This is a genomic window from Streptomyces sp. NPDC028928 (assembly GCF_055564915.1).
The window spans coordinates 188,813-236,888 of sequence record NZ_JBVHVI010000010.1 but is presented as its reverse complement, the minus strand read 5'-3'; the positions used below and the strand labels follow the sequence as shown (position 1 = coordinate 236,888).

The 48,076-nt window shown below is 73.4% G+C and carries 51 protein-coding genes (1 of these 51 only partly in view); 32 read left to right on the top strand and 19 right to left on the bottom strand.

Features of this window, described 5'->3' with window-relative positions:
* Positions 1-132: 132 nt before the first annotated feature.
* Positions 133-945 carry a TetR family transcriptional regulator gene (locus ACZ4U1_RS24720; protein ID WP_467906011.1) on the bottom strand — a complete coding sequence of 271 codons (813 nt, stop codon included), beginning with the start codon at positions 943-945 and terminating at the stop codon, positions 133-135.
* Between the two features lie 160 nt (positions 946-1,105).
* Positions 1,106-2,920, bottom strand: a complete 1,815-nt coding sequence (locus ACZ4U1_RS24715; protein ID WP_467906010.1) for a 3-hydroxyacyl-CoA dehydrogenase family protein — start codon at positions 2,918-2,920, stop codon at positions 1,106-1,108.
* Positions 2,921-3,311: 391 nt separating this feature from the next.
* Here ACZ4U1_RS24715 and ACZ4U1_RS24710 point away from each other — a divergent pair, with 391 nt between their 5' ends.
* Entirely contained in the window at positions 3,312-3,893 is a 582-nt protein-coding gene (locus tag ACZ4U1_RS24710; RefSeq protein ID WP_467906009.1) for an adenylosuccinate lyase, read from the top strand.
* Between the two features lie 6 nt (positions 3,894-3,899).
* Here ACZ4U1_RS24710 and ACZ4U1_RS24705 read toward each other — a convergent pair whose 3' ends face one another.
* From ACZ4U1_RS24705 to ACZ4U1_RS24690, 4 genes are all read right to left on the bottom strand, one after another.
* Positions 3,900-4,421: a GNAT family N-acetyltransferase gene (locus tag ACZ4U1_RS24705; RefSeq protein WP_467906008.1), complete on the bottom strand. Its 522-nt coding sequence runs from the start codon at positions 4,419-4,421 to the stop codon at positions 3,900-3,902.
* Entirely contained in the window at positions 4,418-4,816 is a 399-nt protein-coding gene (locus tag ACZ4U1_RS24700; RefSeq protein ID WP_467906007.1) for a RidA family protein, read from the bottom strand. The genes ACZ4U1_RS24705 and ACZ4U1_RS24700 overlap by 4 nt, the downstream gene beginning before the upstream one ends.
* A 54-nt stretch (positions 4,817-4,870) precedes the next feature.
* The gene (locus tag ACZ4U1_RS24695) at positions 4,871-6,454 is read right to left on the bottom strand and encodes an alpha/beta hydrolase (RefSeq protein WP_467906006.1); all 1,584 of its coding nucleotides are present in this window, start codon (positions 6,452-6,454) and stop codon (positions 4,871-4,873) included.
* A gap of 148 nt (positions 6,455-6,602) precedes the next feature.
* On the bottom strand, positions 6,603-7,646 hold the full coding sequence (locus tag ACZ4U1_RS24690; protein ID WP_467906221.1) for an Rv2578c family radical SAM protein: 1,044 nt from the start codon (positions 7,644-7,646) through the stop codon (positions 6,603-6,605).
* Between the two features lie 135 nt (positions 7,647-7,781).
* Here ACZ4U1_RS24690 and ACZ4U1_RS24685 point away from each other — a divergent pair, with 135 nt between their 5' ends.
* The 9 genes from ACZ4U1_RS24685 (at position 7,782) to ACZ4U1_RS24645 (ending at position 19,886) form a co-directional block, all read left to right on the top strand.
* Positions 7,782-8,225, top strand: a complete 444-nt coding sequence (locus tag ACZ4U1_RS24685) for an SRPBCC family protein (protein WP_467906005.1) — start codon at positions 7,782-7,784, stop codon at positions 8,223-8,225.
* A 147-nt stretch (positions 8,226-8,372) separates the two neighbouring features.
* Entirely contained in the window at positions 8,373-10,757 is a 2,385-nt protein-coding gene (locus ACZ4U1_RS24680; protein ID WP_467906003.1) for an MFS transporter, read from the top strand.
* A gap of 142 nt (positions 10,758-10,899) precedes the next feature.
* Positions 10,900-13,365 (top strand): ATP-binding SpoIIE family protein phosphatase, encoded by a 2,466-nt coding sequence (locus ACZ4U1_RS24675; RefSeq protein ID WP_467906002.1) that lies wholly within the window; start codon positions 10,900-10,902, stop codon positions 13,363-13,365.
* Positions 13,366-13,442: 77 nt separating this feature from the next.
* Entirely contained in the window at positions 13,443-14,162 is a 720-nt protein-coding gene (locus ACZ4U1_RS24670; RefSeq protein ID WP_467906000.1) for a class I SAM-dependent methyltransferase, read from the top strand.
* Positions 14,163-14,232: 70 nt separating this feature from the next.
* A complete protein-coding gene (locus tag ACZ4U1_RS24665) occupies positions 14,233-15,066 on the top strand; it encodes a M55 family metallopeptidase (protein WP_467905999.1) in 834 nt (277 codons plus the stop codon).
* A complete protein-coding gene (locus ACZ4U1_RS24660; protein WP_467905997.1) occupies positions 15,059-16,375 on the top strand; it encodes a M20/M25/M40 family metallo-hydrolase in 1,317 nt (438 codons plus the stop codon). The genes ACZ4U1_RS24665 and ACZ4U1_RS24660 overlap by 8 nt, the downstream gene beginning before the upstream one ends.
* A 15-nt stretch (positions 16,376-16,390) precedes the next feature.
* Positions 16,391-18,385, top strand: a complete 1,995-nt coding sequence (locus ACZ4U1_RS24655; protein WP_467905995.1) for a S9 family peptidase — start codon at positions 16,391-16,393, stop codon at positions 18,383-18,385.
* On the top strand, positions 18,382-19,305 hold the full coding sequence (locus ACZ4U1_RS24650; protein ID WP_467905994.1) for a S66 peptidase family protein: 924 nt from the start codon (positions 18,382-18,384) through the stop codon (positions 19,303-19,305). Before ACZ4U1_RS24655 ends, ACZ4U1_RS24650 begins: the two co-directional genes overlap by 4 nt.
* A gap of 17 nt (positions 19,306-19,322) precedes the next feature.
* Positions 19,323-19,886: a GNAT family N-acetyltransferase gene (locus ACZ4U1_RS24645; protein ID WP_467905992.1), complete on the top strand. Its 564-nt coding sequence runs from the start codon at positions 19,323-19,325 to the stop codon at positions 19,884-19,886.
* On the opposite strand, the gene ACZ4U1_RS24640 is transcribed toward ACZ4U1_RS24645, so the two are convergent.
* Positions 19,874-20,221 carry a VOC family protein gene (locus tag ACZ4U1_RS24640; protein ID WP_467905991.1) on the bottom strand — a complete coding sequence of 116 codons (348 nt, stop codon included), beginning with the start codon at positions 20,219-20,221 and terminating at the stop codon, positions 19,874-19,876. The genes ACZ4U1_RS24645 and ACZ4U1_RS24640 overlap by 13 nt on opposite strands.
* A gap of 80 nt (positions 20,222-20,301) precedes the next feature.
* On the opposite strand from ACZ4U1_RS24640, the gene ACZ4U1_RS24635 reads away from it, so the two are divergent.
* Complete coding sequence (locus ACZ4U1_RS24635; protein WP_467905989.1) at positions 20,302-20,718, top strand: phage holin family protein; 417 nt, start codon at positions 20,302-20,304, stop codon at positions 20,716-20,718.
* Positions 20,719-20,784: 66 nt separating this feature from the next.
* Here ACZ4U1_RS24635 and ACZ4U1_RS24630 read toward each other — a convergent pair whose 3' ends face one another.
* Positions 20,785-21,741, bottom strand: coding sequence for an LLM class F420-dependent oxidoreductase (locus ACZ4U1_RS24630; RefSeq protein ID WP_467905988.1), 957 nt, complete (start codon positions 21,739-21,741; stop codon positions 20,785-20,787).
* A 214-nt stretch (positions 21,742-21,955) separates the two neighbouring features.
* Between ACZ4U1_RS24630 and ACZ4U1_RS24625 the strand changes: the two genes are divergently transcribed.
* The 13 genes from ACZ4U1_RS24625 to ACZ4U1_RS24565 all read left to right on the top strand — a co-directional run bounded on the left by ACZ4U1_RS24625 (position 21,956) and on the right by ACZ4U1_RS24565 (position 31,800).
* Positions 21,956-23,542: an FAD-dependent oxidoreductase gene (locus ACZ4U1_RS24625; protein ID WP_467905986.1), complete on the top strand. Its 1,587-nt coding sequence runs from the start codon at positions 21,956-21,958 to the stop codon at positions 23,540-23,542.
* A 55-nt stretch (positions 23,543-23,597) separates the two neighbouring features.
* Positions 23,598-25,445 (top strand): transketolase, encoded by a 1,848-nt coding sequence (locus ACZ4U1_RS24620; RefSeq protein ID WP_467905984.1) that lies wholly within the window; start codon positions 23,598-23,600, stop codon positions 25,443-25,445.
* Positions 25,442-26,377: a non-homologous end-joining DNA ligase gene (gene ligD / locus ACZ4U1_RS24615; RefSeq protein ID WP_467905983.1), complete on the top strand. Its 936-nt coding sequence runs from the start codon at positions 25,442-25,444 to the stop codon at positions 26,375-26,377. Before ACZ4U1_RS24620 ends, ligD begins: the two co-directional genes overlap by 4 nt.
* A 44-nt stretch (positions 26,378-26,421) precedes the next feature.
* Positions 26,422-26,814: a gas vesicle protein GvpO gene (locus ACZ4U1_RS24610; protein ID WP_467905982.1), complete on the top strand. Its 393-nt coding sequence runs from the start codon at positions 26,422-26,424 to the stop codon at positions 26,812-26,814.
* Between the two features lie 66 nt (positions 26,815-26,880).
* Positions 26,881-27,300 carry a gas vesicle structural protein GvpA gene (locus tag ACZ4U1_RS24605; protein WP_467905980.1) on the top strand — a complete coding sequence of 140 codons (420 nt, stop codon included), beginning with the start codon at positions 26,881-26,883 and terminating at the stop codon, positions 27,298-27,300.
* Entirely contained in the window at positions 27,297-28,067 is a 771-nt protein-coding gene (locus ACZ4U1_RS24600) for a GvpL/GvpF family gas vesicle protein (RefSeq protein ID WP_467905979.1), read from the top strand. Before ACZ4U1_RS24605 ends, ACZ4U1_RS24600 begins: the two co-directional genes overlap by 4 nt.
* 31 nt (positions 28,068-28,098) lie before the next feature.
* Positions 28,099-28,356, top strand: coding sequence for a gas vesicle protein GvpG (locus ACZ4U1_RS24595; protein ID WP_467905978.1), 258 nt, complete (start codon positions 28,099-28,101; stop codon positions 28,354-28,356).
* 1 nt (position 28,357) lies between these two features.
* Positions 28,358-28,999 (top strand): DNA primase, encoded by a 642-nt coding sequence (locus ACZ4U1_RS24590; protein WP_467905976.1) that lies wholly within the window; start codon positions 28,358-28,360, stop codon positions 28,997-28,999.
* Entirely contained in the window at positions 28,996-30,177 is a 1,182-nt protein-coding gene (locus ACZ4U1_RS24585; protein ID WP_467905975.1) for an SRPBCC family protein, read from the top strand. Before ACZ4U1_RS24590 ends, ACZ4U1_RS24585 begins: the two co-directional genes overlap by 4 nt.
* Positions 30,174-30,521 (top strand): gas vesicle protein, encoded by a 348-nt coding sequence (locus ACZ4U1_RS24580; RefSeq protein ID WP_467905974.1) that lies wholly within the window; start codon positions 30,174-30,176, stop codon positions 30,519-30,521. The genes ACZ4U1_RS24585 and ACZ4U1_RS24580 overlap by 4 nt, the downstream gene beginning before the upstream one ends.
* Positions 30,518-31,312 (top strand): GvpL/GvpF family gas vesicle protein, encoded by a 795-nt coding sequence (locus ACZ4U1_RS24575; RefSeq protein ID WP_467905972.1) that lies wholly within the window; start codon positions 30,518-30,520, stop codon positions 31,310-31,312. The genes ACZ4U1_RS24580 and ACZ4U1_RS24575 overlap by 4 nt, the downstream gene beginning before the upstream one ends.
* A complete protein-coding gene (locus ACZ4U1_RS24570) occupies positions 31,309-31,494 on the top strand; it encodes a gas vesicle protein (protein WP_467905970.1) in 186 nt (61 codons plus the stop codon). Before ACZ4U1_RS24575 ends, ACZ4U1_RS24570 begins: the two co-directional genes overlap by 4 nt.
* Positions 31,495-31,503: 9 nt before the next feature.
* On the top strand, positions 31,504-31,800 hold the full coding sequence (locus tag ACZ4U1_RS24565) for a gas vesicle protein K (RefSeq protein WP_467905968.1): 297 nt from the start codon (positions 31,504-31,506) through the stop codon (positions 31,798-31,800).
* A 13-nt stretch (positions 31,801-31,813) separates the two neighbouring features.
* On the opposite strand, the gene ACZ4U1_RS24560 is transcribed toward ACZ4U1_RS24565, so the two are convergent.
* From ACZ4U1_RS24560 to ACZ4U1_RS24550, 3 genes are all read right to left on the bottom strand, one after another.
* Complete coding sequence (locus tag ACZ4U1_RS24560) at positions 31,814-31,984, bottom strand: hydrophobic protein (protein ID WP_467905966.1); 171 nt, start codon at positions 31,982-31,984, stop codon at positions 31,814-31,816.
* 42 nt (positions 31,985-32,026) lie between these two features.
* Positions 32,027-32,848 carry a class I SAM-dependent methyltransferase gene (locus ACZ4U1_RS24555; protein WP_467905965.1) on the bottom strand — a complete coding sequence of 274 codons (822 nt, stop codon included), beginning with the start codon at positions 32,846-32,848 and terminating at the stop codon, positions 32,027-32,029.
* A gap of 141 nt (positions 32,849-32,989) precedes the next feature.
* Complete coding sequence (locus tag ACZ4U1_RS24550; RefSeq protein WP_467905963.1) at positions 32,990-34,480, bottom strand: phosphatase PAP2 family protein; 1,491 nt, start codon at positions 34,478-34,480, stop codon at positions 32,990-32,992.
* A 71-nt stretch (positions 34,481-34,551) separates the two neighbouring features.
* On the opposite strand from ACZ4U1_RS24550, the gene ACZ4U1_RS24545 reads away from it, so the two are divergent.
* Entirely contained in the window at positions 34,552-35,235 is a 684-nt protein-coding gene (locus tag ACZ4U1_RS24545) for a histidine phosphatase family protein (protein ID WP_467905961.1), read from the top strand.
* A gap of 42 nt (positions 35,236-35,277) precedes the next feature.
* Positions 35,278-36,897 (top strand): ABC-F family ATP-binding cassette domain-containing protein, encoded by a 1,620-nt coding sequence (locus tag ACZ4U1_RS24540; protein WP_467905960.1) that lies wholly within the window; start codon positions 35,278-35,280, stop codon positions 36,895-36,897.
* A gap of 26 nt (positions 36,898-36,923) precedes the next feature.
* Here the strand turns inward: ACZ4U1_RS24540 and ACZ4U1_RS24535 are convergent, their stop codons facing one another.
* A complete protein-coding gene (locus tag ACZ4U1_RS24535) occupies positions 36,924-38,042 on the bottom strand; it encodes a baeRF2 domain-containing protein (protein WP_467905959.1) in 1,119 nt (372 codons plus the stop codon).
* Positions 38,043-38,099: 57 nt separating this feature from the next.
* Between ACZ4U1_RS24535 and ACZ4U1_RS24530 the strand changes: the two genes are divergently transcribed.
* Positions 38,100-38,387, top strand: coding sequence for a DUF6158 family protein (locus ACZ4U1_RS24530; RefSeq protein ID WP_467905957.1), 288 nt, complete (start codon positions 38,100-38,102; stop codon positions 38,385-38,387).
* Between the two features lie 77 nt (positions 38,388-38,464).
* Here ACZ4U1_RS24530 and ACZ4U1_RS24525 read toward each other — a convergent pair whose 3' ends face one another.
* The 5 genes from ACZ4U1_RS24525 to ACZ4U1_RS24505 form a co-directional block, all read right to left on the bottom strand.
* Positions 38,465-39,007: a type 1 glutamine amidotransferase domain-containing protein gene (locus ACZ4U1_RS24525; RefSeq protein WP_467905956.1), complete on the bottom strand. Its 543-nt coding sequence runs from the start codon at positions 39,005-39,007 to the stop codon at positions 38,465-38,467.
* A 5-nt stretch (positions 39,008-39,012) separates the two neighbouring features.
* Positions 39,013-39,666, bottom strand: a complete 654-nt coding sequence (locus tag ACZ4U1_RS24520; RefSeq protein ID WP_467905955.1) for a diguanylate cyclase — start codon at positions 39,664-39,666, stop codon at positions 39,013-39,015.
* On the bottom strand, positions 39,663-40,040 hold the full coding sequence (locus tag ACZ4U1_RS24515) for a DUF2795 domain-containing protein (RefSeq protein ID WP_467905954.1): 378 nt from the start codon (positions 40,038-40,040) through the stop codon (positions 39,663-39,665). Before ACZ4U1_RS24515 ends, ACZ4U1_RS24520 begins: the two co-directional genes overlap by 4 nt.
* 107 nt (positions 40,041-40,147) lie before the next feature.
* Entirely contained in the window at positions 40,148-41,944 is a 1,797-nt protein-coding gene (locus tag ACZ4U1_RS24510; protein ID WP_467905952.1) for a thiamine pyrophosphate-requiring protein, read from the bottom strand.
* Between the two features lie 454 nt (positions 41,945-42,398).
* Positions 42,399-42,938 (bottom strand): hypothetical protein, encoded by a 540-nt coding sequence (locus ACZ4U1_RS24505; RefSeq protein WP_467905950.1) that lies wholly within the window; start codon positions 42,936-42,938, stop codon positions 42,399-42,401.
* A 54-nt stretch (positions 42,939-42,992) separates the two neighbouring features.
* Between ACZ4U1_RS24505 and ACZ4U1_RS24500 the strand changes: the two genes are divergently transcribed.
* From ACZ4U1_RS24500 to ACZ4U1_RS24490, 3 genes are all read left to right on the top strand, one after another.
* Positions 42,993-43,139, top strand: a complete 147-nt coding sequence (locus tag ACZ4U1_RS24500) for a hypothetical protein (RefSeq protein ID WP_467905949.1) — start codon at positions 42,993-42,995, stop codon at positions 43,137-43,139.
* Between the two features lie 108 nt (positions 43,140-43,247).
* A complete protein-coding gene (locus tag ACZ4U1_RS24495; protein ID WP_467905948.1) occupies positions 43,248-44,504 on the top strand; it encodes an aminotransferase class I/II-fold pyridoxal phosphate-dependent enzyme in 1,257 nt (418 codons plus the stop codon).
* Positions 44,501-45,562 (top strand): MBL fold metallo-hydrolase, encoded by a 1,062-nt coding sequence (locus ACZ4U1_RS24490; protein WP_467905946.1) that lies wholly within the window; start codon positions 44,501-44,503, stop codon positions 45,560-45,562. Before ACZ4U1_RS24495 ends, ACZ4U1_RS24490 begins: the two co-directional genes overlap by 4 nt.
* Here ACZ4U1_RS24490 and ACZ4U1_RS24485 read toward each other — a convergent pair.
* Both ACZ4U1_RS24485 and ACZ4U1_RS24480 read right to left on the bottom strand, forming a co-directional pair.
* The gene (locus tag ACZ4U1_RS24485; protein WP_467905945.1) at positions 45,545-46,183 is read right to left on the bottom strand and encodes a DedA family protein; all 639 of its coding nucleotides are present in this window, start codon (positions 46,181-46,183) and stop codon (positions 45,545-45,547) included. The genes ACZ4U1_RS24490 and ACZ4U1_RS24485 overlap by 18 nt on opposite strands.
* Positions 46,180-46,953: an MBL fold metallo-hydrolase gene (locus ACZ4U1_RS24480; RefSeq protein WP_467906219.1), complete on the bottom strand. Its 774-nt coding sequence runs from the start codon at positions 46,951-46,953 to the stop codon at positions 46,180-46,182. Before ACZ4U1_RS24480 ends, ACZ4U1_RS24485 begins: the two co-directional genes overlap by 4 nt.
* Before the next feature lie 84 nt (positions 46,954-47,037).
* Between ACZ4U1_RS24480 and ACZ4U1_RS24475 the strand changes: the two genes are divergently transcribed.
* Both ACZ4U1_RS24475 and ACZ4U1_RS24470 read left to right on the top strand, forming a co-directional pair.
* Entirely contained in the window at positions 47,038-47,469 is a 432-nt protein-coding gene (locus tag ACZ4U1_RS24475) for a hypothetical protein (RefSeq protein WP_388318036.1), read from the top strand.
* Between the two features lie 105 nt (positions 47,470-47,574).
* Positions 47,575-48,076: the 5' portion of a phage holin family protein gene (locus tag ACZ4U1_RS24470; RefSeq protein WP_467905943.1), read on the top strand. 1,592 nt of this gene lie beyond the right edge of the window; the window shows 502 of its 2,094 coding nt (coding positions 1-502); it begins with the start codon at positions 47,575-47,577; its stop codon lies off the right edge, out of view.

The following is a 48,076-nucleotide window of genomic DNA, read 5'->3' as shown; positions in this document are numbered from 1 at the left end:
GGGAAAGGGTTGGTAGGGAGGGGGGCTTTTGCGGGAAAGGGGGGGAGGGGGGAGGGAGGGGGGGAGAAAGAGGAAGGGGGGGGGGGGCGCCCCCCGTCCCCCCCCACTGCCTGTTCGTCACGGTTCGCCCGGTTACGACCGCTCTTTGAGTGCCTGCTCGATGGTGCGCATCACCTCGTCCAGCGGGGCGTCGGTCCTGGCCACCGTGACCAGGACCTCACCGTGGGCCGCGGCGGTGGCCGGCGGGGTCCGCGGAGCGCTCTCGCGGCCGGCCCCGATGCCGGTGCCGAAGGTCTTGCGCACGATCGCGAAGGCGTGGTCCAGCTGGGCCTCCACGTCCCCCTGGCCGCCCGCCCGCAGCCAGCGCCTGAGGACGTGGTTGTGGGCGGTGACCACGGCCGAGGCGGCCACCTCGGCCAGCAGCGGGTCGTCGTTGGCGTCGTCGGCGTGCGCGTGCTCGTCGAAGTGCCCGAGCAGATAGCGGGTGAACAGACGCTCGTAGCGGGCCACGGAGGCGATCTCCGCCTCGCGCAGCGTCGGCACCTCGCGGGTGAGCTTGTAGCGGGCGACCGAGATCTCCGGCCGCGCCGCGTACATCTTCATGACTTCCTTGATGCCCCGGCACACGGTGTCGAGCGGGTGCTCGTGCGCGGGGGCGGCGTTGAGGACCGCCTCGGCGCGGATCAGTGTGTCGTCGTGGTCCGGGAAGATCGCCTCTTCCTTGGAGCGGAAGTGGCGGAAGAAGGTGCGCCGGGCGACCCCGGCGGCGGCGGCGATCTCGTCGACGGTGGTGGCTTCGTACCCCTTGGTCGCGAACAGCTCCATGGCTGCTGCCGCCAGTTCTCGGCGCATTTTGAGCCGCTGGGCGGCGGCGCGGCTGCCTGCGGCACTTTCCGGCGCGTCGGGCGTAGCTGGTGTACGTGAGGACTTGGCGGGCTGGGACATGACCCGAACGTACTGCATGCGCGCGGCTCTCTGCGCAGGTCCGGGGTGTCCCCCGCCCGTGGACGGCGGGGGACCGCCGGGCCGGGCCGGCGGGGGACGGCCGCCCGGGTCGAGCAGTCCGCCCCAGTCCGTCTCCGTCCGGAACCAGTCGCCGACGCCGTCAGCGGCGGGCATACTCGCGGAAGCCGCGGCCGGTCTTGCGGCCGAGGCAGCCCGCGGCCACCAGGTGCTCCAGCAGCGGCGCCGGGGCGAGGCCCGGGTCGCGGAACTCGTGGTGCAGCACCCGCTCGATGGCCAGCGAGACGTCCAGGCCGACCACGTCCAGCAGTTCGAACGGGCCCATCGGGTAGCCGCCGCCGAGCTTCATCGCCGCGTCGATGTCGTCCAGGGACGCGTAGTGGTCCTGCACCATCTTGATCGCGTTGTTCAGGTACGGGAACAGCAGCGCGTTCACGATGAAGCCGGCCCGGTCGCCGCAGTCGACGGCGTGCTTCCTGATCTTCCCGCAGACCTCGCGGACCGTCGCGTGCACGTCGTCGGCGGTCAGCACCGTGCGGACCACCTCGACCAGCTTCATCGCCGGCGCCGGGTTGAAGAAGTGCATGCCGATCACGTCCTGCGGGCGCGAGGTGGCGCGGGCGCAGGCGACGACGGGCAGCGACGAGGTGGTGGTGGCCAGGACCGCGCCCGGCTTGCACACCTTGTCCAGCGTGGCGAACAGCTGCCGCTTGACCTCCAGGTCCTCCGCGACCGCCTCCACGGCGAGGTCCACCTCGGCGAAGGCGTCGTAGGAGCCCGCCGGGGCGATCCTCTCCAGGGTCTCGGCGGCGGCCTCGGCGGTCAGCCGGCCCTTGTCGACGGACCGGGCGAGGGACTTGCCGATCCGGGCCTTGGCCGCCTGGGCCTTCTCCTCGCTGCGGGCGGCCAGGACCACCTGGTAGCCCGCCTTGGCGAACACCTCGGCGATGCCGGAGGCCATGGTGCCGGAGCCGGCGACACCGACCGAGCGGACCTCCCGGCCCGCGCCGAGCGAGCCGTCCGCCGCCGGGGTCAGCGCGTCCGGCACCACGGCGTTGCTGCCCGGCGCCTCGTAGGTGTAGAAGCCGCGCCCGGACTTGCGGCCGGTCAGGCCCGCCTCGCTGAGCTGCTTCAGGATCGGGGCCGGCGCGTGCAGCCGGTCCCGGGACTCGGCGTACATGGCCTCCAGGACCGTCCGCGCGGTGTCGATGCCGATCAGGTCCAGCAGGGCGAGCGGGCCCATCGGCAGGCCGCAGCCGAGCCGCATGGCGGCGTCGATGTCCTCGCGGGAGGCGTACTTGGCCTCGTACATCGCGGCGGCCTGGTTGAGGTAGCCGAACAGCAGCCCGTCCGCGACGAAGCCGGGGCGGTCGCCGACCGAGACCGGCTCCTTGCCCAGCTCGATCGCCAGGTCGGTGACGGCGGCGACCGCCCCCGGCGCGGTCAGCACCGAGGAGACGACCTCGACCAGCTTCATCGCCGGCGCCGGGTTGAAGAAGTGCAGGCCGAGCACGCGCTCCGGGCGGGCCGAGTCCGCGGCCAGCCGGGTCACGGACAGCGCGTTGGTGCCGGTCGCCAGGATCGTCTCCGGGCGGACGATGCCGTCCAGTTCACGGAAGATCTGCTGCTTGATCTCGTACGACTCCGGGGCCACCTCGATGACGAGGTCGGCGTCGGCCGCCGCGGTGAGGTCGGTGGCGGTGCGCACCCGGGCCAGCGCCCCGGCGCGCTCCTCCTCGGTGAGCCGGCCGCGCTCCACGGCACGGGCGGTGGCGGCCTCCAGGGAGGCGAGCGCCTTGGCGGTCCGGTCCTCGCTGATGTCGATGCCGATCACCTCGCGGCCGGCCTTCGCGAGGACCTCGGTGATACCGGTGCCCATGGTGCCGAGGCCGACGACGGCGACCGTCTTGAGCGGGGACAGGGAGCTGCCGGACTGGGGGGACAGGGGAGTGGCCATCGCGGGACTCCAGGAATGAGGGTGACGACGAGGAGCGCGCCGGGTGCGCCGAAGGGCGCACCACGGTGCGAGGAGAGTGCGGGTGTTGCCGGGCTGCGAGCGCACACGCCCGGTGCCGCCGGTGCCACGGGCGTGCACACGCCCGGGAGCGGCGGAAGGTCCGACCGGCTCTGTCCCGAAGCCGGGTCGTACTGCGGTACACACGGCGTACCGAACCGACAGAAACTCGCTCGCGACGGCCGCGTCACCAAACCGTCGCCAGCGGAAGTGCGAGAGGGTTACTCGCTCGTATGAGCTTAACCGGCGGGTAACGAGCGCGCCAGCCCCCGACGGGAAACCGACTTTGTGATGTACCTCCCTCGGCGGCGGCGACCCGCCTACGCTGGACCTCGTGGACGAAGAGTTGCGATCGCTCACGGAACGCTTACGGCAGGAGTCGGGCGGGACGGCCGGCTTCGACCGGCTGCTGGCCACCGAGGACCACGACGAACTGGCGGAGGTGCTCACCGCTCCCGGACAGCCCCTGTGGGCCAGGGAGCTGGCCGCGTTCCGCCTCGGGCGCGCGGGGGACCGGCGCGCCTTCGAGTCCCTGGTGCTGCTGCTCAACCACCGCGACCCGCCGCGCTGCGCCTCCGCCGCGCACGCCCTCGCCCGGCTCGGCGACCCGCGCACCGCCCGGGCCGCCGCCGCCCTCGCCACCAACGAACTCCGCGTCGCCTACGCCCTGCACCCGGTACGGCTCCTGGTCGAACTGCGCGCCCCCGAGTCCGTACCCGCGCTGATCACCACCCTGGAGCGGCGGCTGCGCCCGCACGACCCCTACCGGCGGGTGGCCCTGGCGTGTGTGGAGGGCCTGGGCGCGCTCGGCGACGCCCGCGCCCGGCGGGTGCTGAGCGAGGCCCTCGCGCACCCCGCGCTCGCCGAGGCGGCGGTGCACGCGCTGGCCCGCATCCCGCAGCAGCAGCCCCGCTGACGCCCGTCAGCCGCCCAGCGTCCGCACGTACCGCACCTCGGGCACGGGCACGCCGTCCACGTCGAAGGGCTCCTCGGCGCCGTCGGGCCGGAACCCGGCGCGCTCGTAGAAGTGGCGGGCGGGGGTGTTGCCCTTCAGGACCCACAGCAGCATCCGGGGATACGCCGGGCAGCACCGCTCGACCGACGCGGCCAGCAACGCCCGGCCGATCCCGCCGCCGAGAAGGTCCGGGTCGACGTAGACCGCGTACAGTTCGGCGTCCCCGGTCGAGGTGTCGCCGTCCCGGTACGGCCCGCACGCCGCCCACCCGACGACCCTGCCGCCCCGCTCGGCGACCAGGTTCACCACCGAGCCGTCGCCCTGCCCGAACCGGGCCCGCCGCCGCTCGGCGTCCGCGGCGACGCTGAGCCCGTCGAGGTACGGCTGCGGCACGAGCCCCCGGTAGGCGTGCTGCCAGCCGCGGATCCGGATCTCGGAGACGCGGTCGCAGTCGGCGAACCGCATCTCCCGGACCGTCAGGAGGCTCACGCGGACACCACCGCCAGAGCCTCGACCTCCAGCAGGAACTCCGGCGCCACCAGAGCCGCCACCTGCACCGCCGAGGAGGCGGGCAGGCGGTCGTCGGGTATGTGCGCCGCGCGGGCCGCGCGGACCGCCGGCAGATGGGCCATGTCCGTCACGAAGTACGTCAGCTTCACGACGTCCGCGAAACCGGCGCCCGCGGCGGCCAGGCACCGCCGCAGGTTCTCGAACACCTGCCGGGCCTGGGCCGCCGGATCGCCCGCGCCGACCAGCTTCCCGTCCTCGTCGAGGGGGAGCTGGCCGGAGACCGCGACGAGACGGCCGGTCGCGGTGGCGACATGGGCGTACTGGGTGGCGGGGAACACCCCGCCGGGGGCGGCGATGCGGGTCGGTTCGCTCATGGGTTCATGGTGGACCATCCCACTGACAACGCCCCCGCGGGCAGGGGCCCTTGCCTAAGGGCGGAAGCCCAGCAGGCCGTGCAGCATCGAGCCGCGGGACGCCGTCGCCGCCGACTTCCCCTTCAGCGGCCGCGGATCCGGCGACTTCGCGCAGATCGCGTCGGCCTGGCCGGTACCCCGCGGCACCGTGCCGCTGTCCAGGTACGCGGCCAGGTGCCTGTCCAGGCAGGTGTTGCCGCTCAGCGTGACGCCGTGGTTGCCGCCGCCCTGCTCGACCACCAGGCTGGAGCGGGCCAGCAGCCGGTGGGCCGTCACCCCGCCGGGATACGGGGTCGCCGCGTCCTCGGTCGCCTGGAACAGCAGTGCCGGCGGCAGCGAGCCGTTGGTGACGTCCACCGGCTTCAGCGGGGCCGTCGGCCAGAACGCGCAGGGCGCGTTGTACCAGGTGTTGTTCCAGGCCATCAGCGGCGCCTTCGCGTACACCTTCCAGCCGTCCGCACGCCACCGGTTCCAGCCGCGCGGCCAGGCCGCGTCACGGCACTGCACCGCCGTGTAGACGCTGTAGCCGTTCTCGCCCGAGGCGTCCACCGCAGCGAGGTTGTCGTACGCCTTCACCAGCGGCCCGGTGTCCTTGCGGTGGACGTAGGCCGCGAACGCCTCGGCGAGGTGGGGCCAGTAGCCGTTGTAGTAGGCGCCGGGCATGAAGGTGTCCTCCAGCTCGGCGGCCCCCACCCGGCCCCCGGCCGGCTTCTTCGCCAGCGCCGACCGCATCGCGTACCAGCGGGCCTCGATCTTCGCGGGGTCCTTGCCGAGCCGGTACGTCGTGTCGTACGTGGCGATCCAGGCCATCAGCGCGCGGTGGCGGTCGTTGAAGGCGTAGTCCTGGCCCAGGTTGTCCTCGTACCAGACCCCGGTCGGGTCGACGATCGAGTCCAGCACCAGGCGGTGCACCCGCGTGGGATACAGCTTCGCGTAGACCGCGCCCAGGTAGGTGCCGTAGGAGTAGCCGAAGTAGCTGATCCGCCGCGCGCCGAGGGCCCGGCGGACGGCGTCCAGGTCCCGGGCCGCGCTGACGGTGTCCAGGTACGGCAGGACGTCGGCGTACTTGCGGCCGCAGGCGGCGGCGAAGGACCGGGCGCGGTCGAGGTTGGCCCGCTCCAGCGCGGGCGTGCCCGGCACGGAGTCCGGGCGGACCGGCCTGAAGTGGCCGGGCGCGCAGTTCAGGGCGGGCGTGCTCCGGCCGACCCCGCGCGGGTCGAAGCCGATGACGTCGTAGCGGGACGCGACGCTCTTCGGCAGCGCCGACGCGACGAACCCGGCGAGGGTCAGACCGCTGCCGCCGGGGCCGCCGGGGTTGACCAGCAGCGGGCCCTGGGAGGCCCGCGCGGTGTGCGGGACGCGGGACAGGGCGAGGGTGATCTGCCGGCCCGCCGGGTTCGCGTGGTCCAGCGGCACCTTCAGGGACGCGCACTGGAGCCTGGGGTACTCGCTGATGCCGCACTTCTTCCAGCTGAGCTGCGCGGGCTGCTGCCGGCCGAGCCCGTCGGGCCGGGCGGCCTGCGCGGGAACGGCGGTGACCGAGCCCACCAGCACGGCGGTGACTGCGGCCGCGCACAGCACGGCTGCGCGTGTTCTCATACGGGTCCTCCCGGGACGGAGGGGGTCGGAGAACCGCGAGGCTCACGGTTCTCGCCGGATCGTCCCGGAATCGGGGCCCTGAAGAACCCGTTCTATCAATAGTTGACCCAATTGGGCCGTGGGATGCCCCCTAACGCCCCGGACGTGTTCACATGAGGCTGAGCTGGACCGGCTCGGAGGCGGCCGGGGCGGGTGCCGGCTCGGCGGGACGGATCCGGTGGGCCAGCCCCGCGCGCGTGGGTCCGATGCCGTACTCCTGGGCCAGCTCGTGCACCTGACGGGTGATCCGGCGCTGGTACCACCGGGGCGCGTAGGCGCCCTCCGCGTACAGCCGCTCGTACCGCCGCACCAGGTGGGGGTGGTGCTGCCCGAGCCAGGCCATGAACCACTCCCGGGCGCCCGGGCGCAGATGCAGCACCAAGGGGGTGACGGAGGTGGCCCCGGCCGCCGCGATCTCCCGTACCGTCGCCCGCAGTTGGGCCGGCTGGTCGCTCAGGAACGGGATCACCGGCGCCATCAGCACCCCGCAGCCGATCCCGTGCTCGCCGAGGGTGCGGACGACGTCCAGCCGGCGCTCGGGCGCGGGCGTGCCCGGCTCCACCGTGCGCCACAGCTCGGTGTCCAGGAAGCCGACGGAGACCGAGATGCCCACGTCCGTCACCTCGGCCGCCCGCACCAGCAGCTCCAGGTCGCGCAGGATCAGGGTGCCCTTGGTGAGGATCGAGAACGGGTTCGCGTGGTCGGTGAGCGCGGAGATGATGCCCGGCATCAGCCGGTAGCGGCCCTCGGCGCGCTGGTAGCAGTCGACGTTCGTGCCCATCGCCACGTGGTCGCCCTGCCAGCGGCGGGAGGCCAGCTGGCGGCGCAGCACCTCGGGGGCGTTGACCTTGACCACGATCTGGGTGTCGAAGCCGAGGCCCGTGTCCAGGTCCAGGTAGCTGTGCGTCTTGCGGGCGAAACAGTAGACACACGCGTGCGTGCAGCCCCGGTAGGGGTTGACCGTCCACTCGAACGGCATGCGCGAGGCACCCGGCACCCGGTTCAGCACCGAGCGCGCCCGCACCTCGTGGAAGGTGATCCCGCGGAACTCGGGGGTGTCGAAGGTGCGGGTGGTCACGGCGTCCGCGCCGAACAGCGCGGCGTCGGCGGCCCTGCCGTGTTCGCCCTCGTCCGTGAGGTTCTCCCAGCGCATGACGCCTCCTCGCTCGCCCTGGAGCACAGAATAGAACATGTGTTCCCATGATCGTGCGGGCCCCGATTTGGGCGGCCGGGCGCCGGGGTGGTTGGCTTGCCCCAACCCCGAGGAACCAGGTCGTGGAGGAACGCAATGGCGCAGGTCGAGGCCACTACGGAGCGGGTCGTCGCGGCGGACGCGGAGAAGGTGTTCGACGCCCTCGCCGACTACCGCGGCACCCGGCAGAAGCTGCTGCCCGAGCACTTCAGCGAGTACGAGGTGCGCGAGGGCGGCGACGGCGAGGGCACCCTCGTCCACTGGAAGCTCCAGGCCACCAGCAAGCGGGTGCGCGACTGCCTGCTGGAGGTCAGCGAGCCCACCGACGGCGAGCTGGTCGAGAAGGACCGCAACTCCTCCATGGTCACCACCTGGCGCGTCACCCCCGCCGGTGAGGGCAGGTCCCGTGTCGTCGTCACCACCACCTGGCAGGGCGCCGGCGGCATCGGCGGCTTCTTCGAGAGGACCTTCGCACCCAAGGGCCTCGGCCGGATCTACGACGCCGTGCTCGCCAGGCTCGCCGCCGAGGTCGAGAAGTAAGTCCCCGGGACCCGAGGGGCGTTGGCCCCTTCACCGGTTCGAGTGGAATCACATCTCGACCGGGTCGGCGCCGTAACTCGTCGCACTTGCTCGGAGTTGTCGCATCGCGCGGGAACTGTGTGGCAGGTGTGACGAGGGGAGCGCTACATGAGCGGGATCACTCTGGATCGGACGGAAACGGTCGCCGCGCCACCCGGCCTCCCCGCCCCGGCACCCGCCCAGGCCGTCGAACCGAGCTCCCGCCGCGTGCGGTCGGTCTTCTTCGGGCTGATGCCGGCACTGCTGCTGGCCGCCCTCGACCAGATGATCGTCGCCACCGCCCTGCCGAAGGTCGTCGGTGAACTCCACGGCCTGGACCGGATGTCCTGGGCGATCACCGCCTATCTGCTCACCTCCACCATCGGCCTGCCGATCTACGGCAAACTCGGCGACCTGCTCGGCCGCAAGGGCGTCTTCCAGTTCGCCATCGCCGTCTTCGTCCTGGGTTCCGCGCTCGCCGGCCGGGCCGGCACCATGGACCAGCTGATCGCCTTCCGCGCGCTCCAGGGCGTCGGCGCCGGCGGCCTCATGATCGGTGTGCAGGCGATCATCGCCGACATCGTCCCGCCCCGGGAACGCGGCCGGTACATGGGACTGATCGGCGCCGTCTTCGGCCTCGCCTCCGTCGCCGGACCGCTGCTCGGCGGCTACTTCACCGACCACCTCTCCTGGCGCTGGTGCTTCTACATCAACGTCCCCTTCGGCCTGGTCACCCTGGCCGTCGTCGCCGTCGTCCTCAAGCTCCCGAGGCCCCGGGTACGGGCCCGGCTCGACGTGCTCGGTTCGCTGCTGCTCGCCGCCGCCTCCACCTGCCTGGTCCTGCTCACCAGCTGGGGCGGCACCGCATACGCCTGGGACTCCCGGCAGATCCTCGGCCTCGGCGCCGGCGCCCTCGCCGCCACCGTCCTCTTCCTCGTCGCCGAACGCTTCGCCGCCGAACCCCTCATCCCGCTCAGGCTGTTCCGCGACTCCGTCTTCGTCGTCAGCGGTCTGGTCGGCCTGGTGATCGGCGTCGCCCTGTTCGGTGCCGCCAGCTATCTGCCGACCTTCCTGCAGATGGTCGACGGGGCCAGCGCCACCGAGTCCGGGCTGCTGATGCTGCCCATGATGGCCGGGATCGTCGGCGCCTCGATCATCGGCGGCCAGCTCATCAGCCACACCGGCCGCTACCGGATCTTCCCGCTGCTCGGCGGCGCCGTCGCCACCGTCGGCATGTGGCTGCTGTCCCGGCTGGAGACCGACACCCCCCGGCTGCACTACAGCGTCTGGATGGCCGTCCTCGGCGCCGGTATCGGCCTGGTGATGCCCGTCCTCGTCCTCGCCGTGCAGAACTCCGTGCGCCCCGCCGACCTCGGCACCGCCACCAGCGCCAACAACTACTTCCGGCAGATCGGCGGCAGCGTCGGCGCCGCCGTCTTCGGCACCCTCTTCGCCGACCGGCTCACCTCCGCGTTGCGCGAGGAGCTGCCCCCGCGCGCGGGCACCGAACTGCCCGACGCCGACTCGATCACCCCGCAGCTCGTCCACGCGCTGTCCCCGGCCCTGCGCGACGCCTACATCCACGCCTACGCCGACGCGATGCCCCGGATCTTCCTCTACCTCGTCCCGGTGCTCGCCCTCGGCCTGCTCATCGCCTTCTTCCTCAAGGAGAAACCACTGGTGTCCCACAACACCGCCGAAACGGAGCCGCAGACCGTGACCGCCTCGATCCCCGGCGCCCGAGCGCCCTACGCCGCCGGGGTCCCCGTCTGCGGCACCGTGCAGCACCCCGACGGCACCGTGGTGCCCCGCGCGGCCCTCACCCTCATCGACATCGCCGGGCAGCAGATCGGCCGGGGCGCCAGCGGCGAGGACGGACGCTACGCGCTCAGCACGCCCGGCTCCGGGTCGTACGTGCTGATCGCCGCCGCCGGCGGGCACCAGCCGCAGGCCGTCTCCGTCACCGTCGGCGAACGCCCCGTCGAACTCGACGTCGTCCTCGGCGGCGCCGGACGCCTCGCCGGCAGCGTGCTCACCGCCGACGGCAGCCCCGTGCGGGACGCCACCGTCACCCTCACCAACGTGCACGGCGAGGTCGTGGCGAGCACCCGCAGCGGACGCGAGGGCGGCTACGTCATCACCGAACTGGTCGCCGGCGAGTACACCCTCGCCGCCAGCGCCCCCGCCTTCCGGCCCGCCGCGCTCCCGGTCACCGTGCAGGCCTCCCGGGAGACCCGGCAGGACATCGAACTCGCGGGCGGCGCGGTGCTGAGGGGCACCGTCCGGGCGAGCGGCGGACGGGCCGTGGAGGACGCGCGCGTGACCCTGCTCGACGCCGCCGGCAACGTGGTCGACACCCTCACCACCGGACCCGACGGAACGTTCCGGTTCGTGGACCTCTCCTCCGGCGAGTACACCGTCATCGCCGCAGGTTACCCGCCGGTCGCCACAGTGCTGCAGGTCGCGGGGGGTGGCCGCACGGAGCGCGATCTCCAACTGGGCCACGAGGACTGAGCGGGGCGCGTGGCCGCGCGCCGGAGCGATCCGGTGAAACCAATTCCAGGATTGCCACACATCGCGACCGGACGTCGCCGTACCGTAGTGGCGGGCGGCACAGATCGTTTGCGGACAGCCGTGGGGAGAGAGGGCCTGGGCCATGGACCGTGGCAGCGAGCGGGACACAGCTCCCGGGCGTGGCGCCGGCGACATCGCGGCGGGCCGGATTCCGCTGGCCGTGGTGATCGTCGACCGCGCCGGGCTGGTGTCCCACTGGAGCAGTGGCGCGCGGCGTCTGTTCGGCGTGAGCCGGGAGGACGCCGTGGGCCGTACCGCGGCCGACCTGCTGCCCGTCGCCGGCACCCTCCCGGACGACCCGCCGGCCGGCGCGGCCCCGGACGCCTCCGCGGTCCACGACGGACCCGGCCCCGACCTGGAGTCCTCGCTCGACGGGCACACCGGCTACGCCACCGCGGGCCGCGCCCGCCTCTGCCCGCCCGCGCAGACGTCCGGTGACGAGCGGCTCGACGTGCTGTGGTGGGCCTACCCGCTGGTCGGCCCGGGCCCCTCCCGGCTGCTCGTGCTCGCCGCCGACGCCACCCGGCTGCGCGACGAACGCGGCTACGACGACGAGACCGCCGAGCGCGTCTCGCCCGGCTTCGCCCGCCACACCGAACTGCCCGCCTCCGAGGAACTCGAACGGCGCCTGCCCGACATCCTGCCCAACATGGGCCCGGGACTCAGCGCCCGGATCGTCTCCCAGGTCCTCGAACTCGGCTACCCGGTCCTGGAGTTCAGCCAGTCCGAGCGGGTCCCCGTGAGCCCGTACTGGGGCGTGCCCCGCCGCCCCGGCCGCACCCGCGCCGGAGCCGCCGCGGCCACCCGGGCCTTCGTACCCCGGCAGCGGACGCCGTCCGTGGTCCCGGCCGGCGCCGAACAGGACCTGGAGTACGCCGCCGTCCGCGAGCGGCTGGAGTTCCTCAACGAGGTCAGCTCCCGCATCGGCTCCTCCCTGGACCTCGGCGAGACCATCCGCGAGGTCACCAGCGCCGCCGTACCCCGGTTCGCGGACTTCGCCGGCACCCATCTGCGCGCCGCGGTGCTGGCCGGCGAGGGCTTCCCGGACGGCCCGCCGGACGCCAGCACCGTGATGTTCCGCGTGTGGGTCGAGCACAACGACGAACCGGGCCGCTGGGACGACACCGTGCCCGTCGGCGAGGCCTTCGCCTTCCCCGAGCACACCCCGTTCTACCAGTGCATGGTCACCGGCGAGCCCGTCCTCGTCCCGCGGGTCACCGAGGAGCTGTCCGAGCGGATCTCCGGCGAGTTCGAGAAGCGCGACCTCCGCCCGCTGATCGGCGGCCGTTCGCTGCTGATCGTCCCGCTCAAGGCGCGCAACGTCGTCCTCGGCTTCATGGTGCTGATGCGCCGCCCCGACCGGCCGCAGTTCGACGACATGGACCGCACCACCGGCGCCGAACTCGCCGCCCGCGCCGGCCTCGTGCTCGACAACGCCCGCATGTACACGTACCAGGAGAACGTCGCCGACACCCTCCAGGACAGCATGCTGCCGCGGGTCGCCCCGCGGATGGCCGGCTGCGACATCGCCACCCGCTACCTGCCCGGCACCCGGCTCGGCCGGATCGGCGGCGACTGGTTCGACACCATCAAGCTGCCCGGCTCCCGCACCGCCCTCGTCGTCGGCGACGTCATGGGCCACGGCCTCAACTCGGCCGCGATGATGGGTCAGCTGCGCACCGCCGTGCAGACCATGGCCACCATGGAGACCCCGCCCGCCCAGCTGCTGCGCAACCTGGACGACCTGGCCCGCAGGCTCGGCGACAGCTACCTCGCCACCTGCCTGTACGCGGTCTACGACCCGATCCGCGGCGACCTGACCCTCGCCAACGCCGGCCACATCCCGCCCGTGCTGGTCCGGGCCGAGGACGGCAGCAGCGAACTCCTCGACCTGCCCACCGGCGCACCCGTAGGCGTCGGCGGGGTCCCGTTCGAGGCCACCCGGGTCAGGGTCCGGCCCGGCGACCGCCTGGTGCTGTGCACCGACGGCCTGGTGGAGGTGCGCGGCACCGACATCGGCGAGGGCCTCGCCGCGCTCTGCGAGTCCGCCGCCCACCCCGCGGCCTCCATGGACGACGCCTGCGACACCATCATCCGCGCCCTGAACACGCGCGGCGGCCGCAAGGACGACGTCGCCCTGCTCATGGCCCGCCTCAACGGCATCCCCGACGAGCACGTCGCCGAGTGGCGGCTCGACCCCGACCCGCGCGAGGTGGCCAGGGCCCGCCGCCTGGTCCGCGAGCGTCTTGTGGACTGGGGCCTGCCGCAGGCCGTGGAGACGGCCGAACTGCTGGTCAGCGAGGTCGTCACCAACGCCGTCCGGCACGCGGAGAGCGACCGGATCGGGCTGCGGGTGGTCCGCACCGACGCGCTGCTGTTCGAGGTCACCGACGACGAGCCCGCCCTGCCCGCGATGCTGAGCGCCGGCCCCTACGACGACTCGGGCCGCGGTCTGCGCGTGGTGAGCCGGCTGGCCCGGGAGTGGGGTGCCAGCGCCACCGGGCACCGCAAGACCGTCTGGTTCGAACAGGCCATTCACATCTCGTGAAGACGGTCGCCCGGCTCTTGCCGTAGGCCCGGACGCCGCGATATCCCGATCACGGAATCGAACCGTGGGGAGATCGTATGAACGTCTCGGAGAACTACCGCAACGCGTGGGAGAGTTACTGGCGCGAGACCTCCGACGCCCGGGGCGAGGCGATATGGGACTCCGATCCCTCCCTGAGCGCCGCGCCGCACAGCGAACTGCTCCTGTCGCACGCCGACCCGGACCGGACCATCGTCGACCTCGGCTGCGGCAACGGCACCCAGACCCGCTACCTGGCCACCCGCTTCGCCCGCGCCGTCGGCGTCGACCTCTCGCACGCCGCCGTCGAGCACGCCCGCCGCGCCGCGAACGGCGCCCCCGTCGAGTTCCGGCAGCTCGACCTCACCGACACGGACGCCGTGCGCGCCCTGCACCGGCGGCTCGGCGACGCCCACGTCTACATGCGTGCCGTGATCCACCAGAGCGAACCGGCCGCGCGGCCCGCGGTGGCCGCCGCCGTCGCCGAGCTGATCGGCAGCGAGGGACGCGCCTTCGTCGTCGAACTCACCTCAGGCTCCCGGGACGTCCTGGGGCGTGCCGCATCCGAGCCGGGCGGCCCGGGTCCCAAGCTCCAACGCGTCTTCCACCACGGCCTCAAGCCCGCCGACGCCCCCGACGACGAGATCCCGCGGCTGCTCGCCGAGGCGGGCCTCTCCGTCCTGGCCGAGGGCGGGACGACCGTGCCGCAGACCGAGTACCTCGCGGACGGCACCCGGATCGACCTGCCGGCCCACTGGTACGTCCTCGGCAGGGCCTGACCGGACCCGGGGCCGCTTCCCCCGGCGCGGTCGTAGCCTGTCCGCCGCTTCACGCGTAACGTGACGAAGCATGAAGATCCTCATCAGTGCCGACATGGAGGGTGCCACGGGCGTCACCTGGCCCGCCGACGTGCTGCCGGGGACGCCGCAGTGGGAGCGGTGCCGGTCGATGTTCACCTCGGACGTGAACGCCGCCGTGGAGGGCTTCTTCGACGGCGGGGCGGAGCAGGTCCTGGTCAACGAGGCCCACTGGACCATGCGCAACCTCCTCCTGGAGCGGCTCGACGAGCGGGTCGAGATGCTCACCGGCCGGCACAAGGCGCTGTCCATGGTGGAGGGCGTCCAGCACGGTGACGTCGACGGCATCGCGTTCGTCGGCTACCACGCGGGCGCCGGCATGGAGGGCGTCCTCGCCCACACCTACCTCGCGAACCAGATCACCGGGGTGTGGCTGAACGACGTCCGCGCCAGCGAGGGTCTGCTCAACGCGCACGTCGTCGCCGAGTACGGCGTCCCGGTCGTCCTCGTGACCGGCGACGACGTCGCCTGCGAGGACGCCCTGGGCTACGCGCCCGAGGCACTGAAGGTGGCCGTCAAGGACCATGTGTCGCGGTACGCGGCCGTGTGCCGGACGCCGGCCAGGACCGCGGCCGACATCCGCGCGGCCGCCAAGGAGGCGGCCCGCCTGGCGGTCCGCCACGAGCCCGCACGGGGTGGGCCGTTCACGGTCGCCGTCGAGTTCGACGCCGAGCACCTCGCGACGGCCGCCACCGTCGTCCCCGGCGTGGCGCGGATCGGGGAGCGGAAGGTGGCGTACACCAGCGCCACCATGTACGAGGGGATCAGGACGTTCAAGGCGGTCACCACGATCGTCTCTGCCGCCGTGGAGGAGCAGTATGGCTGACCAGCAGGCCGACGAACTGGCCCTGGCCGAGGTCGTGGAGTTCACTTCCGGCCTGATCCGTATCGACACCACCAACCGGGGCGGCGGCGACTGCCGGGAGCGGCCCGCCGCCGAGTACGCGGCCGAGCGGCTGGCCGGGGCGGGCCTGGAGCCGCTGCTGCTGGAGCGCACCCCGGGCCGCACCAACGTGGTGGCCCGTATCGAGGGCACCGACCCGTCCGCCGACGCGCTGCTGGTCCACGGCCATCTCGACGTCGTGCCCGCCGAGGCCGCCGACTGGCGGGTCCACCCGTTCTCCGGCGAGGTCCGGGACGGTGTGGTGTGGGGGCGCGGCGCCGTCGACATGAAGAACATGGACGCGATGATCCTGGCGGTCGTCCGGTCCTGGGCCCGGCAGGGCGTACGGCCCCGCCGCGACCTCGTCATCGCGTTCACCGCCGACGAGGAGGCCAGCGCCGAGGACGGCTCCGGCTTCCTCGCCGACCGGCACCCCGAACTCTTCGAGGGCTGCACGGAGGGCGTCAGCGAGTCGGGCGCCTTCACCTTCCACGACGGTTCCGGCCGGGAGATCTACCCGATCGCCGCGGGGGAGCGGGGCACCGCCTGGCTCAAGCTCACCGCGCGGGGCCGCGCCGGGCACGGCTCCAAGGTGAACAAGGAGAACGCGGTGACCCGGCTCGCCGCCGCCGTCACCCGTATCGGCGAGCACGAGTGGCCGCTCCGCCTCACCCCGACCGTGCGGGCCGCCCTCACCGAACTCGCCGCGCTGTACGGCATCGACGCCGACCTCACCGACGTGGACCGGCTGCTGGACAAGCTCGGCCCGGCCGCCCGGCTGGTCGAGGCGACCGTCCGCAACAGCGCCAACCCGACCATGCTCCAGGCCGGTTACAAGCTCAACGTCATCCCCGGCGAGGCGGTCGCCTACGTGGACGGACGCTACTTGGCGGGCGGCGAGGAGGAGTTCACCGCCACGCTGGACGAGCTGACGGGCCCGGACGTCCGGTGGGAGTTCGAGCACCGCGAAGTGGCCCTCCAGGCACCGGTGGACGCGCCCGTGTTCGCCAGGATGCGGGCCGCCGTCCAGGAGTTCGCGCCCGGCGGGCACGTGGTGCCGTACTGCATGTCGGGCGGCACCGACGCCAAGCAGTTCTCCCGGCTCGGCATCACCGGCTACGGCTTCACCCCGCTGAAGCTGCCCGCGGACCTCGACTACCAGGCGCTGTTCCACGGCGTGGACGAACGGGTGCCCGTCGAGGCCCTGCACTTCGGGGTCCGGGTCCTGGACCGCTTCCTGCGCACGGCATAGCCGGTGGGGGACGAGGTGCTGACATCGCCGTACGGATCCTGGCCGTCGCCCGTCGACGCGGCGCTCGCCGCCGCGCACGACGGCCGGCCGGACTGGGTGGACTTCGTCGGCGACGAGATCTGGTGGACCGAGCCCCGCCCGGCCGAGGGCGGCCGACGGGCCCTGGTGCGGCGGCGCACCGAGGGCGGCGAGGAGTCGGTGCTGCCCGCGCCGTGGAACGTGCGCAGCCGGGTCATCGAGTACGGCGGCCGGCCCTGGGCCGGGGAGATCCACGACGGCCGGCCGCTGATCGTCTTCGTGCACTTCGCCGACCAGCGGCTGTACCGGTACGAGCCCGGCGGCGAGCCCGTCCCGCTCACCCCCCTCTCCCCGGTGGGCGGCGGCCTGCGCTGGGCGGAGCCGCGGGTGGACCTCACCCGCGGTGAGGTGTGGTGCGTGCTGGAGGAGTTCACCGGCGACGGCCCCGACGACGTGCGGCGGGTCCTGGCCGCCGTACCGCTGGACGGCTCGGCCGCCGAGGACCGCGGTGCCGTCCGTGAACTGCTCGGCCCCCGCCACCGGTTCGTCACCGGTGCCCGGCTCTCACCGGACGGCCGGCGGGCCGCCTGGCTGGCCTGGGACCATCCGCGGATGCCGTGGGACGGGACGGAGCTGCTGGTCGCCGATGTGACGGAGGACGGCCTGCTGAAGGACGCGCGGACCGTCGCCGGCGGACCGGACGAGTCCATCGCCCAGGTCGAGTGGTCGGCGGACGGCGGGCTGCTGTACGCGAGCGACCGCGGCGGCTGGTGGAACCTCTACCGCGACGGCACCCCTCCCCCACCCTCCGGGCGGGGGGACCCCCGTCTCGCTTCGCTCGCCCCGCGCGAGGAGGAGTTCGCCGGGCCGCTGTGGCAGCTCGGGCTGCGCTGGTTCGCGCCGCTGGACGACGGGCTCGTCGCGGTCGTGCACGGACGCGGGCCGGCCGTCCTCGGGATACTCGACCCGGAGACCGGCGAGATCGTCGACGCCGCCGGACCGTGGACGGAGTTCACCGCCACCCTCGCCGTCCACGGCGAACGCGTCGTCGCGGTCGGCGCCGGTCCGCGCACCGCCCACGAGGTGGTCGAGCTGGACACCGCCACCGGCCGCGCCCGCGTGATCGGCGCCCGGCACCGGGACCCCGTCGACCCGGCCTACTACCCAAAGCCGCGGATCCGCACCTTCCGCGGCCCGGACGGCCGTGAGGTGCACGCCCACGTCCACCCGCCGCACCACCCCGCACGGACCGCACCCCAGGGCGAGCTGCCGCCGTACGTCATCTGGGCGCACGGCGGCCCCACCAGCCGGGCGCCGCTCGTGCTGGACCTGGCCATCGCCTACTTCACCTCGCGGGGCATCGGCGTCGCCGAGGTGAACTACGGCGGCTCCACCGGATACGGCCGGGCCTACCGGGAGCGGCTGCGCGAGCAGTGGGGCGTGGTCGACGTCGAGGACTGCGCGGCCGTCGCCCGCGCCCTCGCCGACGAGGGCACCGCCGACCCCGCCCGGCTGGCGATCCGCGGCGGCAGCGCCGGCGGCTGGACCACCGCCGCCTCCCTGGCCACGACCGACGTCTACGCCTGCGGCACCATCGTCTACCCGGTGCTCGACCTCACCACCTGGGGCCCCGGCGAGACCCACGACTTCGAGTCCCGCTACCTGGAGTCGCTGGTCGGCCCGCTCGCCGAGGTGCCCGCCCGGTACGCCGAACGCTCCCCGACCGCGCACGCCGACCGGCTCACCGCCCCCTTCCTGCTGCTCCAGGGCCTGGACGACGTCATCTGCCCGCCCGCCCAGTGCGAACGCTTCCTCGCCCGGATCGCGGGCCGGGGCGTGCCGCACGCCTACCTCACCTTCGAGGGCGAGGGGCACGGATTCCGCCGGGCCGATACGATGATCCGCGCCCTGGAGGCCGAACTGTCCCTGTACGCCCAGGTCTTCCGGCTGGAGCCGGAACCCCCGGTAGCGAAGGTGGAGCTGACCCCGTGAACCCACTCGTGCGGCCGCGCCGGCTGGCCCCGGGCGCACGGGTCGCCGTCGTCGCCACCAGCGGGCCGGTGCCCGAGGAACGGCTGCAGGCCGGCCTCGACGTGCTGCGCGGCTGGGACCTCGACCCGGTGGCCGGCCCCCACGTCCTGGACCGGCACCCCGGGTTCGGCTACCTGGCCGGCACGGACGCCGACCGCGCCGCCGACTTCCAGAACGCCTGGTGCGACCCCGCCGTGGACGCCGTCCTGTGCGCCCGCGGCGGCTACGGCGCACAGCGCATGATCGACCTCCTCGACTGGGACGCGCTGCGGGCCGCCGGCCCCAAGGTCTTCGTCGGGTTCAGCGACCTCACCGCGCTGCACGAGGCCATCGCGACCCGCCTGGGGCTGGTCACGCTGCACGGGCCGATGGCGGCCGGCATCGACTTCATCAAGAACGCCCGCGCCCAGGACCACCTGCGGGCCACGCTCTTCGCCCCCGAGACGGTCCGCACCCTCGCCTCCGGCGGCACACCCCTGGTGTCCGGCCGGGCCCGCGGCACCACCCTCGGCGGCTGCCTCAGCCTGCTCGCCGCGGAACTCGGCACCCCGCACGCCCGGCCCTCCGCGCGGGGCGGGCTGCTCTGCCTGGAGGACGTGGGCGAGGAGACGTACCGGCTGGACCGGTACCTCACCCAACTCCTGCGCTCCGGCTGGCTGGAAGGGGTCCGCGGGGTGCTGCTCGGCTCCTGGAAGGACTGCGCGGACTACGCCCGGGTGCGGCGCCTGCTGGCCGACCGGCTGACCCCGCTCGGCGTCCCGGTGGTGGAGGACTTCGGATTCGGCCACTGCGAGGGAGCGCTCACGATCCCCTTCGGTGTCGCGGCCGAACTCGACGCGGACTCGGCCACGCTGACCCTCGACGAGCCCGCCCTGCGCTGACGCCGTAGGCTGGCCGGATGCCGCACCCTCCGTCCCGTCACCTCGCCGAAGGACCGCGCGTCGCCATCCGCCCCTTCACCCTCGGGGACGGCCCCGAGTTCACCGCGCGCGCCCGGGAGAGCAAGGACCTGCACCGGCCGTGGCTGTTCCCGCCGGACAGCGACGAGGCGTACGCCGACTACGCCGGCCGGCTCATCGAGGAACCCGACCGGGCCGGCTTCCTGGTGTGCGAGAAGGACACCGGGGCCATCGCCGGCTTCATCAACATCAACAACATCGTGCGGGGCGGCTTCCAGTGCGGTGCCCTCGGCTACGGGGCCTTCGCGCACGCGGCCGGGCGGGGCCTGATGCGCGAAGGCCTGGAGCTGGTGATCGGGTACGCGTTCGGGCCGCTGGGCCTGCACCGGCTGGAGATCAACGTCCAGCCCGGCAACGCCGCCTCCATCGCCCTCGCCCGGGGCGCCGGCTTCCGCCTGGAGGGCTTCTCCCCGGACATGATCTACGTCGACGGGGCCTGGCGCGACCACGAACGCTGGGCCCTCACCACCGAGATGCGCGGGGGAGCGGCTCAGCCCCGCTGATCCACGTACTCGAAGACCGACCCGTCCGGATGCATCGCCAGCAGATTCCGGCCCGCCGGCGTCGGCACCGGTCCCGCGACGATCCTGGCGCCCAGCTCGTCCAGCAGCCGGTGGGCCTCGTCCACGTCCTTCACGGCGATCGTCGCCGCCACCCTGCGCAGGATCTCCAGCTCCGACTCCGGGCCGCTCATCAGCAGGAAGGAACCGACCGCGGCCACCTCGACACCACCGCGCCGGAAGCGCGAGGCTCTGCCGCCGGTCAGCCGCTCGTAGAAGGGGATCGCGGCTTCGAGGTCGTCGACGCAGATGCGCAGCGAGGCGCCCAGAATCTCCATGCGTCCGAGCCTAGTTGGCGCCCCCGCCCGCGCGCAGGGCCCCGGCGTTACCGCCTGTGCCCGGCGGGTACCCGGATGGTATGGACCGTTCTGATCACCTGGAACATCTGGACAAGCACCTCGTCGAAGAGCTGGCACAGGTGGCACGCGAGACGGTACGCGACGAACTGCGCGAGCAGTCCCGCAAGCAGCGCCGCACCGCCATGCTCTACGCCGCGTCGGGTGCCGTCGCGCTGTACGCGGGCGGGGCGGTGGCCCTCGCCGTGGGCCTGGCCCTGGCCATCGGCCTGCCCGGCTGGGCCGCGGCCCTGATCACCGCGGCGCTCCTGGGAGTGGTGGCCTACGCGCTCCGCGGCGCCGCCCACTCCGGGCACGGCCACCGCACCCCGCACCGCGTGGTCGGCGGTAGCACACCGGCCACCCCGCCGACCGGCCTCGGCATGCCGTACCCGCCGATGCCGGACACCCCGCCGGACACACCCCACCACAGGGCCTGAGCCCGACGCCCGACCCCGACGCGGAGGGGTGGGACAGCCGCCCCACCCCTTCGCACCCCTCTGCGCTCACCCGGCCAGCTGCGGCAGCACCTTCGTCCGGTAGAAGTCGAAGAAACCCCGCTGGTCCGGGCCGATCTGGTTCACGTACACCCGGTCGAACCCGGCGTCGCCGAACGCCTTCAGCGCCGAGACGTGCTCGTCCACGTCGTCCCCGCACACCGACTTCTCCCGCACCATGTCCTCGGTGACCAGCTCGTGCAGCTGCTCGAAGTGCCGGGGCGAGGGCAGCACCTGCCCCATCTCGCCGGGCAGCAGCTCGTTGAACCAGAGCCGGTGCACCGTCCGGACGCATGCGTCGCGGTCGGCGCCGTAACAGACCTTCGTGCCGCCGCTGACCGGCTTGGCCCCGCCGCCGCCCTTGCGGAACCGGGTGACCATCTCCTCCTCCGGCATCATCGTGATGTAGCCGTCGCCCACCCGGGCGGCGAGCGCCGTCGCCTTCGGGCCGAAGCCGGAGATGTCGATCGGGACGGGCTCGTCGGGCACGGTGTAGAGGCGGGCGTTCTCCACGGTGTAGTGGGTGCCGTGGTGGTTGACCTCCTCGCCGGTGAACAGCCGGCGCATCACCTGGATCGCCTCCTCCAGCATCTCCAGGCGCACGTGCAGCGGAGGCCAGTGGTCGCCGAGGATGTGCTCGTTCAGCGCCTCGCCGGTGCCCACACCCAGCCGGAAGCGGCCTTCGGTCATCACCGCGCTGGTCGCCGCGGCCTGCGCCACGACCGCCGGGTGCGTCCGGACGGTCGGGCAGGTCACCGCCGTCTCGATGGGCAGCGACACCGCCTCCGACAGCGCCCCGATCACCGACCACACGAACGGGCTCTGCCCCTGCGCGTCGTTCCACGGGTGGAAGTGGTCGGAGATCCACAGCGCCTGGAAGCCGGCCTGCTCGGCCATCCGGGCCTGCTCGACGAGGGCTGCGGGGTCGTGTTCCTCGCTCGCCAGGAAATAGCCGTACTCGGGCATGGGGAAACCTCCGCGCGGGCGCAGCTGAAGGTGGTGTGATCCGGTCCCGGCCCGGGTAACCGGCGGCGACCGGGCGAAACGCCGCCCCGGCGGGGCACGGCGGGGACGCGTTCGGGTGCTCGGACCGGCGTACGGGTGACCCGCCCGGCGTTTGGGTGCCCCGGCCCCGGTTACGCGGAAGACCTCGGACGAGCCACACCGCCGGAGGCCCACCGTGAGCCGACCTCACGTGGTGATCATCGGGGCCGGTTTCGCCGGGTACCGGGCTGCCCGCACCCTGGCCCGGCTGACCCGGGACCGGGCCGACATCACCCTGCTCAACCCGACCGACTACTTCCTGTACCTGCCGCTGCTGCCGCAGGTCGCCGCCGGCGTCCTGGAGGCCCGCCGGGTCACCGTGTCGCTGCCCGGCACGCTGCGCGGGGTGCGCCTGGTGCTCGGCCAGGCGGACGGGGTCGACCTGGACGGGCGCACCGTCCGCTACGCCGACCCCGAGGGCGGCATCGGCAGCCTCGGTTACGACCGGCTGGTGCTGGCCGTCGGCAGCGTCAACAAGCTGCTGCCGATCCCCGGTGTCGCCGAGCACGCGCACGGGTTCCGCGGGCTGCCCGAGGCGCTCTACCTGCGCGACCACGTGACCCGGCAGGTGGAACTCGCCGCCGCCGAGGACGACCCGGGCAGATGCGCCGCCCGGTGCACCTTCGTCGTGGTCGGCGCCGGCTACACCGGTACCGAGGTGGCCGCCCAGCTGCAGATGCTCACCGACCGGCTGGTCCGCCGGCATCCGCTGCCCGGCGGTCTGCGTCCCCGCTGGATGCTGCTGGACGTGGCACCGCGGGTGCTGCCGGAGATGGACGAGCGGCTCTCCCGTACGGCCGACCGGGTACTGCGGGCGCGGGGCGTCGACGTGCGGATGGGCACCTCGGTGAAGGAGGCCACCCGGGACGGGGTGCTGCTCACCGACGGGGAGTCCATCGCCTCCCGGACCCTGGTGTGGTGCGTGGGCGTACGGCCCGATCCGCTGGTGGAGGCCGTCGGGCAGCCGCTGGAACGCGGGCGGCTGATCGTGGACCCGTATCTGCAACTGCCGGGCCGCACCGACGTGTTCGCCTGTGGGGACGCGGCCGCCGTGCCCGACCTGGAGCGGCCCGGGAAGTTCACCCCCATGACGGCCCAGCACGCCTGGCGGCAGGGCCGGGTGGCCGGGGAGAACGTGGCCGGCTCGCTCGGCCTCGGCCGGCGCCGGCGTCCGTACCGCCACCGGGACGTGGGCTTCGCCGTCGACCTGGGCGGGGCCCGGGCCGCCGCCAACCCGTTCGGCGTCCCGCTGTCGGGCCTGGCGGCCGGTGCCGTCACCCGCGGCTACCACCTGGCCGCGCTGCCCGGCAACCGCGTCCGGGTCGCCGCCGACTGGCTGCTGGACGCCGTACTCCCGCGCCAGGGCGTCCAGTTGGGCCTCGTACGGGCCTGGTCGGTGCCGTTGGACACGGCCTCACCGGAACTGGCGCGGGTACCGGACGGCTCGGAGCGGCCGTCCGCCCAGGCAGGAGACGAGCCCATGACGCACGAGTCGACACACAAGCCGGAACCGGGACGGCGGACGATCGCCGAGCCCGGAAAGAACCAGCCGGGCGGAGAGCCGGCGAAGAACCAGCCGGGCGGGGAGCCCGCGAGGAATCAGCCGGGCGGGGAGCCCGCGAAGAGCCGGCCCGGTGGGGAGCCCGTCGAGGGCGGGCCGGACCATCCGGCGCCCGGACCCGTCCGGCGCACCGACAGCCCCGACCCCGCGGACCGCGACTGAGGCACGACCCGGCGCAACCCAGCGCAAGCCAGCGCAAAGGAGACCGAGGAGATCCATGAAGACCGACGAACTCGCCGAACTGGGCCAGCAGTTGCGCGTGGACAGCGTGCGGGCGTCCGCCGCCGCGGGATCCGGGCACCCCACGTCCTCGATGTCCGCCGCCGACCTGCTGGCCGTCCTGCTCGCGCACCACCTGCGCTACGACTTCGAGCGCCCCGAACACCCCGCGAACGACCGGTTCGTGCTGTCCAAGGGACACGCCTCGCCGCTGCTGTACGCCGCGTACAAGGCGGCCGGCGCGATCGAGGACGGCGAGCTGGTCACCTTCCGCAAGATCGGCAGCCGGCTCGAGGGCCATCCGACGCCCCGCCGCCTGCCGTGGGTGGAGACGGCCACCGGCTCGCTCGGCCAGGGCCTGCCCGTCGGAGTCGGCATCGCCCTCGCCGGGAAGCGGCTGGACCGCACCGGCTACCGGGTCTGGGTGCTGTGCGGCGACAGCGAGCTGGCGGAGGGCTCGGTGTGGGAGGCCGCCGAACACGCCGGCTACGAGAACCTCGACAACCTGATCGCCATCGTGGACGTCAACCGGCTCGGCCAGCGCGGCCCCACCCGGCACGGCCACGACCTGGACGCCTACGCCCGCCGCTTCCAGGCCTTCGACTGGCACACCATCGAGATCGACGGCCACGACGTCGACGCCATCGACCGGGCCTACGGGGAGGCGCTGTCCACCACCGGGCAGCCCACCGTGATCCTCGCCCGCACCCTGAAGGGCAAGGGCGTGGCCTCCGTGGAGGACCGCGAGGGCCTGCACGGCAAGCCGCTGCCCGAGGCCGAGGAGGCCGTCGCCGAACTCGGCGGCCCGCGCGACCTGCGTGTACGGGTGTCCGAACCGCAGGCGGCGGCCGCGCTGCGCTCCCTCACCACCGAGGTCGTCCAGCTGCCCCGCTACGACCAGGGCGACGAGGTCGCGACGCGGGACGCCTTCGGCAAGGCCCTCGCCGCGCTCGGCACCGCCCGCGGCGACATCGTCGCCCTGGACGGCGAGGTCGGCGACTCCACCCGCACCGAGGAGTTCGCCAAGGCGCACCCCGACCGGTTCTTCGAGTGCTACATCGCCGAACAGCAGCTCGTCGCCACGGCGGTCGGCATGGCCGCGCGCGGCTGGGTGCCGTACGCCTCGACGTTCGCCGCCTTCCTGACCCGCGCCCACGACTTCGTGCGGATGGCCTCCATCAGCGGCTCCGGCCTCAACCTGGTCGGCTCGCACGCCGGTGTCGCGATCGGACAGGACGGGCCCTCCCAGATGGGCCTGGAGGACCTCGCGATGTTCCGGTCCGTGTACGGCTCGACCGTGCTGTACCCGTGCGACGCCAACCAGACCGCCCGGCTCGTCGCGGCCATGGCCGGCCTGGACGGCATCCGCTATCTGCGCACCTCCCGCGGCAAGACCCCGGTGATCTACGGCCCCGACGAGGAGTTCCCCGTCGGCGGCAGCAAGACGCTGCGCTCCAGCGAGGAGGACCGGCTGACGGTCGTCGCGGCCGGGGCGACCGTACCCGAGGCGCTGGCCGCCGCCGACCGGCTCGCCGCCGACGGCATCCGGGTGCGGGTGATCGACCTGTACTCGGTCAAGCCCGTCGACGCCGGGACCCTGCACCGGGCCGCCGAGGACACCGGCTGCCTGCTCACGGTCGAGGACCACCACCCGGAGGGCGGCCTCGGGGACGCCGTCGCGGAGGCGTTCGGCGACGGCCGCCCGACACCCCGCCTGGTCCGGCTCGCGGTGCGCACCATGCCGGGCTCCGCCGCGCCCGACGAGCAGCTGCACGCGGCCGGCATCGACGCCGTGGGCATCGCGGCGGCGGCCAGGCTGCTGGTCGAGGAGGCGGTCGTGCGATGAGCCGCGCCGACGCGCGGACCATACGGGCGGGCCGCCGCACGGTGCGGATCCAGCGGCCGGGGAAGGTGCTCTTCCCCGGCGGCGGGGGCGCGAAGGAGTACACCAAGGGCGACCTCGCCGACTACTACCGGTCCGTCGCGCCGTACATGCTGCCGCACCTGCGGGGCCGCCCGCTGATGCTGGAGCGGTATCCGGACGGCCTGGACGGCCAGCGCTTCCTGCAGAAGAACACCCCGGAGCACTACCCGGAGTGGATCACCCGCGCCGAGGTCGCCAAGGAGGGCGGCACGGTCACGCACGTCGTCTGCGACGACACCGCCACCCTCCTGTACCTCGCCGACCAGGCCTGCGTCACCCTGCACCGCTGGCTGTCCCGCACCGACCGGGCCGGCGGCCCCGACCACCCCGACCGGCTGGTCTTCGACCTCGATCCGGCCGGCGACGACTTCGCCGCCGTCCGGGACGCGGCCCACCGGATGCGGGAGCTGCTGGACGAGCTGGGCCTGCCCGTGGCGCCCATGACCACCGGTTCCCGCGGCCTGCACCTCGTCGTCCCCCTGGACGGCCGCGACGACTTCGACGAGGTGCGGCGCTTCGCTCATGACGTCGCCGAGCTGGCCGCCTCCCGGCATCCCGACCGGCTCACCACCGCGGCCCGCAAGCAGGACCGGGCGGACCGCCTCTACCTGGACGTACAGCGCAACGGCTACGCCCAGACCGCCGTCGCCCCCTACACCGTCCGGGGCCGCCCGGGCGCCCCGGTCGCCGTGCCCCTAGCCTGGAAACAGGTGGACGATCCGGCGCTGGACGCCCGCCGGTGGAGCATCGCCGACGCCGTCGACCAGGCCCGGACGGAGCCGTGGGGCGAGCTTCCCCACCGTGGCCGTTCCCTGGCCCCGGCCCGACGCCGTCTCGATGACTTGCGCTCCTGAGGTTTGGCCAAGGGCGGAACGGCCACACGCAGGGAGAGGTGGCCATGTCGAACACAAACAGCACTTCGAATTCACAGAGTTCACAGAAAGCACAGGACTCTCAGCACTCCCACAACTCCGACAACGCGCACGAGACGCAAGGCGGTGCCCACCGCAACGCGAACAGCCGGCGACCGACCCCCATGGAGGTGCTGCGCCAGGCGCGCAGCCAGCTCGCCGAGCTCACCGGACTCGCCCCCGAGTCCGTCTCCTCCTTCGAGGAGACCGAGGACGGCTGGGCCCTGGAGGTCGAGGTCCTGGAACTCGCCCGGGTCCCGGACACGATGAGCCTGATGGCGAGCTACCAGGTCGAGCTGGACCCGGAGGGCCAGCTGACCGGGTACCGGCGTGTCCGCCGCTACGAACGCGGCAGGGCCGATGCGCGCGGTGGCCGCTGAGCCACGGCGCGTGCTTCCCGCCCGCGCGGACCGTGCACCCACTACGCAGGAGGAGGAATCGCCGGCATGACTGTTGTTCCGGCACAGCAGACCGGAGGCGGAGGCGGCAGCAGCGGCCTCTACGACGTACTTGAGCTGGTCCTGGACCGAGGGCTCGTGATCGACGCGTTCGTCCGCGTCTCCCTGGTCGGCATCGAGATCCTGAAGATCGACGTCCGGGTCGTCGTGGCCAGCGTCGACACCTACCTGCGGTTCGCAGAGGCGTGCAACCGCCTGGACCTGGAAGCCGGCCCGCGCAAGAGCCCGGGCCTGCCCGATCTCGTGGGCGAGATCACCGAGTCCGGCGCCCGCGGCAAGTCCAAGGGCGCGCTGTCCGGCGCCGCGCAGACCATATCCGACGCCTTCAACCAGGCGCGCCAGGAAGGGGAGACCGAGTCCAGGCCGCGGCGGAAGGCTCCGGCGCGCCGTAAGGAGGAGCAGGAGTGAGCACCTACGTCTACGGGATCACCGCCCGGTCCCACCCGGAGCTGCCCGAGGGCATGACCGGGGTGGGCGAGCCGCCGCGCACCGTCCGCGTGCTCACCGCGGGTGAACTGGCCGCTGTCGTCAGTGACGCGCCCGAGGACCTGCGCCCCAAGCGCCGGGACCTGCTCGCGCACCAGAACGTGCTCGCCGAGGTGGGCGCGGGCGGCTGTGTGCTGCCGATGCGGTTCGGCAGCGTCGCCGCCGACGACGACGCCGTCACCCAGGTGCTCACCGAGCGGGCCGAGCACTACCTGGAGCGGCTGCGCGAGCTGGACGGCAAGGTCGAGTACAACGTCAAGGCCACGCATGTCGAGGAGGCGGTCCTGCACCTCGTGATGGCCGAGAACGCGGACGTCCGCTCCCTCGCCGAGGCCAACCGCAGGGCCGGCGGTGGCAGCTACGACGACAAGATCCGCCTCGGTGAGATGGTCGCCTCCGCCGTGAAGGCCAGGGAGGCCGAGGACGCGCAGGACGTACAGGGGCTGCTCGCACCGGCCGCCTCCGCCGTCAGCGTGGGCCCCGAGTCCACCGGCTGGCTGCTGAACGTGTCGTTCCTGGTGGCACGGAGCACGGCCGAGGACTTCCTCGCCACCGCTGAGCAGGTCCGCAAGAGCCACCCCCATCTGGACCTGAGGGTCAACGGGCCGCTGCCGCCGTACAGCTTCGTCGAGCCCGGCCCGGCGCAGCCCGCCGGCAGCGCGGCCGGCGCGGACGCCGGCGCGCAGTAGCGCTCTCGGCCCGGACGGAAAGGAGAACGCCATGGGGCTGATCGGCGAAGTGCTGATGCTGCCGTTCGCGCCCGTGCGCGGCAGCGCGTGGGCCATCAGGCAGGTGCTCCGCGAGGCGGAACGGATCTATTACGACCCCGCCACCGTACGGGCCGAACTCGCCCGCCTGGAAGAGCAGTTGGAGGCCGGTGAGATCACCGCGGAGGAGTTCGACCAGCGCGAGGACGAACTTCTTGACCGGCTGGAGGCGACCATGCGCTCCGGCGACACCACAGGCAACGGGACGTGAGATGAACCGAACCGCACTGGGTCTCGCCGTAGGGGCGGGATACCTGCTAGGACGTACCAAGAAGCTCAAGATGGCCCTCGCGGTCGGCTCCCTGGTGGCGGGGAAGAAGCTGAACCTCAGCCCGCGCATGGTCGCGGACCTGGTCAACCAGCAGCTGAAGAACAATCCGCAGTTCAAGGAGATCGGCGATCAGCTGCGCCAAGACCTGCGAGGCGTCGGCAAGGCCGCTTCCGGCGCGGTCGCCGAACGGCAGATCAACGCGCTCGCCGACCGGCTGCACGGCCGCACGGCGCAGGTGCGCGACCAGCTGTCCGGCATCGTGCCGTCCGGGTCCGACGAGGAGCCGGACGAGGAGGACGGCGAGGAGGAGGGCTCCCAGGAGTCCTCCGGCGACCGCGACGAGGACCGCCGCGAGAAGAAGTCGCGGGACGACCGGTCGCGTGGCGAGGAGCCGGCCCGGAAGGCCCCGGCGAAGAAGACGGCGGCGAAGAAGGCCGCGGCCAAGAAGACGGCCCCCGCGAAGAAGACGGCGGCCAAGAAGACGAGCGCGGCCCGCAAGACGGCCGCGAAGAAGACGGCTTCGGCTGGGGACGCGGCCTCCGGCGCCGCCTCCCGGCAGTCGAAAGGCGGCGATGACCGATGACCGACACCCTCGGATCCGCCACCTCGGCGGCCGGCAAGGCTACGGGGGCCGCCACGGGCGGCCCGCTGAGCGGCCTCGCGCACAGTGATGCGGCCGACCGGCTGAAGGAAGAAGTACAGGAGTACCTGTCCGCGCAGGCCCAGCGCATGTTGGTGGGGCTCGGCCGCAAGCTCGGCGAGACCACCGTCAAGCTCAACGACATCGCCGAGGGCAACAGCCCGGGCTTCGCCAAGCTCGCGCTCGAAGGCGGGCGCAAGCTCGCCGAGGGCAAGGGCCCGGTGCGCTCGGCGGTGGAACTGGGCGCCTCCCGCGCCAAGGAGAACGTCATGGGCGCGCTGAAGAGCCTCGGGGGCGGCAAGGGCAAGAAGGGCGGCGCGGGCAAGAAGCCCACCGTCATCATGGAGTCCGTCGACGTGGGCGTACCGCTGCGCACCGCCTACGACCAGTGGACCCAGTACCAGTCCTTCTCCACCTTCGCCAAGGGCGTCAAGAGCGCGAGCCGGGACGACGACACCCACTCCGACTGGCAGGCGAAGATCTTCTGGTCCAGCCGGAGCTGGAAGGCCAAGACGACCGAGCAGATCCCCGACTACCGCATCCAGTGGACCTCGGAGGGCGCCAAGGGCACCACCAAGGGCGTGGTCTCCTTCCACCGGCTGGAGGAGAACCTCACCCGGGTGCTGCTGGTCATGGAGTACTACCCGACCGGCCTCTTCGAGAAAACCGGCAACATCTGGCGCGCCCAGGGCCGTCGGGCCAGGCTGGACCTGAAGAACTTCGCCCGCTTCATCACCCTCAAGGGTGAGGCGGAGGACGGCTGGCGCGGGGAGATACGCGACGGCGACGTGGTCCGCACCCACGAGGATGCCCTTGAGGCGGAGGAGGCCGAGAAGTCGGAGGACGAGGCCCCGCAGGGGCCGGAGGAAGAGGAAGAGGGCGAAGAGGAAGAGGGCGAAGAGGAAGAGGGCGAGGAGGAAGAGGAAGAGGCCGGGGAAGAGGAACCGGAGGCGGAGGACGAGGAGGAGCCCTACGAGGACGAGTACGACGAGGAGGACTCCTACGAGGACGAGGAAGACCAGCCGGCCGAGGAGGAGAACGGCGGGGAAGGCGAAGAGGGCGACGAGGACGAGTACGAGGAAGAGGAGCCCGAGTACGCCGAGCGCGGGAGTCGTCGATGACGAGCCGCTTCCCCGAAGCCGGCCGGTTCCCCGAGCCCTACGGCCAGAGCTCGGGGGCGAACCTCGCGGACATCCTGGAGCGCGTGCTCGACAAGGGTGTCGTCATCGCGGGTGACATCAGGATCAACCTCCTCGACATCGAACTGCTCACCATCAAGCTCCGGCTCATCGTCGCCTCCGTCGACAAGGCCAAGGAGATGGGGATCGACTGGTGGGAGACCGATCCCGCACTCTCCTCCCGGGCCCGCCGTGACGAGCTGGCCCGGGAGAACGCCGAGCTGCGTGAACGGCTCGCGCGACTGGAGGAGCTGGAGCCGGGCCGCGCCCCGAAGGAGGCACCATGACCGGACTGCGGTACGTGTACGCCGTCTGCCGCCCCTTCCGGACGCCGCTGCAGGCCCAGCTGACGGGCGTCGCGGGCGCCCCGCCGGCGCTGCTGCACCACCACGGGCTGGTCGCGGTGGTCAGTACGGTCCCGGAGGCCGACTTCTGCGAGGAGGCGCTGAAGGCCCACCTGGAGGACCTGGACTGGCTGGCCGCGACCGCCCGCGCCCACCAGGGGGTGGTCGACGCGCTCACCACGGTCACCACCCCGCTGCCGCTGCGGCTCGCGACCGTCTTCCGCGACGACAGCGCCCTCCGCAGCATGATCGAGGCCCGCGAGGACGACTTCCGGCGCCTGCTCGACCGGCTGGACGGCCGGGTGGAGTGGGGCGTGAAGGTGTATCTGGAGCCCGAGCCCGCCGAGGCCGAGCCGGCCGTCGCGGCGCGGCCCGCCAGCGGACGGGACTATCTGCGCAGCCGACGCCGGCGCACCCACGCCCAGGAGGAGAGGTGGCAGCGGGCCGAGCGGTTCGCCCGTTCGCTGCACGAACGCCTCGCCGAGCGGGCCGAGGATTTCCGGATGCACCGCCCGCAGAATTCCGCGCTCTCCGGTACGCCCGGACAGAATGTCCTCAACGCGGCCTATCTGGTGCCCCGGGCCCATTCCGAGGAATTCGTGGAACTCGTGGACCGGACGAAGGACGAGGCACCGGGAATCCGCGTGGAACTCACCGGCCCGTGGGCCGCATACTCGTTTTCCGGGGAGGAAACCGGAGTCGAATCCGGAAAGGAATCGGGGGAGGGCCGGTGACCGTAGTCGAACGCCGTGAGATCGCGCTGGTCGACCTTCTGGACCGACTGCTGGCCGGCGGAGTCGTCATCACCGGCGACATCACCCTGCGCATCGCGGACGTCGATCTCGTCCGCATCGACCTGAACGCGCTGATCAGTTCCGTGAACCAGCAGGTACCGTCACCCTTCGAGGAGCCCTAGGAGCCCCGCATGACCGCGCGCAGTCCGCGCCACCGCCTCGACCTGGAACCCGACACCGTCGAACGCGACCTGGTGAAGCTCGTGCTCACCGTGGTCGAGCTGCTGCGCCAGCTCATGGAGCGGCAGGCCGTGCGCCGCTTCGACACCGGCGACCTGACCGAGGAGCAGGAGGAGCGGATCGGGCTGACCCTGATGCTCCTGGAGGAGCGGATGGCCGAGCTGCGGGACCGGTACGGCCTGCGGCCCGAGGACCTCAATCTGGACCTCGGGCCGCTCGGACCGCTGCTTCCGCGCGATGGTGCCTAGCGCGGCGGACCGCTCACCACCTGTACCAGCGGCCCCTGCCGCCGCTCGCCGTCGTACCGCGGGCCAGGAATCCCAGCAGCCAGAGAACGAGCACTGCCAGGGCAATCCACCACAGGATCTTCAACGCGAATCCGGCGCCGAACAGAATCAGCACCAGAAGCAGGACCAGCAGGATGGGAACCATAATGTGAACCTCCTGCGAGCCGGGTTTCCCGAAATCCGCGGATCAGGCTTCTTTCCGGCACAGGATCTCTCCGTGCAGGACCGCGAACCAGCCGTCCTCCCGCCGGCCCCATTCCCGCCAGGCCTCCGCCACCGCCCGCAGCTGCTCCGCCGTCGCATGGCCCCCCTGCGTGGCCCGCTCGGCGTAGGCGGAGGCCACCGTGCGATCCGCCCACAGGCCGCTCCACCAGGCCCGCTCCTCCGGCGTGGCGAACGTCCAGGTGCTGGAGGTGGCGGTGACGTCCTTCAGCCCGGCCGCCCGCGCCCACGCCGTCAGCCGCCGCCCGGCGTCGGGCTCGCCGCCGTTGGCCCGGGCCACCCGCTCGTACAGGTCCAGCCAGTCGTCCAGGCCGGGCACCGACGGATACCAGGTCATCGCCGCGTAGTCCGCGTCCCGTACGGCGATGAACCCGCCCGGCTTCGTCACCCGGCGCATCTCGCGCAGGGCCCGCACGGGGTCGCCCACGTGCTGGAGCACCTGGTGGGCGTGGACCACGCAGAAGGTGTCGTCCGGGTAGTCCAGCGCGTGGACGTCGGCCACCGCGAAGTCCACGTTCGTCACACCACGGGCGGCCGCGGTGGCCCGCGCCTGCTCCAGGACGCCGGACGCCCGGTCGACGCCGGTGACCCGGCCGTCGGGGACCAGGGCCGCCAGGTCGGCGGTGATCGTGCCGGGTCCGCAGCCGATGTCCAGGATCCTCATGTGGGGCTTCAGTACGCCGAGCAGATAGGCCGCGGAGTTGGCGGCGGTCCGCCAGGTGTGCGAACGCAGCACCGACTCGTGGTGCCCGTGCGTGTAGACGGCGGTCTCCTGCGCTTTCGGCATGGCTGTACCCCTTCACCCTCGGAGGCGGACCGGTCGGACCCGTCCGCCGGTACGGGTGCAACGGTACGCGCGCATGCCGAATGATGAGATACGGGTATCGCCATATGGACTGACGGGGCGTCAGGGGTGATGACCGGAAGTTCAGAACGCCAGCGGGCGGTAGACCGTCAGCGCCTCCGGCAGCTTCTCCAGCAGCATGTCGCCCGACACCGCGGTGATCTCGCCGTCGTAGGCCAGCGGGGTGCCCGGGGTGATGCCGGTCAGCCGCAGCCGGTTCACCTGCACCGCCGCGTGCCCGGGGGAGCGGGTCAGCGGACCGGCGAGGGCCGCGGCGAGCAGCCGTAGCGCGGGTTTGCGGCTGCCGTGCACCACCCGCACGTCCAGCAGGCCGTCCGCCAGATCCGTACGGCGGCCCGGCGCGAGACCCATGCGGTGGTAGACGCCGTTGCCGACGAACAGCAGCCACAGGGGCCGCCGTTCACCCCCCGCCTCCACCTCCAGCGGATGCCGGTCGGCGCGCAGCACGCGCAGCGCGCCGAGCACCCCGGCCGGCCAGCCGCCGATCCGGGCGGACCAGCGCTCGCGCACCCGCACCAGCTCCGGGTACACGCCCAGGCTCAGCGTGTTGAGGAACAGGCGCCGGGTGTCCCGGGTGGTGAATCGGCCGGCGTCCACCCGGACCGCCTCGCCGTGCCGGATCGCCCGGGCCAGCTGGCGCTCGTCCTCCACGCCGAGGTCGTAGGCGAAGTGGTTGAGGGTGCCGCCCGGCAGCACCGCGAGCGGCAGGCCGTGCCGCACGGCGACCTCGGCCGCCGCGTTCACCGTGCCGTCGCCGCCGCACACCCCGAGCACCTGGGCGCGGGCCGCCGCCTTCGCCAGCTCGTCCCCGACCTCCTCCGGCGCGCACTCGACGACCTCCGCCTTCGGCAGTGCGTCGTGCAGCGCGCGCACCCGTTCCGCGGTCCCCGACGCCCGGTTGGCGACCATCACCAGGCCGTCGCCCTCGGGCAGCGCGGGGGCCTCGGCCCGGGGCCGGGCGGGCCGCCGGACCTGGGCGCGGGTCGGCACCAGTCGCCGTACCAGGAAGGCGGCGCCCGCGCCGAGCGCCGCCCCGGCCAGCACGTCGCTCGGGAAGTGCACGCCCGTGTACACCCGGGACATCGCCACCGAGAACGCGACCGGCGCCACCGCCGCGCCCCAGGCCGGCGACTCCAGCGCCACGCCGGTCGCGAAGGCCGCCGCGGACGCCGAGTGCCCCGACGGGAACGACGTGGTGATCGGCTGCCGCTTCAGCTGCCGCACCAGCGGCACCGGGTCCAGGACGGGCCGGGCGCGGCGCACCGAGCGCTTGCCGAGCGTGTTGATGGTCAGGGAGGCCAGGGCGAGCGAGGCCACCCCTCGCGCCGCCGCCCGGCGGGCCCTGGGCGTGCGGCTCGCGGCCATCGCGGCGGCCGTCGCGAACCACAGCACCCCGTGGTTCGCGCTGCGGCTCAGACGGGGCAGTACGCGCTCGGCGCCGGGCCAGTGCCAGGAAGCGGCGGCCTCGAACAGCCGGCCGTCGAGATCGAGCAGCGTGCGCAGCGGAGCGCGGGCGGCGGTCGCGGCCGGCGTCAGGTCCAGGTCTGGGCTCATGGGGTGCGGTTACCCTGAAGTGCCCGTTTCTTGTCCCGGTGCGCCGGCCCCGGCGCGAGAGGAGAACCCGGATGCGCCTGCTCCTCGTCCGCCACGGTCAGACCCCGTCCAACCTGGACCACCTGCTGGACACCGCCGTACCCGGCCCGGGGCTGACCCCGCTCGGCGAGGCACAGGCCGCCGCGCTGCCGGAGGCGCTCGCCGGCGAGGACATCGAGGCGCTCTACGCCTCCACGCTGATCCGCACCCAGCTGACGGCCGCCCCGCTGGCCGCCGCCCGCGGCCTGGACGTGACCGTGCGCGCCGGCATCCGCGAGCTGTCCGCCGGCGACCTGGAGATGCTGCCCGGGCACAGCCCGGAGGGCCGGCTGTACCTGCGTACGGTGTTCGCGTGGGCGGCCGGCGACACCGCGCTGCGCATGCCCGGCGGGGAGAGCGGCGAGGAGGCCCTCGCCCGGTACGACGCCGTGGTCGCCGAGGCCGCCGCGAGCGGTGCCCGGGCCGTCGCCATGATCAGCCACGGTGCCGCGATCCGCGTCTGGACCGCCGCCCGCGCCGACAACGTCGACGTCACCTTCGCCGCGGCCCGCCCCCTGGAGAACACCGGCGTGGTCATCCTCGAGGGCTCCCCGTCCGACGGCTGGAAGGCCCTCTCCTGGGAGGGCGCCACGGTGGAACCGGCGGGCGAGGGCGGCCCGGCGGGGGAGGCGCTGGGAGCGGCCGACCGGCCGGGCGCCGCCGGCGGCGTCGGATAAGGGTTTGCCCCGGGCGCGGGTCGGCTCGGAGAATGCCTGCCCATGGGACATCTGGAAGCCGCGCACCTGGAGTACTGCCTCCCCGACGGGAGGGCGCTGCTCGGCGATGTGTCCTTCCGGGTCGGTGAAGGCGCGTCCGTCGCGCTGGTCGGCCCGAACGGGGCCGGCAAGACCACTCTGCTGCGGCTGATCTCCGGCGAGCTGAAACCGCACGGAGGCACCGTCACCATGAGCGGCGGACTCGGTGTGATGCGCCAGTTCGTCGGCTCCGTACGGGACGAGACGACCGTGCGGGACCTGCTCGTCTCCGTCGCCCCGCCCCGCATCCGCCAGGCGGCGAAGGCCGTCGACGAGGCGGAGCACGCCCTCATGACCGTCGACGACGAGGCCGCCCAACTGCGGTACGCGCAGGCCCTCGCCGACTGGGCCGAGGTGCGCGGCTACGAGGCCGAGACGCTGTGGGACATGTGCACCACCGCCGCGCTCGGCGTGCCCTACGAGCGCGCCCAGTGGCGCCAGGTCCGCACCCTCTCCGGCGGCGAGCAGAAGCGGCTCGTGCTGGAGGCGCTGCTGCGCGGCACCGACGAGGTGCTGCTGCTGGACGAGCCGGACAACTACCTCGACGTGCCCGGCAAGCGGTGGCTGGAGGAGCAGCTCAGGGAGACCCGGAAGACGGTCCTGTTCGTCTCCCACGACCGGGAACTCCTCGCCCGCGTCGCCGAGAAGATCGTCTCGGTCGAACCGGGCCCGGCCGGCGCCGACGCCTGGGTGCACGGCGGCGGCTTCGCCACCTACCACGAGGCCCGCCGCGAACGCTTCGCCCGCTTCGAGGAGTTGCGCCGCCGCTGGGACGAGAAACACGCCCAGCTGAAGAAGCTGGTCCTGTCCCTCCGTCAGGCCGCCGCCGTCAGCCACGAGATGGCCTCCCGCTACCAGGCCGCCCAGACCCGCCTGCGCAAGTTCGAGGAGGCCGGCCCGCCGCCGGAGCCGCCCCGCGAGCAGGACATCACCATGCGGCTGAAGGGCGGCCGTACCGGCGTACGGGCCGTCACCTGCGAGGGACTGGAACTGACCGGCCTGATGAAACCGTTCGACCTGGAGGTCTTCTACGGCGAACGGGTCGCGGTCCTCGGCTCCAACGGCTCCGGCAAGTCCCACTTCCTGCGCCTGCTCGCCGGCGAGGACGTCGCGCACACCGGGAAGTGGAAGCTCGGCGCACGGGTCGTACCCGGCCACTTCGCGCAGACTCACGCCCACCCCGAACTCCAGGGCCGCACCCTCCTCGACATCCTCTGGAAGGAGCACGCCCAGGACCGGGGCGCCGCGATGTCCCGGCTGCGCCGCTACGAACTGACCCAGCAGGGGGAGCAGAGCTTCGACCGGCTCTCCGGCGGCCAGCAGGCCCGCTTCCAGATCCTGCTGCTGGAGCTGCGGGGCGCCACCGCACTGCTCCTGGACGAGCCCACCGACAACCTCGACCTGGAGTCCGCCGAGGCCCTCCAGGAGGGACTGGAGGCCTTCGAGGGCACGGTCCTCGCCGTCACCCACGACCGCTGGTTCGCCCGCTCCTTCGACCGCTTCCTGGTCTTCGGCACGGACGGCCGGGTCCGCGAGACCCCGGAACCGGTCTGGGACGAACGACGGGTGGAGCGGGCCCGGTAGCCCGGACCCGCCCCGTTCGACGACCGCTACCTCCAGCGCAGCAGCGCCCCCATGCCGCCCGCCGGGACGTCCTCGCCGGTGGCCTCCAGCACCGGGGTCAGCGACAGGACCGGCGCGTCCGTGACCACGGCCGCCCGGACCAGCGCGTCGTCGGCGCGGGCCGGCCAGGCGTGCTCCTCGCCCAGGTTCCTCAGCTCCGTACGGCGGGCCGCCAGCTGGTCGGGGTCCTCGCCGATCCACACCTCGCGGTGCGTGTCCGGCCCGTCCGGGAGGATCAGCAGCTCGGCCAGCCGGTGCTCGCGGGCCGCCTCGATCAGCTGCGGCACACCCTCGACGGCCGCCGTCCGCCGCTCCTCGTCCGGCGTCCGGGCGGCCCGGTACCGGTCCACCTCGGCGAGGATCCGCTCCCGGACGTGCCGGGCACGGATGTCCTCCACCTCGCGCGGCAGCAGCCTGCTGCCGATGCCGTGCGAAGTCTCCACCGCACGGTCGTGCAGATGCCTGGGCAGCTGCTCGTGCACCGACCGGCACTCCCGTTCCTCCCCGCACAGGATCAGCAGGTCGGCACCGGTCTCGGCCTGGCAGGCCGCGAGCGCCTCGGCGATCTCCCGGGCGTTCTGCTCCCAGGTGTTCTCCACCTTCAGCTGGAAGTGCCGCTCGGACCAGTCGGAGGCCTTCGCCCGGTGCATCGGCCACTGCCGGCTGCCCGTGACATGCCCGGCCTCCTCCTGGAGCACCGCGCTGCGCAGCTCGAAGTCGGCACCGGTGCGGTCGATGTACGCCACCAGCGACACCGGGTCCTCACCGGCCAGGTCCAGCAGCGGAGTGACATGTGGCAGCGGGCCCCAGTGCACCAGACCGTGGGGCGGCGGCTGGGTCAGCGGGACCTGCAGCGCCACCTCGCCGTCCCGGGCGAACACGGCCCTGCCGTACGGCTCGCTGCTGCGCACCAGTGCCTCCACGGCGTCGCGCACCGCCCGGCAGGTGGCCTCGTCCGCGCCCTGCTCCCGCAGCTGCCGGGCCACCGCCTCCGCCGTCAGATGACGCTGGTGGTGCATGTCCGCGTCGTGCCGGGACAGGTCGACGTATGCGGAGGCCCACGACCCCGGATGTTCGTACAGTGGACTCAGGAACGCGAGCTCCATGGATTCCTCCCGGAAATCACTCGGGGGCAGTGCTTGCCGGGCGGGTACCCGAAGCCCATGAACGAACACGACGAGCGGGGCACCACCATGACCGGAGTCGACCCCAGCCGGCTGGACGACCAGCAGCTCATGAAGGAGCTGGAGACGATCCACCGCACGCGCCACGACACACTCCTGTACGGCTCGAACGACGCGCTGCGGGCCCACAACGAGCGCATGGCACAGCTGGAGGGCGAGTATCTGCGCCGCAACCCCCGCCGCCTGGTGAGCGCGGGCCGCACCCGCGAGGGCGCCCGCGAACGCGGCTGCGGCGAGGCGGCCGCTCCGGGCACCCCCGCCACCTGACCCCACCGCACACCGTAAGGGCGCACACCGAAAGGGCCGGCCCCGGCGGGCCGGCCCTCGACACGCTCCGGGTGCGGTCAGCCGGGCTCGCCGGCGAACACGTGCAGGAACGCGTCGCAGAACGCCTTCAGATCGTCCGGCTTGCGGCTGGTCACCAGCTGGTTGGAGCCGTGGTCGCAGATTTTCACCTGCTCGTCCACCCAGGTGCCGCCGGCGTTGCGGATGTCCGTCCGAAGGCTCGGCCAGGACGTCAGCACCCGGCCGCGTACGACGTCCGCCTCCACCAGCGTCCACGGCGCATGGCAGATCGCGGCCACCGGACGGCCCTGCTCGAAGAAATCCTTCACGAACGCGACGGCCTTCTCGTCCATCCGCAGGAAGTCCGGGTTCGCGACCCCGCCCGGCAGCACCAGACCGCCGAACGACCCGGCCGACGTGTCACCCACGACCTCGTCCACGGGAAAGGTGTCCGCCTTGTCCAGATGGTTGAACGCCTGGATCTTCCCGGACTCGGTCGACACCAGCACCGGCTCGTGCCCGGCGTCCGAGGCCGCCTTCCACGGCTCGGTCAGCTCGACCTGCTCGACGCCCTCCGGTGCCACCAGAAACGCGATACGCATGATCCTCAGTTTCCTTTCACTTTCCGCAGCACCGCCCGGTGGACACGGGCGCGCCGCTTCCTCGCCCGGGCCGCCCGCCGGCAGCGCACCAGCTCCTCGCCGTACGGCAGCAGCACGCACACGCCGATCGCGAGACCGATGCCCGCCAGGTAGCCGGGCGACGGCGGGCGCCGGCGCGGCACCAGACGCCAGGCGTCCGGATCCCCGCGCCCGCCGCGGAGCAGCGACCGCACCTGGTCGGCGTGCAGGCACATCAGCGAGGTCAGCCCGCCGAACGGCAACGACTCCAGAAAGCTGTGGATGTGCTGTTCGACCGGCTTGACCTCACGCTCGCTGTGGACGGCCGTCCGGACGTCCCACAGCGCCGTCGCCTCGTGCACGGCCGCCGCGCCCAGCTGCACCGACAACAGCAGCGGGTTGACCTCGTAGCGCAGGGTGAGCGCGATGGGCAGGCCCACCTCGGCCATCATCAGCGAGTGGATCAGGGACTCCTTCGTCCCCGCCGTGTCCTCGATCCGGGTGCGCCGGTGCATCACCCAGTCCGCGAGCCCCGGCAGGAACCAGCCGGGCAGCAGCCCGTACAGCAGAAACCGCGTGGTGACGTCGCCCACGTCGACCGTGGTGCCCCGCGCGATCTCCGCCGCCTGATCCCGGCTCATGCGCCGCCCACCAGCGCCTCGGCCAACTGCTGCACGTTCTCGTACCGGTGCCCGTGCCGCAGCCCGGCCACCGCGTCGACCAGCGCGCCCGGCGCGTTGCCGCGGCGCAGCGCCCGGGCCAGCTCGCCCGGCTTCGCGGGGAAGGCGTGCCGGCTCAGGTGCCGGGCCAGCTCCAGCCGGGTCCGCTCCAGCGACGCCGGAGAACCCAGGCCGCCCACCGGGCCGCTCCAGACCTCCGGGTCGTCGTCCGCGGCCGGCTCCGGGTCGTGCCACTCCTCGACGCGCGTGGGATGGCCGGACCGGAGCAGACCCTTCAGTTCGTGCTTCATCTCGTCGTCCCGATGGACGCTCAGCCGGTCACTGCCTCGCTGCATGTCTCCCTCCAGAGGGTCGAAGGTCCGCACCGCGTACCCGGTGCCGCGCGTCCGACACGGAATCCGGGCCGCACGGCTGCGGCTTTGTCCGGCTACGGCTTCGTCGGCTACTGCTTCGTCCGGCCGGGCAGGAACTCCTGCATCTTCGCCTTCAGCCCGTGCTTGATCATCGAGCCCCGGTCGGCGTCCCCCTTCAGGATCGACGCGGCCGTCGCCTCCATCTGCTCCCAGGTGGCGTGCGGCGGGATCGGCGGTACGGCGGGGTCGGTGAGGAACTCGATCACCACCGGGCCGTCCGCCTCCAGCGCGGCCCGCCAGCCCGACTCCACGTCCTCCGGCTTCTCCACCCGGATGCCGGTCAGCCCCAGCGAACGGGCGAACGCCGCGTACTGCACGTCCGGGATCGACTGCGACGGCAGGAACGACGGCGCGCCCTCCATCGCCCGCATCTCCCACGTCACCTGGTTCAGGTCCTGGTTGTTCCACACGGCCACCACGAGCCGCGGATCCGACCAGCGGTCCCGGTACTTCGCGGCCGTGATCATCTCCGCCAGGCCGTTCATCTGCATCGCCCCGTCCCCGACCAGCGCGAACACCGGCCGGTCCGGGTGGGCGAACTTCGCCCCGATCGCGTACGGCACACCCGGGCCCATCGTCGCCAGCGTCCCCGACAGCGAGCCGCGCATGCCCGGCCGCATCGTGATGTGCCGCGCGTACCAGTTCGCGACCGAACCGGAGTCCGAGGTGAGGATCGCGTTGTCCGGCAGCAACGGGTCCAGCGCCCGGGCCACGTACTCCGGGTTGATCGGATCGGCCGCCAGCCCGGCCCGCCGCTCCATCGTCTCGTGCCAGCGCTTCACGTTCGCGCAGATCGTGTCGTACCACTCGCGTCCGCCGCGGTCCGTCTCCAGCAGCGGGATCAGCCGCCGCAGCGTCGCCTGGGCGTCACCGACCAGGTTCACCTCGTACGGGTAGCGCATGCCGATCATGTGCGGATCGATGTCGATCTGCACGCCGCGCGCCTTGCCGAAGTCCGGCATGAACTGCGTGTACGGGAACGACGAACCGATCGTCAGCAGCGTGTCGCAGTCCCGCATCATCTCGTACGACGGCCGGCTCCCCAGCAGCCCGATCGGCCCCGTCACATACGGCAGCTCGTCACTGAGCACGTCCTTGCCGAGCAGCGCCTTGGCCACCCCGGCACCGAGCAGCTCGGCGATCTCCCGCACCTCCGCGACCGCACCGGCGGCGCCCTGGCCGACCAGGACGGCCACCTTGTCGCCCGCGTTCAGCACGTCCGCCGCCCGGCGCAGCGCCTCGTCCGTCGGGGTCATGGTGTATTCGCTCATGCCCAAGCTGGACGGCACCATCTTGAACTCGTGCGTCGGCGGCGCGTAGTCGAGTTCCTGCACGTCACCGGGGATGATCAGGGCGGTCGGGCAGCGCCTGGCGTACGCCGTGCGGATCGCCCGGTCCAGCACGTTCGGCAGCTGCTCGGGCACCGTCACCGTCTCCACGAAGTCCGAGGCGACGTCCTTGTACAGCGTGTGCAGGTCGACCTCCTGCTGGTAGGAGCCGCCCATCGCGGTCCTGTTGGTCTGGCCCACGATCGCCAGCACCGGCACATGGTCCAGCTTCGCGTCGTACAGACCGTTGAGCAGATGGATGGCGCCGGGTCCCGAGGTCGCCGCGCACACGCCGATACGGCCGCTGAACTTCGCGTACCCGACCGCCTGGAAGGCGGACATCTCCTCGTGCCGGGACTGGATGAACCTCGGCTGGTCCTCGGCGCGGCCCCAGGCGGCGAGCAGCCCGTTGATGCCGTCGCCCGGATAACCGAAGACCTGTTCCACGCCCCAGGCGCGCAGGCGCTCCAGGATGTGGTCGGAGACCTTGGTGCCCATGAAGAGACCTCCCCGGTGCAGTACGAAGCGGACGATCCGGTCGCGGCTACCGAGTCACCTGCGAGGGGGACGGAAAACCTCCGGTGCCCGTGCCGTCCCCGGCCGGCCCCGCGCCGTCACCCGCCTGGCCTCGCGTGTCCCGCGAATGGGCTCCGGCCGCGCGCGGTACGGCCCCGCGCGGGCTGTCATGGCAGCGAGGGCACGCCCCGTGCCCCGTACCCGGGCGCCACAGGCGTCGCCGTCGTACCGGTGTGCCGGCGCCCGCCGTACCGCCGAACTCCGCCGAGGAGCCCCTCCCATGCGCCGCACCGCCCGCGCCCTGTCCGTCGCCTTCGCCGCCGGTGCCGTGCTCGCCCTCACCGGCCCGGCCGCGGGGGCCGTTTCCGGCAGCGCCGCCGTCTCCACGTCCTGCGATCCCGTCACCGGGCTGGTGCCGGACACCCCCGACACCGCGTCACCGGCCGGCGCGCCGTGCACCGAGGGCGGGCCGGAAGGGGCGGTGCCGGACGGTGGCGGGCCGGAGGGGGCGGCGCGTGAGGGGAGCGGGCCGGTCGGTGCGGGACCGGATGGCGCGGGACCGGCCGTTGTGGGGCCGGATGGTGCGGGACCGGCCGTTGTGGGGCCGGATGGTGCGGGACCGGCCGTTGTGGGGCCGGACGGTGCGGGACCGGCCGTTGTCGGGCCGGACGGTGCCGGACAGCTGGGGGCCGTGCGCGAGGGGCTGGGGAAGGACGCGTCGGGGCGGCAGAGTGCCGGGCCGGACGGTCCCGGTCAGGACGGGGCCGGGCGGGACGGCACCGGGCAGGTCGGTGCCGGGCGGGAGAGCGCCGGGCCGGACGGGGGCGGGCGGGACGGCGCTGGGACGGACGGGGGCGGGCGGGACGGCGCTGGGACGGACGGCGCTGGGCAGGTCGGTGCCGGGCGGGATGAGGGTGCGCAGGCGGGGGCCGGGCGGGAGAGCACCGGGCGGGACGAGGGCGGGCACGACGGCCACGGCTGCCGCGACTCCCACGACGGCGGCTGCGCCTCCGCCGCCGTCCAGCGAGGCGTGGACGCGGGACAGGGCGGCACGTTCAACGACTCGGTCCCGGCGCTCGCCGTCGGCGCCGCCTGCCTCGCCGCCGCCTGCGCGGGCGCCGTCTACCGGGTGTACGGCCGCAGGCGCTTCCTGAGCGGCGCACCCACACGGATGTGACCTGGGCAACTCCGACACCGCCCATGGAGGGCCGTCCGGCGGGTAGACAGGTTCCCGAGAGCACCGCCCGGAGATCACAGGAACAGACCACGGACTGCGGAGGCGGACATGCGGCGGACGGACCCCGAGGAGGACCACGGCCCCGTCCGCTACGGGCCGCCCCTCCCCGCCGACGGCCTGCCCGTACTGCCGGAACTCTCCGCCGTACTCTCCGCCGCCGCGAGCCGTGCCCACGCCCAGCCCGTCGGCGGCGCCCCCGCCCTGCTGGAGGCCGCCTGCGGCTACTGGACCCGGCGCGGACTGCCCACCGTCCCCGACCAGGTGGCCGCCGGACCCGGTGCCCCCGCCCTGCTGCTCGCCCTGACCGCCGCGCTCGCCGGCGACGGCGCGGACATCCTCGTACCCCGGCCCTGCGCCGCCTGGTGGGCGCCGTACGCCCGGCTGCTCGGCCGGCCCGCCTACCATGTGCCGACCCCGGCCGAGAGCGGCGGCGTCCCCGACCCGTACGCGTTGCTGGAGACGGTGCGCCGGGTCCGCGCGGAGGGCGGCGACCCGCGGCTGCTGGTGCTGTCCGTCGCCGACGACCCCACCGCCACCGTCGCTCCGCCCGAACTGCTGCACGAGACCGTGGAGGCCGCCACCGCCGAGGGCCTGCACCTGGTCAGCGACGAGACCTGGCGCGACACCGTGCACGCCCCGCGCGAGACCGTGCTGCTCAGCCCGGCCGAGATGCAGCCCGACCAGGTCACCGTCGTCACCGACCTGGCCGGCGCCCTGCTGCCCCCCGGCTGGCCCGCCGCCGTCGCCCGCTTCCCGCTCACCGACGCCGGACGGCACCTCCACGCGCGCGTGCTCGACATCCTCACCGCCCTCGGCGCCCGGATCGCCGCACCGGTCGCGGCGGCCGCCGGCTACGCCCTCGACGAACCGCCGCCCGTCACCGAACGCCGCGAGGCCACCGTACGGCTGCACGCGCGCGTGGCCGCCGCCGCGCACACCGCGGTCGTCGCCGCCGGCGCGCTCGCCCGCCCCCCGCAGGCCGGCCGCCATCTGTACGCCGACCTCGGCCCGCTGCGCGAACCGCTCGCCGCCCAGGGTGTCGGCGACGCACAGGAACTGGAGGACCTGCTCACCGCCCGGCTCGGCATGCCCGCGCCCGGCGGCCACCGCTTCGGCGACGACCTCGGCGCGCTGCGCGTACGGCTCGCCACGGGGCCGCTGCTGGGCGGCACGGAGGAGGAACGCACGGAATGCCTCACGTCACCCGCCCCGTTGGAACTGCCACAGGTGCAACGCGCGTTGATCTCCTTGAGGTCGGCCTTCGACGATCTCCGCGACGCTCAGCGATGGGAGCCTCCTCGATGACGCAGCAGACGCATGAGCCCGGCCCGGTCCCGACGACGACCACGACAGTCGGCGAACCCGGCACGCCGGCCCCCCTCGCGCCCCCCTTCCCGCCCCTCGCCGAGCCCCGCCCGCTGGGCGAACACCGGGTCTGGCCCCGCACGTTCCACGACCGGCTCACCGCACCGCTGCCCGGCCTCAAGGCGCTCGCCCGCTTCGCCCGCGAAGGCGCCGTGCGCCCCGGCGCCGAAGGCCTCGCCGACATCCCCCGCCTGCCGTACGAACCGGCCCCGCTGCCCCGCGTCGACACCCGCACCGTCGCCGTCACCTGGGCGGGACACGCCAGCTGGATCGTCCGGGTCGGCGGGCTCACCGTCCTCACCGACCCCGTCTGGTCCCGCCGCATCCTCGGCACCCCGGCCCGCATCACCCCGGTGGGCGTGCCCTGGGAGACCCTGCCCCGCGTGGACGCCGTCGTCATCAGCCACAACCACTACGACCACCTGGACGCCCCCACCCTGCGCCGGCTCCCGCGCGACACCCCGGTGTTCGCGCCCGCCGGCCTCGGACGCTGGTTCCGCCGCCGCCGGTTCACCGTCGTCACCGAGCTGGACTGGTGGGAGGGCGCCGAACTCTCCGGGGTCCGCTTCGACTTCGTCCCCGCCCACCACTGGTCCAAGCGCACCCTCACCGACACCTGCCACAGCCTCTGGGGCGGCTGGGTCCTCACCGCCCCCGAGGGGCAGCGCGTCTACTTCGCCGGCGACACCGGTTACGGCCACTGGTTCACCCGCATCGGCCGCCGCTACCCCGGCATCGACCTCGCCCTCATGCCCATCGGCGCCTACGACCCCCGCTGGTGGCTCAGCGACGTCCACTGCGACCCCGAGGAAGCGGTCCAGGCCACCCTCGACCTGGGCGCCCGCCGCATGGCCCCCATGCACTGGGCCACCTTCATCCTCTCGGCGGAGCCCGTCCTCGAACCGCTCACGCGGGTGCGGACGGCCTGGGAGAAGGCGGGTCTTAAGCGAGAGGACCTGTGGGATCTGCCGGTGGGGGCTTCAAGAGTCCTGGACTGAAGCGCGCCCCGCCCGAACCCGCCGCCACACACCCGGTGCCACGCTGAACAGAACGGTCAGCCCCACCGCCACCACGACCCCCTCCCAAGGCTCCTCGAACAGCGAACCCCCCAAGATCCCGATCACCTGATAAGTGGCCGCCCAGGCCAGACACGCGGGCAGGTTCCCCCGCGAGAACCGCCGCAACGGCCACTCCGCCATCAGACAGGCCAGCATCACCGGTATCCGCCCCGCGGGGACAAGCCGGGACAGCACCAGCACCGCGACCCCGTGCTCCGCCAACTTCCCCCGCGCCTGCGCGAGCCGCTCCTCCGGCGCCCGCGCCCGGATCGCCTCCAGCCACCGCGACCCGTTCTTCGACCGCATCCCGCGCCGCCCCAGCCAGTACAGCGCCGCGTCCCCCAGGAACGCGGCCAGCGAGGCCGCCACGAACACCAACGCCAGGGAGAGCGGCGCCGTCTGATGGAACGCCACCACCGCCGCCGAACTCACCAGCGCCCCCGTCGGCACCACCGGCACCAGCGCCCCGATCAGCACCAGCAGGAACAACGACGGATAGCCCACCGCCTGCTGCGTGTATTCGGGCGTCACGGCTCTCGACGCGTCGGCGAGCCACGTCACCGGGCGACCTCCAGCCGCACGCTCTCCCCGTGCCCCAGCTTGTGCACCGCCACCTCGGGCGCGGCCGCCGCCGCCAGCCGCACGAACTCGTCACCCGGCGCGTGGAACTCGTGCGGGCGCACCGCGTCCATGCCGATCGGCCAGTACGTCCCGTAGTGCACCGGCACCGCGACCCGCGGCGCCAGCCGGGCCAGCGCCCGCGCCGCCCGCCCCGCGTCCAGATGCCCCTCCCCGAGATACGGCCCCCAGCCGCCCACCGGCAGCAGTGCCACGTCCACCGGCCCGACCCGCTCGGCCATCGCGTCGAACAGCCCGGTGTCCCCGGCGAAGTACGTCCGCGCCTCGCCCTGGACGACGTAGCCCAGCGCGGGCGAGCGCCGCGGGCCCACCGGCAGCCGCCGCCCGTCGTGCAGCGCCGGCACCACCCGGACCAGCAGCGCGCCGATCCGCACCTCGTCGCCGGGCACCACCTCGGTGATCCGCAGGTGCCGCAGCCGGCGCAGACCGGGCACCGCCCGTGGTGCGCCCCGGGGCACGAGCAGGCGCGTGCCCGGGCCGAAGCACTCCAGCGACGGCACATGCAGATGGTCGGCGTGGAGGTGCGAGACGAGCACCACGTCCGCGTGACGGGCCTCGGCGGGCGGTACGGCGCCCCGGCGGCGGCGCAGATGAGCCAGTCGGCGTGCGAACAGGGGATCGGTGATCAGTCGTGTGTTCGCATCCTCCAGCGCGCAGGTGGCGTGACCCCACCAGGTGATCTCCACCGGCACTCTCTTCGCCTCCTTCACGCGACTCCCCGAAGCCTACGGGCAGGAGTAGGGTCGGCGGCGAAACCCGGAGGTGAGGGGGACGCCATGGGACAGCTGCGGGGTGCCTTCGGCGCGCTCACGACGGTGCGGGTCACCGCCATCGCGAGCCTGACACCTCTGGAGGAACTGGAGGCCGACCCCTTCCTGGTGGACTCGCGCAGCCAGCACGCCATGTGCGCCCGCTGGGCCGCCGAGCGCGGCTACGTGGTCGCCCGGGAACTTCTCGTCGGCGGTCTGCGTTTCGATCACTGCGCGCTCTGGGACGGAGTGCGGCCCGGGGTGGACGTGTTCGTCGCGCCCAGCCTCCGGGTGCTGCGCCGGGCCCTGTCGTCGGTGGAGGAGTTCACCGCCGAGTGCGCGCGCCGGGGTGTGCGGGTGGAGACGGTGGGGCGGGCCGAGCCGTCGTACGACGCGCAGATGAAGGCACGGGTGCACCGGCGGCTGTCGATGCCGACGGCCGGCTACGACGGACGGTGACCCGGGAGGCCTTCGGCGCCGGAGCGCGCCCGGTGTGACAGGGTGGAGGCGGCCCGTGCCCCGCCCGGCGGACGGGGGAGGGCCGGAACGGAGGATGTACGGGGCGTGCGGGGCGTGCGGTGGCGGCGGATCGCCAGTCAGGTCGGGCGGAGCGTCGCCGTATGGGCGGTCTCCACGGTCACCATGCTGGTCCTCGCCGTGCTGCTGCCCGACTTCCAGCTCCAGTCCGCCGACGGTGACAGCGCCACCCGGATCGCCGTCACCGCCGCCTGCGGCGCCGGCGCCTTCGGCGTCCTGTCGGCCGTGGCCTGGCCGGCCCTGGTCCGCCTGCTGCTGCTCGTCCCCGCGCTCGTCCTCGGTCTGCTGGTCTTCTTCCTCAACGGCTCCCTGCTGCTGCTCGCCCTGCGCGTCAACCCCTCCGGGGACGCCGAGGCGGCGCCCGAGACCGCCGTCATCGTGGCCGCCGTGATGTCCGCCGTGGCCTCCGCCACCGGCGCGGCCCTCGCCGTCCGCGACGACGAGGCCTACCGCCGCCGGCTGCACCGCCTCGCCACCCGCGGCCGCCGCGCCCGACCGCCCTGCCCCACCGCCCCGGGCCTGGTCTGCG

What these genes read in the sequence shown, in the direction of transcription:
- ACZ4U1_RS24720 (WP_467906011.1), bottom strand. Translation starts at nt 945, where the DNA reads ATGTCCCAGCCCGCCAAGTCCTCACGTACACCAGCTACGCCCGACGCG.
- ACZ4U1_RS24715 (WP_467906010.1), bottom strand. Translation starts at nt 2,920, where the DNA reads ATGGCCACTCCCCTGTCCCCCCAGTCCGGCAGCTCCCTGTCCCCGCTC.
- ACZ4U1_RS24700 (WP_467906007.1), bottom strand. Translation starts at nt 4,816, where the DNA reads ATGAGCGAACCGACCCGCATCGCCGCCCCCGGCGGGGTGTTCCCCGCC.
- ACZ4U1_RS24695 (WP_467906006.1), bottom strand. Translation starts at nt 6,454, where the DNA reads ATGAGAACACGCGCAGCCGTGCTGTGCGCGGCCGCAGTCACCGCCGTG.
- ACZ4U1_RS24690 (WP_467906221.1), bottom strand. Translation starts at nt 7,646, where the DNA reads ATGCGCTGGGAGAACCTCACGGACGAGGGCGAACACGGCAGGGCCGCC.
- ACZ4U1_RS24685 (WP_467906005.1), top strand. Translation starts at nt 7,782, where the DNA reads ATGGCGCAGGTCGAGGCCACTACGGAGCGGGTCGTCGCGGCGGACGCG.
- ACZ4U1_RS24680 (WP_467906003.1), top strand. Translation starts at nt 8,373, where the DNA reads ATGAGCGGGATCACTCTGGATCGGACGGAAACGGTCGCCGCGCCACCC.
- ACZ4U1_RS24675 (WP_467906002.1), top strand. Translation starts at nt 10,900, where the DNA reads ATGGACCGTGGCAGCGAGCGGGACACAGCTCCCGGGCGTGGCGCCGGC.
- ACZ4U1_RS24670 (WP_467906000.1), top strand. Translation starts at nt 13,443, where the DNA reads ATGAACGTCTCGGAGAACTACCGCAACGCGTGGGAGAGTTACTGGCGC.
- ACZ4U1_RS24665 (WP_467905999.1), top strand. Translation starts at nt 14,233, where the DNA reads ATGAAGATCCTCATCAGTGCCGACATGGAGGGTGCCACGGGCGTCACC.
- ACZ4U1_RS24660 (WP_467905997.1), top strand. Translation starts at nt 15,059, where the DNA reads ATGGCTGACCAGCAGGCCGACGAACTGGCCCTGGCCGAGGTCGTGGAG.
- ACZ4U1_RS24645 (WP_467905992.1), top strand. Translation starts at nt 19,323, where the DNA reads ATGCCGCACCCTCCGTCCCGTCACCTCGCCGAAGGACCGCGCGTCGCC.
- ACZ4U1_RS24640 (WP_467905991.1), bottom strand. Translation starts at nt 20,221, where the DNA reads ATGGAGATTCTGGGCGCCTCGCTGCGCATCTGCGTCGACGACCTCGAA.
- ACZ4U1_RS24635 (WP_467905989.1), top strand. Translation starts at nt 20,302, where the DNA reads ATGGACCGTTCTGATCACCTGGAACATCTGGACAAGCACCTCGTCGAA.
- ACZ4U1_RS24630 (WP_467905988.1), bottom strand. Translation starts at nt 21,741, where the DNA reads ATGCCCGAGTACGGCTATTTCCTGGCGAGCGAGGAACACGACCCCGCA.
- ACZ4U1_RS24620 (WP_467905984.1), top strand. Translation starts at nt 23,598, where the DNA reads ATGAAGACCGACGAACTCGCCGAACTGGGCCAGCAGTTGCGCGTGGAC.
- ligD (WP_467905983.1), top strand. Translation starts at nt 25,442, where the DNA reads ATGAGCCGCGCCGACGCGCGGACCATACGGGCGGGCCGCCGCACGGTG.
- ACZ4U1_RS24610 (WP_467905982.1), top strand. Translation starts at nt 26,422, where the DNA reads ATGTCGAACACAAACAGCACTTCGAATTCACAGAGTTCACAGAAAGCA.
- ACZ4U1_RS24605 (WP_467905980.1), top strand. Translation starts at nt 26,881, where the DNA reads ATGACTGTTGTTCCGGCACAGCAGACCGGAGGCGGAGGCGGCAGCAGC.
- ACZ4U1_RS24595 (WP_467905978.1), top strand. Translation starts at nt 28,099, where the DNA reads ATGGGGCTGATCGGCGAAGTGCTGATGCTGCCGTTCGCGCCCGTGCGC.
- ACZ4U1_RS24590 (WP_467905976.1), top strand. Translation starts at nt 28,358, where the DNA reads ATGAACCGAACCGCACTGGGTCTCGCCGTAGGGGCGGGATACCTGCTA.
- ACZ4U1_RS24585 (WP_467905975.1), top strand. Translation starts at nt 28,996, where the DNA reads ATGACCGACACCCTCGGATCCGCCACCTCGGCGGCCGGCAAGGCTACG.
- ACZ4U1_RS24580 (WP_467905974.1), top strand. Translation starts at nt 30,174, where the DNA reads ATGACGAGCCGCTTCCCCGAAGCCGGCCGGTTCCCCGAGCCCTACGGC.
- ACZ4U1_RS24575 (WP_467905972.1), top strand. Translation starts at nt 30,518, where the DNA reads ATGACCGGACTGCGGTACGTGTACGCCGTCTGCCGCCCCTTCCGGACG.
- ACZ4U1_RS24565 (WP_467905968.1), top strand. Translation starts at nt 31,504, where the DNA reads ATGACCGCGCGCAGTCCGCGCCACCGCCTCGACCTGGAACCCGACACC.
- ACZ4U1_RS24560 (WP_467905966.1), bottom strand. Translation starts at nt 31,984, where the DNA reads ATGGTTCCCATCCTGCTGGTCCTGCTTCTGGTGCTGATTCTGTTCGGC.
- ACZ4U1_RS24555 (WP_467905965.1), bottom strand. Translation starts at nt 32,848, where the DNA reads ATGCCGAAAGCGCAGGAGACCGCCGTCTACACGCACGGGCACCACGAG.
- ACZ4U1_RS24550 (WP_467905963.1), bottom strand. Translation starts at nt 34,480, where the DNA reads ATGAGCCCAGACCTGGACCTGACGCCGGCCGCGACCGCCGCCCGCGCT.
- ACZ4U1_RS24545 (WP_467905961.1), top strand. Translation starts at nt 34,552, where the DNA reads ATGCGCCTGCTCCTCGTCCGCCACGGTCAGACCCCGTCCAACCTGGAC.
- ACZ4U1_RS24540 (WP_467905960.1), top strand. Translation starts at nt 35,278, where the DNA reads ATGGGACATCTGGAAGCCGCGCACCTGGAGTACTGCCTCCCCGACGGG.
- ACZ4U1_RS24535 (WP_467905959.1), bottom strand. Translation starts at nt 38,042, where the DNA reads ATGGAGCTCGCGTTCCTGAGTCCACTGTACGAACATCCGGGGTCGTGG.
- ACZ4U1_RS24530 (WP_467905957.1), top strand. Translation starts at nt 38,100, where the DNA reads ATGAACGAACACGACGAGCGGGGCACCACCATGACCGGAGTCGACCCC.
- ACZ4U1_RS24525 (WP_467905956.1), bottom strand. Translation starts at nt 39,007, where the DNA reads ATGCGTATCGCGTTTCTGGTGGCACCGGAGGGCGTCGAGCAGGTCGAG.
- ACZ4U1_RS24520 (WP_467905955.1), bottom strand. Translation starts at nt 39,666, where the DNA reads ATGAGCCGGGATCAGGCGGCGGAGATCGCGCGGGGCACCACGGTCGAC.
- ACZ4U1_RS24515 (WP_467905954.1), bottom strand. Translation starts at nt 40,040, where the DNA reads ATGCAGCGAGGCAGTGACCGGCTGAGCGTCCATCGGGACGACGAGATG.
- ACZ4U1_RS24510 (WP_467905952.1), bottom strand. Translation starts at nt 41,944, where the DNA reads ATGGGCACCAAGGTCTCCGACCACATCCTGGAGCGCCTGCGCGCCTGG.
- ACZ4U1_RS24495 (WP_467905948.1), top strand. Translation starts at nt 43,248, where the DNA reads ATGCGGCGGACGGACCCCGAGGAGGACCACGGCCCCGTCCGCTACGGG.
- ACZ4U1_RS24490 (WP_467905946.1), top strand. Translation starts at nt 44,501, where the DNA reads ATGACGCAGCAGACGCATGAGCCCGGCCCGGTCCCGACGACGACCACG.
- ACZ4U1_RS24475 (WP_388318036.1), top strand. Translation starts at nt 47,038, where the DNA reads ATGGGACAGCTGCGGGGTGCCTTCGGCGCGCTCACGACGGTGCGGGTC.